Source organism: Pelomonas sp. BJYL3 (genome assembly GCF_027257975.1).
GTDB lineage: Bacteria > Pseudomonadota > Gammaproteobacteria > Burkholderiales > Burkholderiaceae_C > Roseateles_B > Roseateles_B flavus.
On sequence record NZ_JANZKX010000001.1, the window covers coordinates 846,788 to 902,890 of the forward strand.

Below are 56,103 nucleotides of genomic sequence, written 5' to 3' on the forward strand. Positions count from 1 at the left end.
GCTGAAGCGCACGTCATTGAAGACCTGCTTGCCCAGGCGCGCCGCGGCCTCGTTGCCGACGAAGCGGTTGCTGGGGTCGGGGTCGGCGCTGCGCAGCTGGGAGATCTGCAGCGAGCCCATCAGGGCCAGCTCCTGGTCCGACCAGCGATCAGCGGCCCCTTCCGAATGCGCCAGGCCCAGCACCGCGCCGCCGCCCAGGGCCAGCAGGCACAGGCTCAGGCCCAGGCCGGAGCGAAGGTGGCGGCGCCAGCCCTTGCGGCGCGCCGGCAGGGTGGGCACCAGTTCCACGCCCAGAGGTCGCTTCATCAATCCACTCCCAAGAGTCGACGGGCATTGCCCGACATCAACCAGGCCCGCTGCCCGCGCGAGACGCCGGCCAGCGGACCGTCCGCGGCCAGGAAGAGGTCCATGACCTTCTTGTGGCCGCCCGAATAGCGGAACACCGGCCAGTCGGTGCCGAACAGGATCTTGTGGTTCAGGTTGAGCTTGAACAGCTCGGCCAGCCCCGCCTGCCAGCCCCCCGGATGCTGCGAGCCCAGGAAGGCGCTGATGTCAAGGTAGACATTGGGCCGGTAGGCGCACAGGGCCGCACAGTCCTGCACGTGGTGCACGGCGCCGTGGGCCAGGATGAAGTTGACGTCGGGGAAGTCCAGTGCCGCCTGGTCCACCAGATAGGGGTGCGAGAACTGGAAGGACAGGCTCGGGCTGGTGGGCCCGATGTGCATCAGCACCGGCAGGCCGTGGGCCTGGCACAGCTCGTAGAAGGGGTACAGCGAGCGGTCGCTGGGGCTGTAGCCGCAGGGCGGGTAGAGCTTGAGCCCCTTGAAGCCGTACTCGGTGATGCCGCGTTCCAGCAGGGCCAGGCCGTCCGCGCCCCAGCGCGGATCCACGCCGCCGAACACGAAGAAGCGGCCGGCATGGCGCTTCAGGATCTCATGGTGCTCGGCCCACATCTCTGCAATGGTCAGCTGGCTCTGCATTACCTGGGTGAAGTCGGGCAGCAGCAGCACGGCCTGCTGGATGCCGGCCTCGTCCATCTCGGACACCAGCGTGTCGCCCTGGTGGTCCTGGCTCATGCGCAGGTACATCTCCATCAGCTCGATCAGGGACTTGCGCACGCCCGTCGCCGCCAGGCGCACGGCCACATTGCGGCACAGCCCCTCGTAGAAGCCTTCGGGAATGAAGTGGGTCGAGGCGATGTGGCAGTGCGCGTCCAGCACATGGCCGGTGTAGACCGGCCCGGCTGCGCCAGACCCAGCCGCCGCGACGGCGCTGGCGGCTGTCATGCCGTCTGCCCTTCCGGCTGGGCGCGGGCCACGCGGGCCTGCAGCATCTGGGCCGCGCGGGCCTTGAGGTCGGAGACCTTCTGCATCATGAAGTGGCCGGCGTGCACCTTGCCCTGGGCGCGGGCGTAGTCGGGCAGCGTGCCGTAGGTGGTGAAGCCGAAGCGCTGCCAGGCGTGGTGGGCGGGCGTGCCGTCGCGCACGTCCAGGGTCAGCAGCTCGACGCCGTCCTGCTCGCACTGCAGGGCGATCTCCTGGAAGGCCACGGGCAGGACCAGGCCGCCGCGGTAGTCCTCGTGGATCATGCCCTTGGCGAGGTCGGTGATGTGGCGGTTGTTGGGGTTGAGATTGCGCCGCAGGGTGCACAGGCCGATGAGCTCGGCGCCGCCGGTCACGATGCTCAGCAGGCGGATCTTGCCGGCAGCGAGGTTGCCGCGCAGGTCCTGCAGGTACTGGCGGGCCTCGGCGTCGGTGATCTCCTCGGCGAAGCCGATGATGGGAGCCGAGGCCGTGGTGAGGCGCATCAGGCCGATGATCTTCTCTTCAAGCACCGCGTCGATCTGCTGCGGCCAGCCATAGCAGAGCTCCACCGTGCCGAGGGCGCCCATGGGGACTTGGTAGCTGGCCTCTCCGGCCGTGTTCAGCGTGCGGTTCATGTCCGTCCTTGTGTCAGTGTTCAGGCCTGCGGGCCCTTGTTGAGTTCATCCAGCACCGAGCCCAGCTCATGGCTCTTGAGCCATTGGTCGTCGTAGACCGTGTCCAGGTACTTGACGCCGCTGTCGGGCATCACCAGCACGACGTTGCAGGGCCCCTGCAGGCCGGCGAGGAAGTGGCGGGCCGCGGCGCTCACCGAACCCGAAGAGCCGCCCAGCAGCAGGCCTTCGTCCAGAGCCAGACGGCGGGCGGCCACGAAGGCCTCGTGGTCGCTGACCTTGTGCACCTCGTCCACCAGCTCGGCGCGCACATTGCCCGGCGTGAAGCTCAGGCCGATGCCGTTCTGCAGGAAGGGCTTGAACTCGCCGCCGAAGACGACGGAGCCGTGCGGCTCCACGCCCATCACCCGCAGCCCGGGATTGCGTTCCTTGAGATAGCGGGCCACGCCGCTGAGGTGGCTGCCGGTGCTGACGCAGCCGATCAGCACGTCCACCCGCCCGTTGAGCTGGCGGTGGATCTCGGGCCCGGTACCGTAGTAGTGGGCATCGATGGCGGCGGGGTTGTTGTACTGGTCCAGGTTGATGCAGTTCGGCAGCGTGGCGGCGATGGAGCGGGCCACGGCGATGCGCTTCTTCTGGAAGCTGCCGCTCTCGTCGGGCGTAGTGACCATCTCGACCTGGCCGCCGAAGGCGCGCACCAGGTTCACATTGGCCTTGGGCGTCTTGGGGTCCAGCACGCAGATGAAGCGGTAGCCGTGCACCGCGCAGAGCATGGCCAGCGCGTGGCCCATATTGCCCGAGGTGGACTCGACGATGGACCAGCCCGGCGCCAGCGCGTGATCGCGGCGGGCCTGGTCGAGCAGTTCCTTGGCGCTGCGGTCCTTGACGCTGTTGCCGGGATTGCGGCATTCCAGCTTGGCGAAGACCTGGATGCCGCGCGCGTCATCCGAGAGGCTTCGGAGCTTCAGCAGCGGCGTGTCACCGATCAGCTCGGCGATGGTGTTGGCATACATGATGTGAAGACTCCCTGCTGCTGGATGGTGTCCAGGGACTGTAGTGAGCGCGCATCCGGGCGGGTAGCTGTCCGTTTGGGTAAGACAGGCCCGGCCTGCCCACACATCTGGGGGAGGCCGGGCGCAACGGGCTCAGAGCTCGCCGGACACCAGCGCCTCCTCGGCCGGTGTGAAGCGGCGCAGGCGGGCGTCGCTCACGTCCAGCTGCAGGCCCTCGCGCATGAAGGCGCGCTGCAGCTGCGCGATCAGGCCGGCGTCCTGGTGGATCAGGTAGTGGCCCGCGGCGCGCAGGCCCAGCTGCAAGGTCTGTGACGTCAGCGCGCCCATGGCACGGGCGCGTTCGGCGCAGGTGGCCGTGTCGCTGTCGCCCATGAGGAGCAGGCAGGGCTGGGCCAGCGGCTCCACGGCCGGCGGCAGGCTCATCGCGTGAGCCCGGAAGTGAACCAGCTGGCGGCTGTACTGCCGCATGCGCTCGGCGGACACATAGGGCTCGTGCAGCCAGTGCGCGGTGTGGGCATCGGGCAGGCTCCACAGGCGCTGGGGGTCGTCGGCCGCGCCGTCGCCACGCTGCAGCAGGGCCAGCATGGAGCGGGCCATGCTGTCCGCCGCGGCGGGCGTGCGCTGCACCAGGCGGCACATGGTGTTGAGGCTGGTCTCGAAGCTGGAATCGCCGCCCGCGCCACAGTCCACCCCCGCATAGGAGGGGGCGACCAGGCACAGCGAAGCCACCTCCTGCGGCAGCGCCCGGGCCAGGTCCAGCGCGAACTTGGCGCCACCGCACCAGCTGAGCAGGTGCAGGGGCCCCGTCTGCTGCGTGGCCAGCAGCTGGCGCACGCTCTGAAGGAACCGGGGCCAGGAGTCCTCGCTGTCGTAGTAGGTGCTGGACAGGGCCTCGGCGGCCACCGCCGCATCGTCCCGGGCCTCCAGGGCCAGCACGCGGCAGTGCGGGCTCAGCGCCATTGCCAGCTCGCACCAGACGTCCAGGCTCAGGCCGAAGGCATTGAGCAGCAGCACCGTCTGCGGCCCCTCGCCCAGGCACCACACGCGCAGCGGCGCGCCCTCGATGGCTTCGAGGCGCATGCCGGGCAGCGCGGTCCAGCGGCGGGCGATGGGGGCGGCGCTGTCCTGCTGCGCGCGGCGCAGCGCGTCCAGCTGCGACTGCCACGCGGCCGCCCAGGGCGAGGCGCTGGGGCCGCAGGCCAGGGCGCTGTCGAAGGACTGCCGGTCGAGCAGGGCCTCCTGGCCCAGCTGCCAACGCTGGCGGGCCTGCTGCAGGCTGTCTTCCAGCAGCTCGCTGAGGGTGTTCTCCGCGCAGGAGGCCTCGGCCACCGGGATGTCCAGAGCCAGGGCCAGCTCGCGCAGCAGCAGCGCGCCGCTGCCCAGGGCCGGCGCATGGATCAGATGACAGCCCGGCGGCAGCGCGGGCGTGGCATGGCGCAGGCAGTCCAGCAGGGCCGCGGGCTCCAGCAGATGGAGGCTGGGCCCCTGGCCGCCGCTGAAGGGCAGGACCAGCGGGTGCTTGCTGAAGTAGTCCGGCGCGCGGCGGCGCACGCCCTGCATCCAGTGCACCAGGCCTTCGCTGAGCGCGGCCAGGGCGGCGGGCAAGGCCGCGGACGCGGCAGGCTGCTCGCTCACCGCATGAGCCAGCACCAGCACGCGCAGCGCCGCCCCCCCGATCTGCGGGGCCAGCGCGGCCTCCAGCAGGGCCTTCAGCCGGCCGGGATTGCAGAAGGGGGCGAAGCCCTGGTGGGGCAGCACCACCTGCAGGCTGCGCTGCGCCTGGGCGAGCGCGCCCAGGGTGTCGGGCAGCTGCAGCGCCGGGGCGGCCTCGCCCGCGAGGAGCTGGCGCACCGCCGCCTCGTCAAGAAACAGCGTGGCCGGCCCCTGGCCCGCCGAGGCGATGGCGTCCCAGGCCTTCTGCAGGGCTTGCCAGCCCGAGGCGGCCGGATCCTCGGCTGGGGCGGCTGTCATGACTTGCGGCATGCTCACCTCAGACTTTCGCGGCCTGCAGGGACTCGATGAGATCCAGCGCATCACCGACCGTGGCGAGCTTGGCGATGGACTCGGTGTGCTCGGCGAAGCTGATGCCGAAGTGCTCTTCGGTCAGGGCCATCAGCGAGATCAGCGAGATGGAGTCCAGCATCAGGTCGCTGGCCAGGTTGGAGTCGCGCGAAACCGTGTCCGCAGCCAGCTCGACCGGGGTGATCTGCGCGATGAGGTTCAGGAAGGCATCGAAATGTGCCGCGGAGGGTGCATGCATGGAAGGCTCCGGTGGGAAGTGGACGCGCCGTCCTGCAGGTAGCGCAGACAGGGTCCGACGGGCAGGCCGTTTTATACCGAGGCCCTGACCCCTTGCCTACCTGACCTGAAGTACGGGTGGGAGTCCTTGCCCCAATGGACAGGTTCGGGCCGGCGCGCCGCTACGTACAGTGATCGAGCACTTCTTCACGATCGAACAACCCATACCGCCGGAGCCCACCATGACTGTTTCCACCCCCGCCGTGGCGCTGGACAAGGACGCCTTCGCGATCCAGCTGCGCGCCACCCTGGATGCCCACCTGACGCTGAACCACCCCATCTTCAAGGAGCTGTTCACGCCCGAGCGGAACTGGCACCTGCTGAAGATCATCTCGCTGGAGGGCTACCAGATCACCAAGTACTTCCTCGAGTACATCGAGAACCTGTACTTCCGCTGCCCCCTGCCCATCCACAAGCGCCGCCTGCTGTTCAACCTGTTCGAGGAAGAGACCGGCCGTTTCTCCAAGACCAAGAACCATGTGGAGCTGATGGAGGACTTCATCCGCGCCCAGGGCATCAGCGACGAGGAGCGTGACGCCTGGACGCCCTCGGAAGCCACCAAGGAGCTGATCACCTACCGCCTGGACAACTGCAAGGGTGAGCACACCTACCACATTGGCGCTGCGGCCGTGATGATCGCCAGCGAGGGCCAGAGCCTGGAGACCCGCGCCGGCGAGGCCCGCCACGCCATCCTGGGCAAGATCTACGGCCTCAGCGAGGAAAGCACGCGCTTCTTCTCGGTCCACCAGAAGGAAGACGTGGCTCACGTGGCCGAGGGCATCCAGCTGGTCTCCGAGCTCTGCACCACCCCGCAGATGCAGGCCGAGGCCCTGTTCGCCATCGACCACACCTGCAAGCTCTTCTGGAACATGTACGAGAGCGCGGCCCAGAAGTACTACGCCGAGCGTCCCAACGCCGCCCTGGAAGCCCAACCCGCCTGAGGCCAAGGACATGCGCATCGCCGACATCCTCGCCCGCCTGCAGGGCCGCTCCACCGCCCTGGTCCTGGTCGACGACAAGGGCCAGGAGACCCACAAGACCTTCGACGATCTGCACCGCGACACCCTGCACGTGGTCGAGCGCCTGAGGGCGCTGGGCCTGGGCCCGGGCTGCCGCGTGGGCATCGCCGCGCCCAGCAACTACGGCTGGATGGCCTGGGACCTGGCCTGCGTGGAGCTGGGCTGCGTCTCGGTGGCCCTGCCCAACGAGCGGCCGAGCCGCCCCTGGGCGGAGCTGATCGAGGCCTACCAGCTCAGCGTGATGGCCGTGGACCCGGCCTGGCTGGACGGCGATGCAAGGCATGAACGGCTGCAGAGCATGGCGCTGGACGCGCCCATGCCCCAGAAGACCGCGGAGCCGCGCCCGCTGCCACACCAACCGGGCACGCACTCCCTGGTCTTCAGCTCGGGCACCACGGGCAAGACCAAGGGCCTGATCATCAGCGCCGCCGGCACCGAGCGCCTGCTGCAGCTCTACCACGATGCCTTTGGCGTGGAATCGCAGGACCGGTTCATGACCTTCCTGCCCTTCGCCAACTACCAGCAGCGCATGATCTATTACTTCTGCCTCTACCACGGGGTGGAATTCGTCTCGGTGCCCTTCCCCCTGCTCTTTGCGGGGCTCAAGAAGTACCAGCCGACCTTCGTCATTGCGCCGCCCATCCTCTACGAGACCCTGCAGGCGCTCACCCGCGCCAGCGCCGGCGCGGCGGCGGCACAGGACCCCGAGCTGCTCACCCGCAAGCTGGCCGAGCTGACCGGCGGCCGCATGCGCTACATGATCACCGGCATGGCGCCCATCAAGCGCGCCGCACTGGACTTCTTCTGGCAGCACGGCATCTCGCTGTACGAGGCCTTCGGCATCACCGAGGCCGGCATGGTGGCCTGGAACAAGCCCGGCCAGGTGCGGGTGGGCAGCGTGGGCAAGCCGGCTGAGGCCGGCAGCGTGAGCCTCTCGGACGAGGGCGAGGTCATCGTGCGTCGTGACGCCCTGCTCTCCCTGGGCTACTTCGAATCCTCGGAGGAAGACGCGCGCAGCACCTTCATCGAGCCCGGCGCCGTGGCCACCGGCGACATCGCCGAGTTCGATGCCGACGGCTTCCTGCACATCGTCGGCCGCAAGAAGGACGCCATCATCACCAGCAACGGCGAGAAGTTCCACCCGGAACCCATCGAGTCGATGCTGCATGCCGATCCCCGCATCGGCGTGGCCGTGGTGCTGGCCGGCGCACGCCAGGGTCTGGCCGCCGTGATCTCCACCAAGCTGCATGAGGACGAGGCCGCAGTGCAGGCCCTGCGCGCCCATGTGCACCAGGTCAACCAGCAACTGCCGGCCCAGCAGCAGATCAAGCAGGTGATCTTCACCGGGCGGGACTTCAGCATCGAGAACGGCCTGCGCACCAAGAACATGAAGCTGGCGCGCAAGGCCATCGCGGCCGCCTTCCTCGACTCTGCCTGATGGCACCCGGGCCGGCCGCGCTCCGGCCCGATCCCGGCCCAGACCTGCGCTCCTCGGGGCCTCCGCCGTGATGGCCCCGGCCCGTCACCTCACCCAGACACGCCCCATGGACCGCTCACTCTTTCCCCTGCCGCAGCTGCCGGCCTCCATCATCGAGACCCTGCAGGCCTGGCGCGACCAGACCCCCGACCGCGTGGCGCTCACCGTGCTGCGCGAAGGCGAGGAGGTCGAGCGCCAGGCCAGCTATGGCGAGCTGTTCGACGAAGTCGGCCGCGTAGCCGCCGCCCTGCACGGGCAGCTGCCCGCGGGCGCGCGCGTGCTGCTGCTCCTGCCCACCGGCCTGGAGTTCGTCAGCGCCTTCTATGCCTGCCTGATGGCCGGGCTGGTGGCCATCCCGGCCCACCATCCGCAGCAGGCCCGCAAGCTGGCGCAGTGGCAGAAGCTGCAGGCCATCGTGGACAGCAGCGGCGCGAGCTTCGTGATCGCGCCGGACAAGTCCCTGCCCCTGCTGCAGCAGATGCAGGCCGAGCAGGGCCTCTTCACCGGCTGCCGCCTCAGCGACTACGCCACGCTGCTCGACGCCGGCGCAAGACCTGACCCCGCCTTGCCGCTGCCCCGGGCCGAGGACCTGGCCTTCCTGCAGTACACCTCGGGCTCCACCGGCACGCCCAAGGGCGTGATGATCACGCACGGCAACATCATCAACAACCAGCAGGTGATCGCCCAGCTGATGGGCCACCACCGCGACACCCGCGTGGTGTCCTGGCTGCCGCTGTACCACGACATGGGCCTCTCGGCCGTGCTGCAGATGGGTTCGGTGGGCTCCAGCCTCGTGCTGATGTCCCCGGTGGCCTTCGTGCAGAAGCCGCTGCGCTGGCTGCAGGCCATCTCGCAGCACCGCGCCACCACCTCGGGCGGCCCCAACTTCGCCTACCAGCTCGCGGCCCAGGCCCTGCAGTCCGAAGAGGCGCAAGGCCTGGACCTGAGCCGCTGGGACCTGGCCTTCTGCGGCGCCGAGCCCATCCAGCGCGCCACCGTCGAGGACTTCCTCGCCGCCGCCGCACCGCATGGCTTTGCGCCCGGCGCCTTCTTCCCCTGCTACGGCATGGCCGAGGCCACGGTGCAGGTCACCGGCGTCAGCAAGGGCGGGGGCATCCAGTACCTGGACGTCAGCAATGCCGCCCTCGCACGCGGCCGCATCGAGGCCTGCGCGCCCGGTGCGCCGGAGTCGGACCGCAAGAGCCTGGTCTCCTGCGGCGGCACGCGCCTGGGCCATGAACTGCTGGTGGTCGACGAGCACGGCCGGCCCGTGGCCGACGAGCACCAGGTGGGCGAGGTCTGGGTGCGCGGCGGCAGCGTGGGCGCCGGCTACTTCGGCCTGCCCGATCTCAGCGAGCAAACCTTTGGCGCCCGGCCCGCCGCGGCCTCGCCGGCCGAAGGCGGCTGGCTGCGCACCGGGGACCTGGGCGCCGTGGTGCAGGGCCAGCTCTACATCACCGGCCGGGTCAAGGACCTGCTGATCATCCGCGGCCGCAACATCTACCCGCAGGACGTCGAGGACTGCGTGCAGGACGCCGTGCCCGAGCTCAAGCGCGGCGCCGGCGCCGCGGTCTCGGTGCTGATCGACAAGGAAGAGAAGCTGGTCGTGGTGCAGGAGATCGGCCGCAGCCAGCGCCGCAGCCTGCAGCTCGACGAGACCCTGCGCACCATGGTGCAGGCCATCGGCGAGGACTTCGGCCTGACCCCGCACCAGGTGGTGCTGGTGGAGCCCGCCACCATCGAGAAGACCTCCAGCGGCAAGATCGCCCGCGCGCTGTGCCGCAAGGCCTGGCTGCAGGGGCAGCTGCGCATCGTCGCCAGCTGGACCGAGGGCCTGGGCGAGGCGTCTGGCCAGGCCGCTGGCGAAGCGGCGGCCGCGCCCGCGGCCGAGGTGGCCAGCACCGCGCTGAGCCTGCCGCGCCAGGTCGAGCAGATCATCGCCGGCGTGGTCGCCGAGCTGCTCAAGACCCCGCCCGGCCGTGTGCCCCTGGACCGCGCCTGGGTGGAGATGGGCTTCGACTCCGTCAACGCCCTGCAGCTGGCCCTCAAGGTGGGCCAGGCCACCGGCATCGAGTTCGAGGCCACGGTGCTGTGGGACTGCGCCAACATCGCCGAGCTGGCCCAGCACCTGGCCGGCATGAAGGGCGCCGCCGAGGCCCTGGCCTCGCGCAGCGGCGCCGCGCAGCCGGGTCCGGCCCCCGCCGCTGCGCCCTCCACCCCCGCCGCCGCGCCCGAGGCGCTGGCGAACTCCCTCCACTCCCTGTCCGATGCCGAGGCCGAGGCCTTGCTGCTGAAGGAACTGGAACGCTAGTCCCCTGCCCATCATGAGCGAGTCGACCCCCGATCTCTCCCCCATCAAGAAGGCCCTGCTGAAGATCGAGTCGCTGCGACGCGAGCTCGACGAGGCGCGGCAAGGCCGGGAGGAGCCCATCGCCATCGTCGGCATGGGCTGCCGCCTGCCTGGCGGGGCCGACTCGCCCGACCAGCTCTGGACCCTGCTGGCCGAGGGCCGCGATGCCATCGTGGAAGTGCCGCCGGACCGCTGGACGGACGATCTCTACGACCCCCAGCCCGGCCGCCCCGACACCAGCTACAGCCGCCACGGCGGCTTCATCGAGGACGTGGACCGCTTCGACGCGGCCTTCTTCGGCCTCTCCGGCCGCGAGGCCCGGCGCCTGGACCCGCAGCAACGCCTGCTGCTGGAATGCAGCTGGCGCGCGCTGGAGGACGCGGGCTTCTGCCGCGACAGCCTCAAGTCCCAGCTGACCGGCGTCTTCGTGGGCCTCTCGCTGGACGACTACGCACGTCTCAGCGACCAGGTCCCGCCCGCCGAGCAGAGCTTCGCCCAGACCTCGCTGGGCACGGCGCGGCCCTTCTCGGCCGGCCGCATCGCCTACCTCTTCGGCTTCCACGGCCCTACGCTGCAGCTGGACACGGCCTGCTCCTCCTCGCTCGTCACCGCCCACCTGGCCTGCCAGGCCCTGCGCAACCGCGAGTGCGACCTGGCGCTGAGCGGCGGCGCCAACCTGATGCTCTCGCCCGAGATGAGCATCGCGCTGAGCGAGCTGCAGGCCCTGTCGCCCGACGGCCGCTGCAAGACCTTCGACGCCGCCGCCAACGGCTATGTGCGCGGTGAAGGCGCGGGCATGGTCGCGCTGATGCGGCTCTCCGACGCGCAGGCCCAGGGCCGGCCCATCCGCGCGCTGATCCTGGGCTCGGCCATCAACCACGACGGCCGCAGCAACGGCATGACCGCGCCCAACGGCCGCGCCCAGCGCGACGTGATCCGCGCGGCCCTGCAGCGTGCCGGCCTGCGGCCCGAGCAGGTGGACTATGTCGAGGCGCATGGGACCGGCACGCAGCTGGGCGACCCCATCGAGCTGCGCGCGCTGGAGGAGGTCTACTGCCGCGACGTCGCCCGCCGCCAGCCCCTGCACGTGGGCAGCATCAAGACCAATATCGGCCATCTGGAGGGCGCCGCCTCGGTGGCCGCGCTGATCAAGGTGGCCTGCTCGCTGGAGCAGGGCCAGCTGCCCCGCCACTTGCACTTCCAGAACCCCAGCACCCATGTGGACTGGGCCCGCAACGGCATCCGCGTGGCCGACCGCCACATGCCCTGGCCGGCGCAGGACCCGCAGCGCCGCATCGCCGCCATCAGCGCCTTTGGCATGAGCGGCACCAATGCCCACCTGATCATCGAGGCCGCACCCGCTGCCGAGCCGCCAGCCTCCGCGCTGCAGGACGAGCGCCCGCAGCTGCTGGCCTTCTCCGCCCACAGCCCCGAGCTGCTGGCCCGCAGCCTGCAGGACACCGCCGCCCTGCTGCGCCGGCCTGAGGCGCCCGCCGTGCCCGACCTGGCCTGGAGCCTGCGCCATCGCCGGGACCGCCACGCCTGGCGCGCCTGCGTCGTGGGCCAGGACCGCGAGGCCCTTGCCGCCGCCCTCGACGCCGAGGCCCGGCGTTGGGCGTCCTCGCCGCCGGCCGCGGCCACGGGCCGTTCGCGCCTGGCCCTGCTCTTCACCGGCCAGGGCGCCCAGACGCCCGGCATGGCCCGCGCGCTGTACCAGAACTTCGCCCTCTTCCGCCAGACCGTCGATGCCTGCGACGAGCGTTTCGAGGGCCGCGCCGAGCACGGCCTGCTCGACGTGCTTTGGGGCGATCAGCCCGCTCTCATCCACGAGACCCGCTACACCCAGCCCGCCCTCTTCGCCCTCGAGCTGGGCCTGGCCCGGCTGTGGATGAGCTGGGGCGTCGAGCCCGAATTCCTGATGGGCCACAGCGTGGGCGAGTACGCCGCGGCCTGCGTGGCCGGCGTCTTCACGCTGGAGGAGGGCATGGACCTCATCAGCGCCCGAGGCGCCCTGATGCAGGACCTGTGCCCGCCCGGCCGCATGTGTGCCGTGCTGGCCTCGGCGCAAGACCTGACCCCCTTCCTCGCCCCCTGGCAGGGCCGTGTCGAGCTGGCCGGTGACAACGGCCCGGGCAGCGTGGTCGTGGCCGGGGACGGCGAGGCCCTCGACGCCCTCCAGGCCCAGCTCCAGGAGGCCGGCCTGCAGTGCCGCCCCCTGCAGGTCAGCCGCGCCTTCCACTCCCCGCTGATGGAGCCCATGCTGGCGGCCTTTGCGCAGGAGGCCCGCAAGATCAGCTTCCAGCCGCCGCGCATCCCGCTGGTGTCCAACGTCACCGGGCGCCTGGAGCAGACCGCCTTCTGCGACCCGGACTACTGGGTCCGGCATGTGCGCCAGGCCGTGCTCTTCCGGCCCGGCATGCAGGCCCTGCTGGAGGCCGGCGCCACCGACTTCCTGGAGATCGGCCCCGGTCAGACCCTCAGCAAGCTGGCGCGCGCCTGCGCCGCGCCCCAGCTCACGTCCAAGGCGGTGCGCCTGCACCACAGCCTGGACGGGCAGTCCGACCTGGCCTCGCTGTGGACCGCACTGGGCGCCGTCTTCGCCGCCGGCCAGGAGCCGCAGTGGAACGCCGTCGACCGCTCGCTGGACCAGCACGGCGCGCCCCGCGCCGTGCCCCTGCCGCCCTATCCGCTGGCGGACACCCGCTACTGGCTGGGCGAGCGCAAGCCCGCGCGCGCCGGCCTGCTGCAGGGTTCGGCCTTCCAGGGCAGAGCCCGCGATGCGAGCCTGCTGGGCCCCGCCCTGCACCTGCCGGGCAGCGGCCGCGAGCGGCGGCATGAGCAGCGCCTGTCTCTGGCCAGCCATGCCTTCCTGGCCGGACATGCCGTCCATGGCCAGCCCCTGTTCCCGGCCGCGGGCTATCTGGCCCTGATGCTGGATGCCCTGCGTCCCGACGGGAGCGAGGCGCCTCTGCAGCTGCGCGACATCGCCTTCGAGCAGGCCCTGCCCCTGTCCGCCGAGCAGGCCCTGCGCCTGGTCACGGTCGTCGATGGCGGCGAGCGCATCGAGATCCACACCGCGCCGGACACCGGCCCGCAGCCGCCCACCTGGACCCTGCATGCCAGCGGCCAGGCCGTGACGAGCCCTGCTGACGCGCCCTCCGGCGTGCTCCAGGCCTGGCGCGAGCGCTGCACCGAAGCCCTGCCCCCCGAGCAGCTCTACGCAGCGCTGGACGAGGTCGGCCTGCAGTACAGCGGCGCCTTCCGCGCCCTCACCGGCCTGTGGTGCGCGCCCGGCGGCGAGGCCAGGGAAGCGCTGGGCCGGGTCGAGCGCGTGGGCGCCGCGAACGGCGCCAGCCGCTTCGCCGATCCAGCCCTGCTGGACGCCTGCCTGCAGGTCGTCGCCGCGGCTTGCCTGAAGCAGGACATGGAGGGTCAGGTCTTGCTGCCCGTGGGCCTCGAGGCCCTGGACTGCCATGTCCAGAGCGGCCGCGCCCAGCGCCTGTGGTGCGCCGCGCGCGTGCAGGCCACGGGACAGCAGCGCCGGGCGGATCTCTGGATCCATGACGAGGACGGCCGCTGCCTGCTGGCCCTGCGCGGCCTGCAGCTGCATGCCGTGGCCGCCTCGCAGCTGCGCCCGGCCGGCGCGGCACCGGTCCAGGCCCACACCGTGCAATGGCAGGCCCTGACACCGGCTCCGCGCCGAGGCGCCGCGCCGCGGGTCGCCCTGCTGGCATCGCCCGCCGGGTCCTCCATGGCCGAGGACCTGCGCAGCCTGTGGCGCGACCACCAGCTCTCGCTGGACCTGCTGCCCGCCGCACCGCCCGCGGGTGAGGATCACGCGCCCTGGCAGCAGGCCCTGCGCGACTGGGCCGCCCAGGCCGCGCCCGGCCAGCCCCTGGTCCTGCTGCAGGACTGGCAGACGAAGGGTGCCGAGGACGCCGGCGGCCCGCAGCGCCAGCAGGCCGTCAGCGAGGCCTACGCCGCGCTGGCCGGCCTCTGGCAGGCCCTGCAAGGCCTGGACCTGGGCGAGCACCCGCTGAGCCTGGCGCTGCTGACCCATGGCGCGCAGGCCGATGACGGCGGCCCCGTGCAGCCCGAGCAGACCGCCGCCTGGGGCCTGGGCCGCAGCCTCATGCATGAGGCCGCCGAGCTGCCGGTGCTGCTGCTGGACCTGCCGGTCCGGCCCACGCCGCAGGCCCTGCAGCGGCTGCATGCCCTGCTGTGCGACAGCGACCCCGGCGAGGAGCGCCAGTTCCTGCTGCGCGAGGAAGGCCTGCGGGTGCCTCGCCTGCAGCCAGCTGCCCTGCCCGCCCCGCAAGCCCTGGCCCTGGAGCCGGGCTCCTACCTGCTGACCGGCGCCCGCGGCGCCCTGGGCCTGCAGCTGCTCGAGCGCCTGCTGCAGGGCCCGGGCCGGCGCGTGGTCGCCCTGGGCCGCCAGCTGCCCGAGCCGGCCGTGAGGGAACACTGGCAGCAGCAGGCCCGCGCGGCCGGCAGCGAGCTGCGCTGGCAGGCCCTGGACGTGGCGGACGGCCCGGCCGTGCAGGCTCTGGTCGACGGCCTGGTCGGTGACGGCGGGCCGGCGCTCAAGGGCGTCTTCCACTGCGCCGGCGTGCTGCAGGACGGGCTGCTGGCCGCGCAGGACCAGGCCGCCGTGCGGCAGGTTCTGGCCCCCAAGCTGGCCGGCGCCTTCCACCTGCACCAGGCCACGCAAGACCTGACCCTCCAGCACTTCGTGCTCTTCTCCTCGGTGGTGTCCTGCATCGGCTCGCCCGGGCAGTGCGCCTACGCCACCGCCAACGCCTGGCTGGACGGCCTGGCCCAGCTGCGCCGCAGCCAGGGCCTGGCCGCCTTGAGCCTCAACTGGGGCCTGTGGGGCGGCGAGGGCATGGCCGGGCAGCTGGACGAGGCCCAGAAGCAGCGCGCCGCAGCCTTCGGCCTGCTGGAGATGCCGCCCGCGGCCGCCCTGCAGGCGCTGGACGCCGTGCTGGCAGACACCGCGACCGGGCCCGGCGCGCACCAGCGCCTGCTGTGGTCCGTGGACCCGGCCCTGCTGGCCCAGCGCACCCGCGCCCCGGGCCTCAGGCGCCTGCTGGCCGATGTCGCAGGCGGCAGCGCCGCGGCGGCACCGGGCCTGCCCGCCGGCCAGCTGAAGGCCGCGCTGCAAGGCCTGAGCGGCGAGGCCCTGCAGCAGGCCCTCACCCAGGCCCTGGTCGACGCGCTGGCCGCCACTCTGCAGTCGGACGCCCGCCAGCTGAGCCCCCAGCGCCCGCTGATCGAGATGGGCATGGACTCGCTGATGGCCGCCGAGTTCCGCAGCGGCATCCGCCGCGAGCTGGGCGTGGACATCCCCTTCGGCCGCCTGCTGGAAGGCGCCAGCCTGCAGGACGTGGTGGAGACCATCGCCCGCAAGCTCGAGCAGGCCGCCAGCCTCCCGACGACACCGTCTGACGCGCCCGCCACCCCGGCCGCGCAGACCCTGGACCAGGTCTCCACCGAGGCCTTCTTCGACATGGAAATGGAAAGCGGTCAGCTATGAGCTCGCTCGACTACATCAATGCCCTGGCCGCACGCGGCGTGCAGCTCTGGACCCAGGACGGCAAGCTGCAATACAAGGCGCCCAAGGAGCTGATCACGCCCCAGCTGCTGGCGGAGCTCAAGGCCCACAAGGAGGGCCTGATCGCACTGCTGGAGCAGTTCGGCACGAGCGCGGGCAGCTATGCGCTGTCCTACTCGCAGAAGTCCCTGTGGTCCCTGCACCAGCTGCAGCCATCCAGCCCGGCCTACAACGTCACCTATGCCTGCCGGCTGCTCGACGATCTGGACCTCCCCCTGCTGGCGCGCTGCGTGGACTACCTCATCGCCCGCCATCCCATCCTGCGCACCCGCTATGAAATCGCCGAGGGCCAGCCCCGCCAGCAGGTGAGCCTGGACGCCGCGGCGCGCCTGGACATCAGCCGCGTGCAGGGCCACACACTGGCGCAGGTGCTGCACTGGGTGGACGACGAGGCCAACAAGCCCTTCGACCTGAAGGTCTCGCCCATCCGGCTGAAGCTGCTCGTCAACGAGTGCGCGCTGGCCGAAGAGGCGCCGCGCCACGCCCTGCTGCTCAATGTGCACCACGTGGCGGCGGACTTCTGGTCCCTGGAGATCATGGTGCGCGAGCTGTCCGCGCTCTACGCCCTGGGCAGTGCCGGGCAGCCCCTGCGCCTGCCGGCCCTGCAGCACCAGTACAAGGACTTCGTGCAGCACGAGGCCCAGCGCCTGGCCGGCCCCGAAGGCGCTGTGCTGGCCGCCTTCTGGGCGCAGGAGCTGCAGGGCGAGCTGCCGACGCTGGCCCTGGAAGGCGACCGCCCGCGCCCGCCCCTCAAGACCGAGGCCGGCCGCGTCCACAGCCGCACGCTGGACCCGGAGATCTCCGGCGCGCTGCGCCAGGCCGCCCGCGAACGGCGGGTGACGCCTTACATGTGGCTGCTGGCCGTCTACCAGCTGCTGCTGCACAAGCACACGGGCCAGGACGAGCTGATGATCGGCGCGCCGACCTCCGGCCGCAGCATGCCCGGCAGCGAGCAGGTGCTGGGCCATTTCGTCAACACCATCCCCCTGCGCTGCCGGCTGCAGGGCCTCGCGCGCTTCGACCAGCTGCTGGAACAGACGCGCCAGATGATGCTGCGCGTGCTGGACCACCAGGACTACCCCTTCCCGCTGCTGGTCGAGCGCCTGCGCCCCGCGCGCGACGCCAGCCGCTCGCCGGTGTTCCAGGTCATGTACAACTGGAACCAGCTGCGCAAGGGCACGGAGGCCGTCCAGGAGACGCTGTTCGGCCCCGTGCTCGCCGCCTCCAGCACCGGCACCCGCGGCGCCACGCATGACCTGACCCTCAACATCCAGGACGATGGCCAGGACTACGTGGCCGCCTGGACCTACAACTGCGACCTCTTCGATGAGGCCAGCATCGCCGGCTTCGGCGAGCAGTTCGAGCAGCTGCTCGCTCAGTCCCTGCGGCAGCCGGACGGGCAGCTGGACCAGGCCCGGCTGCCCGCCGCACCGGCCAGTGAGGGCCAGCCCCTGGCGCCCTCCGTGCTGGGCAAGACCTGGCACCAGGCCTTGCTGGACCGGGCCCAGGCCCAGCCTCAGCGGCCCGCCCTGCAGGAGGACGCGGCCGATTGCACGCTGGCCCGCCTGGCCCGTCAGGCCCGCGCCTGGCTGGCGACGCTGCAGGCCCAGGGCCTGCGCGAAGGCAGCCGCGTCGGCCTCGCGCTCAGCCATCCCGTGCAGGGCGCCCTGCTGTGGCCGGCCCTGCTGGCCGAGGGCGCGCAGGTCCGCTGGCTGGATGCGGGCGAGACCGCCCCGGGGCTGGACCTGGTGGTGCGCGTGCCGGCCGGGTCCTCCCAGCTGCTGGCGGACCTGGACTGCCAGCCTGGCGACGGCGCCACCGCGCGCACGCACGCCGAGGACCCGCTGCTGGGCCTGGCCGCCGGCGAAGCCCTGCAGCTGAGCGCCAATGACCGCCTGCTGCTGCCCTGGTCCCAGGCGCCGCGGCTGCTGGCCCTGGCCAGCGCGACCCTGGCCCTGGCCTGGTCGCGCGGCTGCAGCGTGCAGCTGGCGAAGCTGTCCGGCGACCAGACGGCGCAGGCCCTGGCGGACGAGCTGGCCGAACGCGTCGCCACCTTCGCGCCCACAGCCCTGCTGCTGCCGACCCTGCTGACGCCCGCGCTGGCCCAGGCCCTGCGCGCCCTGCCGGCTGACCATCCCCTGCCCCGCCTGCTGGCCTACGGCGAGCAGGCCGAGCCCGTGCGGCGCTGGCCGGGGGCCTCGCCCCGCTTCCTGCGCCTCGCGCCGGAGGCCGCCGCGTCTCGCCCCTGGGTCTTCGAGCCCGTGGCCCAGGGCTGGCGCTGGCTGCCCCTGGCGGGCTGCGGTGCGCCGCTGCTGCGCTCGGCCTCGGGCGAAGCGCCCGCCCAGCGCCAATGGGCCCTGGCCGATGCCGGCAGCGGCACGGCCCTGCGCCTGCGCGCCGTGGGCATGGACCTGCAGAGCCCGGACGCCAGCGGTCGCCTGCTGATGCGCGCGGGCCGCCCGCTGGCGGCCGGCCCCGTCGAGCGCTGCCTCATGGGCCAGGCCGGCGTGGCCCTGGCCCTGCTGGCCGAGGTCCCCACGGCCCAAGGCCCGGCGCTCACCGCCTATGTGCTGCGCCAGTCCGGCCCTGCGGTGCTGGACGACGCCACGCTGACCCAAACGCTGCAGGACCGCCTGCGCGCCGAGCTGCCCGAGCTGCAGTGGCCCCAGGCCCTGGTGCTGCTGGATCAGCTGCCCCTGGACGCCGCCCTGCGCCCCGACCTCACCCGCCTGCCCGCGCCCGATCTGCAGGCCGCCGGCCGCGCGGCCGAGGGCGCCGTCGAGGCCCAGCTGGCCGCGCTGTGGTGCGAGGTCCTGGGCCTGGAGAGCGTCACCGTGGACGACGACTTCTTCCAGCTGGGCGGCGACTCCATCCTGGCCGCCGTCATCGTCTCCAAGGCCGGCCAGCAGGGCCTCTATCTGCGTCCCAAGGACCTCTTCGAGCACCCCAGCATCGCCCGCCTGGCCCGCGTCGTGAGCAGCACGCCGGGCATCGAGGTGGAGCAGGGCCCGGTCAGCGGCGAGTTCCCCCTGGGCCCGGCCGCCCACTGGATGTTCGACAAGGTCGACCAGGACCTGGCCCACTTCAACCAGGCGCTGCTGCTGGAGCTGCACGAGGTGCCCGACCCCGCGCTCATGCAGCAGGCCCTGCAGCAGCTGGCCCGGCATCACGACGGCCTGCGCTCGCGCTTCGAGCGGCGCGAGGGCGGCTGGGTGCAGTGCATTGCCGCTGCGCCGGAGGACGCGCCGGACTTCGCGGTGGTGGACTGCCGCGCACCCAATGGCCAGACCTCGCTGCCGCTGTGGCGCGAGGCCATTGCCCAGGCCCAGGCCGGCCTGGACCTCGGCCAGGGCCCGCTGTGGCGCCTGCGCTGGCTGCAGGGCGGCAGCCTGCAGCAGAGCCGCCTGCTGGTGGTCATGCACCACCTGCTGGTCGACGGCGTCTCCTGGAACATCCTGCTGCAGGACCTGGGCCAGCTCTATGCCCAGCTCAAGTCCGGCAGCAGCACGCCGCTGCCGCTGAAGACCAGCTCAGTGCGCGACTGGGTGCAGGCCTGGCAGGGCCGGCTGGCCGCCACGCAGGACACGGCCCTGGCCGCCGAACGCGCGCACTGGCAGCAGTTCGCCACCCAGCTGCAGGCCCGCATGGCCGAGGGCCAGGAGCGGCCCGCGCTGATGCGTCACGCCCTCAAGCCCCGCGCCCCTCGCCATGCCGAGGAGGCCCACGGCTGCTGCCAGGTACGGCTCAGCGCCGCGCAGACCGCCGCCTTCCGCGGCCCGGCCCACCAGGCCTATGGCACCGATGCCAACGACCTCCTGGTGGCCGCCCTGCTGGCCGGCTTCCAGCACTGGGGCGGCTGCCAGTCTCTGCTGCTGGACCTCGAGGGCCACGGCCGCGAGGCCCTGGCCGAGCAGGTGGACCTCAGCCGCAGCGTGGGCTGGTTCACCTCCATCTACCCCGTGCTGGTGGAAGGGGCGGACATCAGCGACCCCGGCCGCCTGATCAAGACCGTCAAGCAGCGCCTGCGCGAGGTGCCCGCCAAGGGTGACGGCTTCGGCGCCCTGCGCTACCTCGCGCCCGCCGGCGACCCCCTGCGCCAGGCGCTGGAGACCATGCCGCCCTCGCCCGTGCTCTTCACCTACCTGGGCGTGGTGGAGCAGATGGTGGGCAGCAGCGCTCTCTTCACCGGCCGGGCCGAACCGGCCGCGGGCATCCGCAGCCCGCGCCAGGCGCGCACCCACCTGCTGGATGTCTGTGCCTACATCAGCCAGGGCCAGCTGGTGCTGGAGTGCGCCTTCACCGGCGCCAGCGCCGTCGAGGAGACCATGGGCTGCCTGATGACTGACATGGCACAGGCCCTGGGCACCCTGCTCGACCACTGCGGGAGTGCCGAGGCCGGCGGCCTCACGCCCTCCGACGTGCCCGCCATCGACATCAGCCAGGACGGGCTGGACGCGCTGCTCCAGGAACTGGACGGCCTGCTCTCCACGCCGGCCTGAGCCCTGGCACCGCAAGCACCGCATCATGAATCCCAACGTCGACACCATCCACTACCTCAGCCCCCTGCAGCACGGCATGCTGCACCACTCGCGGCTGGACCCGCGCTCGGGCGTCTACGTCGAGCAGTTCTCCTGCCTGCTGCGCGGCACGCTGGACTGGGACCGCTTCTGCCAGGCCTGGCAGGCGGTGGCCCAGCGCCACGATGTGCTGAAGACGCTGTTCATGCGCCTGCAGGAGGCCCAGCCGCTGCAGGTGGTGCTGAAGTCGGTGCAGCTGCCCATCACGCAGCTGGACTGGTCCGAGCTGGATCCGCTGCAGCAGCAGGTGCGCTTCGAGGACCTGCTGCACAGCGACCGCGTGCAGGGCTTCGACGCCGGCCGCCCGCCGCTGATGCGCCTGCACCTGGTGCGCCTGGGCGCGCAGCAGACCCGCTTCCTCTGGACCTACCACCACGCCATCCTGGACGGCTGGTCCATGCCCATCGTGCTCTCGGAAGTCTTCGAGCACTACGCCGGCCGGGCTGCCGCCCAGCCGCGCCCGGCCCGGGACTACCGCCACTACCTCGCCTGGCTGCGCCAGCAGGACGTGCCCGCCGCGATGGACTTCTGGAAGGCCCAGCTGGCGGGTTACCGCCAGGCGCTGCGCTGGGCGCCCTCGGTGCAGCCGGCCGATGCCGACGCGCAAGGCCCGCGCCGCCTGGGCCACTGGCAGGGCACGATGCCGGCCGCCTGGGTCCAAGAGGCCCAGCAGCTGTGCCGCGGCAGCCGCCTCACCCTCAACACCCTGTGCCAGGCCGCCTGGGCCCTGCTGCTGGCCCTGCACGGCGGGCAGGACGACCTCTGCTACGGCATGGTGGTGTCCGGCCGCAACCCGGCGCTGGCCGGTGTCGAGCGCATGGTGGGCCTCTTCATCAACACCCTGCCCATGCGGGTGCGGCTCGAGCCCCAGGCTGCCGTGCAGGACTGGCTGCAGGGCCTGCAGCAGCAGTCGCAGGAGGTGGAGGCGCGGGCCTACAGCGCGCTGTCCGACGTGCTGGCCTGCAGCGAGCTGCCGCGCCAGCAGGCCCTGTTCGACGCCATCTACGTCTTCGAGAACTACCCTGGCCAGGCCGCCTTCCGCGACATGGTGGCGGCCCAGGGCCTGGCGGTGGACGATGTGCGCGCCGTCGAGGAGACCAGCTACGGCCTGGCCCTGATCGTGCTGCCGGGCGAGTCCCTGCAGTTCACGCTCAGCCATGACCAGGCGCTCTTCAGCCGCGAGGCCGTCGCCAGCCTGGGGCAGCAGTTCCAGGGCCTGCTGGGCCGCCTGGTGGCCCAGCCGCAGGCCGCGCTGGGCAGCATCGGCCTGTTGCCGGCGCCCTCGCCCGCCGCTCCGCCCGCCGCCGTGCCGGACACGGCCACGCTGCTGGACCGGCTGGAGGCGCGCACCCGTCAACAGCCGCAAGACCTGGCCCTGCTGGCCCAGGGCCTGCGCTGCACCCATGGGCAACTGCTGGAGGCCTGCCATCAGGGCCTGGCCGCCTGGCAGGCCCAGGGCCTGCAGCCGGGCGACCGCGTCCTGCTGTGGCCCGACGAGCAGGCCCCCGTGCACAGCCTGGCCATGCTGCTGTCCGGCCTGGGCGCCGGCCTGGACTGCCTGTGGCCGGCCGATGAGACAGTGGCCTGGCCGCCCCAGCTGACGCAAGACCTGACCCCACGTCTGGCCGTCTGCGCGGGCGCGGCCCTGCCCGCCGCCGCGTGGGCCGCCTGCCCGCTGCGCCCCTGGACGGCCCTGCTGGCCGAGGGCCAGGCCCGTCCCGCTCCGGTGCCGCCGGCGGCCGCCGCAGCCGGCGCCTGCAGCCTGCTGGACGCGCCCGCCGGGCCCGCATCGCCGGACCTGCGCCTGCTCCGCTACAGCCAGGCACAGCTCGTCCAGGCCCTGGCTCCTGATGCCTCTGGCGCTCCGGCACTGGCCGCCACGCGCTGGCTCAGCGGGAGCGCCCTGTGGTCCGCCCTGCTCACCCTGCTGCAGGGCGGCACGCTGCACACGCTGGCCGCGTCCGAGCTTGACGCCCTCCTGCGGGGCCAGTCCACCGGGCCGCAGCCCTTCGACACCCTGCTGCTGAGCCCGCGCGAGGCCCGCCGGCTCGACCTGCTGCCCGAGCTGCCCGCCCTGCCGGCACCTCTGGCGCTCGCCCGCTGGACCGTAGACGCCGCCGCCCTCAGCCCGGTCGGCCAGCAACGCCTGCAGCGCCTCGCCCCCGGGGCACAGGTGCAGCGGCACTGGCATCTGCCCGCCCATTCCCTGCCCCATGCCCGCGCGCTGGGGGCCGCCCCCCACCTCGCCCTGGAGGCAGCGCCGGGCACCGTTCTGCAGCTACGGGACCTGCATCAGCAGGCGGCCGGGCCCTTCGCCCGGGGCCTGCTGCAGGTGGCCGGCACCAGCGTGCCCAGCCTGCTGCGCACGCAAGGCCAGAGCCCCGGCGCCATCGCCTGGCTGGCCGGTCAGCAGCCCCGGCTGCTGAGCGGCCTGCCCGCCTGGCTGGGTCCGCAAGGCCTGGCCCTGGAGACGCAGGCCCTGCTCGCCTCGCCCACGCGCGAGCCCCTGCCCGGCAGCGCGGCGCTCGAACAGGCCCTGGCAGGCACGGCGGGTGTCCGCGAGCTGGCCTTGCTCGAAGGCGTGGACGACGCCGGGCGCTGGGCCTGCTGGCTGTTCGTCGTGCCCGAAGAGGGCCTGGCGGTGCCGGAGGCTCCGCTGCTGGCGGCAGCGGCCGCCCTGGGGCTGGGCCAGCCCCTGCTGCGCCCGCTGCCGGCCCTGCCGCGGCGGGAGGGCGCGATCGATCGCGCCGCCCTGCTGCAGCTCACGCAGGCGCCCGCCGAGGCGCAGGACCACGTCGCCCCGCGGGACGCGCTGGAGCAGCAGCTGCATGATCTGTGGGCCGCCCTGCTCAAGAGGCCGCAGATCAGCGTGCATGCCAACTATTTCGACCTCGGCGGCCAGTCCCTGCTGGCCTCGGTCCTGCTGTTCCAGATCGAGGAAAAGCTGGGCGCACGCTTGGGGATGGAGCAGTTGATGGCGGGGCCCACCATCGCCGAGATGGCCGAGCGCCTGCGCAGCGGCGAGACGGCGCCCGAGCCGGCGCCCCTGGACCTGCCCGGCGAAGCCGTGCTGGAGGCCGCCATCCGCCCCGCCGCCCCCGCCCGCGACGGCGAGGCCCGCGAGATCCTGCTTACCGGTGCCACCGGCTTCCTGGGCGCCCACCTGCTGGCCGAGCTGCTGGCCAGCACCGAGGCGCGCGTGCACTGCCTGGTGCGAGCGCGAGACGCCCAGAGCGGCCACCAGCGGCTGGTCGAGGCCCTGCAGGCGCATGGCCTGTGGGACGAGCGCCACGCCGCGCGCATCGTGGCCCTGCCCGGCGACCTCGGCGCGCCGCAGCTGGGCCTGACGCCTGCGCTGCACGCGCAGATGGCCGAGCAGCTCGACGCCATCTATCACAACGGCGCGCTGGTGAATTTCGTCTACCCCTACGCCATGCTCAAGCCGGCCAATGTGGACGCCACGGCCGACATCCTGCGCCTGGCCTGCGAGCACCACGCGAAGCCCGTGCACTACATCTCCACGGTGGGCGTGCTCAACCGCCGGGCCGAGGTGATCGGCGAAGACCTGGACGTCCCCTTCCACGAGCTGCTGCAAGGCGGCTACGAGCAGAGCAAGTGGGTGGCCGAGCAGCTGGTGGCCGAGGCCGGGCGCCGCGGCCTGCCGGTGTGCATCTACCGGCCCTCACGCATCGTGGGGCATTCCGTCACCGGCCGCATGAACACGGATGACCTCTTCAGCCGCCTCATCAAGGGCATCGCCGTCTTCGGCAAGGCGCCGCAGGACGTGGGTTTCGACAACATCCTGCCCGTGGACCTGGCCGCGCGGCTGATCGTGGAGGCCTCCCGGCATCCCGCCGCACCGGGCCATGCCGTGCATGTGCTGAACCCGGACTGGAACTCGCTGGACGAGGTGGTGGACCTCATCGAGGCCCGCGGCTTTGCGCTGGAGCGCCTGCCTTACGAGGACTGGCTGGCCCGGCTCAGCGCGCATGTGCGCCAGGACAGCAGCCATCCCCTGGCCATGCTGATTCCCGTGCTGCACAAGCTCAATCCGGTGGCTGACCCGAGCGTGGGGGCCCGGCTGCCCATTGCCCTGGACCACCTGAAGGCCTGGGCGCCCCGGGCCCTCGCGCAAGGCCTGCGCCCGGCCGCCGAATGGCTGGACCGTTACTTCGAGCACTTCCAGCGCAGCGGCTTTCTTCCCTCCGCCGGCGGCGTGAAGCCGGCTATTCAATCGGTTACTCAACAAGGAGGGTGAAATTTACCCAAACTGCGGGGGAAATTAGCATTGAGGCCCGTTTACAAACAGTGTCAGTCCTTACAGGTCTGAGCGTGTGTTCATGGGATATTTTCTCGCCGGAACGTCGCTTATCCTGTTCAACACTGAGGCTGCCATTGTTGCCATCAATGGTCAGCACAATTCGAGGCGATGGGCGCAGGTTTCTATCGCCAAAGAGAGAACCGCATAGTTTTCTCTATATTTCGCCGAGACCCACTCCGCCATCCATGGGGCCCGGGTCATCGTGTTGACACAGGAAAGCCTTCTGATCACAGCCGTGATGCAGCCCTGCCGCTGCCGGGCTGAGATAGGGAGTTATTTGTTCTAAGAGATTGGTATGTCTAATATTCACGCCACGACCGGAGAACTGGAAACCCTCTCGAAAATCATCAACGAAATCCGCCCTTCGGCAGATTTCATTGATCAGCTGGACCAATTCACCCAGCGCCTCAACGAGGTGATTCCATTCAAGCGCTGTCTGCTGCTCCACGAGCGCGAGGGCAAGTCCCTTTCCAGGGGTTTTGCTTATTACAACGGAGGACGGGACGAGGGGTTTGTCGGGCAATCCAAGCTGAGCAGTGCCATCGGTATCGAGGCCTACAGCGCGCGCTTTGCCAAATTCAACCAGATCGACCACGCCTTCCAGTGGGCCAGCCGGGATCACCTGGACCTGGGCGTGCCCGAGGGCTCCAATGAGCTGCTGAGCCGCATGCAGGGCCGCTCGGGCCTGGCCGCCAGCGTGCGCTCGGCCATTTCGGGCACGGATGACGTCCACACCTTCTGGCAGTTCGAATGCGACGAGGTCGGCGTGCAGCACCCGCTGCTGCTGAGCTTTGTGGCCTTCTACCTGCATTCCACGTTCACCCTGCACGCGGTGGACCACCAGGTGAAGGACGACTTCTTCGGCATCAACCTGACCAACAAGGAACGGGACGTCCTGCGTTGGGTGGTGGAGGGCAAGACCTCCTGGGAAATCGGTCGCATCCTCTACACCTCGGAGCGAACCGTGAAATTTCACCTGAAAAACGTTTACGCGAAACTCAATGTCTCGAATCGGGCCCAGGCCGTGGCCGTGGTCAACCGGCTGAGGCTCATTTGATTCAAGGGCGCATGCGCTACGCTGCGCCCCCATGAGCAAGTCTTACGTCGATGCCAATTACCGCTTCATCGCGGCCTACCAGGAAGTCAATGCCCGCGTGACGCAGCGCCAGCAGGTGCTGGCGCTGTACGTCAGCCTCGTCGTGAGTCTGCTGGCCGCCCTGGTCGCGCTGCGGCCCGCGCCGGGACAGACCGCGGCCCCCGTCGAGTGGCTGATCCTGGGCTTTCCCGTGGCCTCCCTGTGCCTGGCCTTCCTCAACGCCAAGGCCGAGCGCGCCATCACCAATCTGCGCCAGTTCCTGGCCCAGATGGAGCAGCTGGACGAGGCCCATCGGCGCCTGCCCAGCTACAACACCGACCCCCACTGGTCCGCCGGGGCCAACCGCGCGCGCCGCTTCCACGACTACACCGCCGCCGTGCTCGCCACCTTCGGCAATGGCGCGGGCCTGGGCGCCGCGCTGGACATCTACGGCCAACGCCTGCAGGGCCAGGCCTGGTCCGTCGCCCTGGCGGTGGGCCTGGCCGCCCTGTCCCTGCTGGTGCTGGTGCTGACGCCCCGGTGGAGCTACCGGCCCGGCGCGGCCTGAGCCAGCTGGCCCGCGGCTCGCCTTGGGCCGCATCGCATTGCAGCGGTGCCTTCACATGCTTTGCGTTTTTTCTTGGAGGACAGGGCCGGCCCGCCTCGCAAAAATGAAAAGCGCATAACGAGAAGGCACTCCATGAATTTCCAGCAACTCCGATCCGTCCGCGAAGCCCAGCGCCGTGGCTTCAATCTCACCGAGGTGGCCGCCGCGCTGCACACCTCCCAGCCGGGCGTCAGCCGCCAGATCCGGGAGCTGGAGGACGAGCTGGGCATCGAAATCTTCATGCGCGCCGGCAAGCGCCTCACGGGCCTCACCGACCCGGGCCGCAATGTGCTGCCCATCGTCGAGCGCCTGCTGCAGGAGGCCGAGAACCTGCGCCGCGCCGGGGACGACTTCGCCCGCGCCGGCCGCGGCGTACTGCGCATCGCCGCCACACACAGCCAGGCGCGCTACGCCCTGCCCCCGGTGGTGCGCGACTTCCGCCTCAGCCATCCCGAGGTGGAGCTGACCCTGCAGCAGGGCTCGCCGCAGCAGGTCGCCCGGCTGCTGCTGGACGGCGAGGCCGACATCGGCATCGCCACCGAGGCCCTGGCCCAGTACGAGGAGCTGGTCGCCCTGCCCTGCTACCGCTGGACCCACACCGTGGTCACGCCGCTCAACCATCCGCTGGCCGAGGCCCAGCGCCGCGGCGAGACGCTCACGCTGCAGCGCCTGGCCGACTACCCCATCGTGACCTACGAGACCGGCTACACCGGCCGCTCCCACATCGACCAGGCCTTCAAGGCCGCGGGCCTGGCCCCGCACGTGGTGCTGGCCGCCATGGACGCAGACGTGATCAAGACCTACGTGGAGCTGGGCCTGGGTGTGGGCATCGTCGCGGCCATCGCCTATGACGACGAGCGCGACCGCCACCTGGCCGCCCACGACGCCCGCCATCTCTTCGCCGACAACATGACCCGCCTGGCCCTGCGGCGCGACGCCTACCTGCGCGACTACGCCTACGCCTTCATCGAGACCTTCGCGCCGCCCTGGACCCGCGAGGCCGTGCAGGGTGTCCGTGAGGGTCAGGTCTTGCCCGCCTGAGCGGCCGCTGCCTTCGGCGCGTCACGCATGAGCTGCTGCGCTTTGCTTCCTTCCGCCCTTGCGCGGTGCTGCCTAAGCTGGAGCCCATGTCCTGCCGTGATTCCCGGGCCCATCGCCCCACGGCAGCCGCTCACCGCCCATCATCGCCACACAGGAGCTTCCATGAGCATCACCGCCATCAATGTGCGCAACCAGTTCCGCGGCACCGTCAAGGAAATCATCGAGGGGCCGGTCGTGTCCGAGGTGGATGTGCTGACGCCCGGCGGACTGATCGTCACCTCCGTCATCACCACGCGCTCGATCAAGGACCTCGACCTGGCTGTGGGCCGGGAAGTGGTGGCCCTGGTCAAGTCGACCGAGGTCTCGATCGCCACGCTCTGAGGAGACCGCCATGGCCTACCGCGCCCCCCGCCTGCTCATCATTCCCGGCCTGCACGACAGCGGCCCCGCCCACTGGCAGACCTGGCTGCAGCAGCAGTACCGGGACTCGCGCCGCGTCGTGCAGCGCGACTTCAGCCACCCCGACCTGCCGCGCTGGGCCGAGCGCATCCAGCGCACGCTGGAGAGCGCCTCGCGCGAGCAGGCCGGCGGTGAGTGGATCGCCGTGGCCCACAGCTTCGGCTGCCTGGCCCTGGCCCGCCACCTGGCCGACCATGCCGACACGCCCATCCGCCAGGTGCTCTTCGTGGCCCCGGCCGAGCCAGACAAGTTCGGCCTGGCCGAGGCCCTGCCCCACCACCGCCTGGCCGTGCCCAGCAGCCTCGTCGCCAGCCAGAACGACCCGTGGATGAGCGCCGCCAGCGCGCTGCGCTGGGCCAGCCGCTGGGGCGCCAGCTACAGCAACCTGGGCGCGGTGGGACACATCAACACCGAGTCCGGCTTCGGCCCCTTCCCGCTCGCCCGGCGCTGGGTGGAGGCGGCACGGGCCCGTGCCGCCCGCGAGCAACGGCCGGCGCATGCGGCGATCCAGGAGTGGCGCTTCGCCGTCTGAGCGCCCGGACGAAGCACGCAGGGCGAAGCGCGCCGGCCTAGGCCGCGTAGGCCCAGCAGGCCTCGGCGGGCAGGTCCACCCAGTAGTCGCGGCCGGCCTCGCGAGGCTGCTGGCCGAAGGCGCGCAGACGCAGCCCGCTGCTCTCGAGCAGATACTCCCAGCGGTCGCCCAGGTACATGGACGTGATCATGCGGGCCTGCATGCGGTTGGGCCCCGGTTCGTCGGCCACGCCCACGCGCTCCAGGCGGATGACCACCTGCGCCTTGTCGCCCACCCGCAGCGGGCTGCGGCTGCGGGCCAGCAGCGAGCCGGCCGGCCCCTGCAGGCGGACCTCGTCGGCACCGACCTGGTCCACGGTGGCCTCGAACCGGTTGTTGCTGCCCATGAACTCGGCCGTGTAGAGGGTCTGCGGCGCGCCGTAGAGCTCCTGCGGCGTGCCCTCCTGCTCGATGCGGCCATTGCGCAGCAGCAGGATGCGGTCGCTCATGGCCATGGCCTCGGTCTGGTCGTGGGTCACGCACAGGGCGGAAAGGTTGAGCCGCACGATCAGCGCGCGCAGCCAGGCCCGGGCCTCCTCGCGCAGCTTGGCATCGAGGTTGGACAGCGGCTCGTCCAGCAGGATCACCGGCGGGTTGTAGACCAGGGCCCGCGCGATGGCCACGCGCTGCTGCTGGCCTCCGGAGAGCTGGAAAGGGTAGCGCTCGCCCAGGTGGCCCAGGCCGAGGTTGTCCAGTGCGGCCTGCACGCGCTCCTTCACCTCGGCCGCGGGCACCTTGCGCAGCACCAGTCCGTAGCCCACGTTCTGCGCCACGGTGCGGTGCGGCCACAGGGCGTAGGACTGGAAGACCAGCCCCAGCGAGCGGCGCTCGGCCGGCTGGTCGATGCCGCGGGCGGCGTCGTAGAGCGCCTCGCCGTCCAGCAGGATGTTGCCCTGGGAGGGGTGCTCCAGGCCCGCCACGGCGCGCAGCAGCGTGGTCTTGCCGCTGCCCGAGGCGCCCAGCAGCGAGACCACCTCGCCGGCCTTGAGCTTGAAGGAGACGCCCTGCAGCACCGGCACGGTGCCGTAGCCCAGGTGGATGTCATTGACGACGAGCTTAGTCATGGAGCTTCACCCCGAAACGCAGTGCCACGGCCAGACCCAGGCTGACCATGACGATGTTGATGACAGACAGCGCGGCGACCAGGTCCGTGGCGCCCGAGGCCCACATGGACACCAGCAGCGCGCCGATGACCTCGGTGCCCGGCGAGAGCAGGTAGACGCCGGTCGAGTACTCGCGCTCGAAGATCAGGAAGACCAGCAGCCAGCTGGACAGCAGGCCAAAGCGCACCAGGGGCAGGGTCACGTGCCGGCTCACCTGCGAAGCCGTGGCACCCACGGTGCGGGCCGCTTCCTCGAGATCGGGACCGACCTGCAGCAACGCGCTCTGCACCACGCGCTGCCCGTAGGCCAGCCAGATCACGGTGTAGGCGATCCAGATGGCGAACATGGAGTTGCGCCATTCCTTGAGGCCCGGCACGAAGAGGAAGACCCACAGAAAGGCCAGGCCCGCCAGCAGGCCCGGCACGGCGCGCGGCACCAGCACCAGGTAGTCCATCAGCTTGGTGGCCAGGTCATTGCGGCGGTGGCCGGCAAAGGAGATGGCCGTGTAGCAGGCCACCGCCAGCGCGCCGCCGATCACGCCCATCCCCAGGGTGTTGAGGATGGCGCGCACCAGGTTGTCCTGCTCGAAGACATCCACGTAATGCTGCAGCGTGAAGGCCTCGACCAGCGAGATGCCCTCGCCCCACTGCGACACCAATGAGCGCAGCACCACGCCCGACACCGGCACGAGGACCGTGAGGAACAGCCACAGCGCGACGATGCCGATCGCCAGCCAGCGCCAGCCGCCCAGGCGCAGCGGCACCTGGCGGCCGCCCTTGCCCTTGATGGACACGTACTTGCTGGCGCTGCGCAGCAGGCGGCGCTGCAGCAGCACCAGGGGGAAGGTGACGAGCACGATCAGCACCGCGACCACGGCCATCAGGTGGTAGGACGGCGAGCCCAGCTTGCTGGCCAGCTTGTACATATAGGTCGTCAGCACCAGGTAGCCATTGGGATCGCCCAGCACCAGGGGCAGGCCGAAGACCTCGAAGCCCAGGAAGAAGACCAGCACCCCCGCAAAGAGGATGGAGGGCATGACCATGGGCAGGCTCACATCGCGAGCCACCCGCAGCGGCGAGGCGCCGGCCACGCGGGCGGCCTCCTCCACGTCGCTGCCCAGGTTGCGCAGCGCGGCCGAGGCGTAGAGGTAGACGTGCGGCACATGGGTGAGCCCCGCGATGACCGCGATGCCGCCGATGGAGTACACGTCCCACCACTCCGGCCCGAAGGCCTGGCGCCACCACAGCGTGTAGATGCCGCTGGGGCCGGCGGCCACCACATAGCCCAGGGCCAGCACCACGGCCGAGACGAAGATGGGCGTCAGCAGCAGCGGCTCGATCCAGCGCCGGCCCGGCAGGTCGGTGCGCACCATCAGAAAGGCCAGCAGCGCGCCCAGGGGCACCGCGATGCCCACCATGCCGCCGGCGATCAGCAGCGAGTTGCGCAGCGCGTACCAGAAGTCCGGGTCGTCGAAGACGAAGCGGTAGGCGTCCAGCGAGACCTCATGGCGGGGCATGAAGAAGGGCGCGGACAGCAGGCTCTGGTACGCGATCATGGCAAGCGGCAGCAGCACCACCAGCACGGTGATGCTGATCACCAGGGCGCGGAGGATCGCCGGGCCGCCCGGGAGTCCCGGGCGTCCTGCGAGTCCTGGCCATCGGGCCCGCTGGCGCGGCAAGGGTTGTGTCATGGGCATCACGGTCACTCCCGGGGGTCAGGTCTTCACTTGCGCGCGACGTAGGAGCGCCAGGTCTTGATGAACTCGAGGCGCTTGCCCTGCTCCAGGTAGGTCAGCAGGCTCTGGTCGATGCCGATGGGGCGCAGGCTCAGGCCCATCTCCTTCTGCAGGGTCTGGGCCGTCATCTCGCCTTCCACGTCGGAGCGGATCGAGTACAGCTCGGAGGCCGTGGACAGCGTGGTCTGGCCGCGCCGCGAGAGCAGGTAGTCCATCCACAGCCTGGCCGCGTTGGGGTTCTTAGCGCCCTTGGCGATGAAGGCCACGCGGCTCATCACCAGGGTGTGGTCCTTCAGCAGCACGTAGCCGATGTTGCTGTCCTTCTTGGCCCGGGCGTGGGCGTAGGAGGTGATCATGTTGTAGCCCAGCAGCTGCTCGCCCGAGGAGATGCGCTCCATCATCGTGCTGCTGGAGGACTGCAGCTTCACACCCGCGCCGGCCATGGCCTTGACCACGTCCCAGGTCAGGGCCGCGTTCACGTGCACGTCCGCCGTCAGGTAGAGGAAGCCCACGCCGGCCTTCTCGATGTCGTAGGTCGTGACCTTGCCCTGGAAGCGCGGATCGGCCAGCAGCTTGACGAGGTCGGCATGGGTCTTGGGCAGGTCGGCCGCGGGCAGCAGGCGCTTGTTGTAGACCAGGCCCAGGGGCTCGAAGGTCGTGCCGTAGGCCGTCTTCTGGTAGACGGCCCAGGCCGGCAGCGCGCGGCTCTCGATGGACTCATACGGCTGCGCATAGCCGTCGGCCACCAGCTTGACGGCCTGGTCCATGGCGGAGTTCCAGACCACGTCGGCGCTGGTGGTGCCGGCCGCCGTCTCGCTGATGAAGCGGTTGAACAGCTCCACGCTGTTCATGTCCATGTACTCGACCTTGACACCGGGGTAGAGGCTCTCGAACTCCTTGACCAGGGGCTTGCCGGCGGCGGCGTCGGTGGGCGTGTAGATCGTGACCTTGCCCTCCTTCTTTGCCGCGTCGATGACAGCCTGGTAGCTCGCCGGGTAGCCGGCAGGCACCTGGGCCAGTGCAGCGCAGGACAGGGCCGTGGCGGCCAGTGCCAGGCAGGTGCGTCGGGTGATGTTGTTCATGAATGACTCCTCGCAGGGCGGGCTTCAGAAGCGGTGCTGGATGCCCAGGCCGAAGCTGGACTGGGTGTCGTCGAAGGCGGGGTCGTCGCGCGAGACGCTCACCACGCCGCTCTTGGCGCCGGCGCTGGCGGCCACGGCATAGAGCCAGGTGCGCTTGGACAGCGCGTACTTGGCGCGCAGGGCCAGCAGGTGCGGGTTCTCCGGCGTGGCGGGGCCGCTCTTGATGGACTGGAAGTAGTAGACCGGCGTGAGGTCCAGCTGCGGGGTGACGGCCCAGGTGACGCCGACCCAGCCGAGCGTGCTCTTCTGCTCGACACCGGTGGTGGGCGTCTTCTTGTACTGGCGCAGGCCCACGAAATACTTCACCGGCTTCATGTCGTAGCTCAGGGCCAGGTGGGTCGTCTGCTCCTTGCTGGTGGCGCCGGTCTGGTGGTCGCGCTGGTCCAGCACCAGCACGGCGCCCAGGCCATCGGCCTCGTAGACGGCGCCGAGGGCGGCATAGCGGCCGGTGGAGGCCCCCTCGCCCGCGGCCACCGTGGCACCCAGCTTCACGGGCCCGAACTTGCCTTCGTACTTGATGAGGTTGGGCGCGCCGGTGATCATGCCGTCCTTGCGCGTGCCGGCGGCGCCGGCCGAGGTAGCCCAGGAATAGAAGGGCGCATAGCCCATGGGGTCGAAGGGCAGCAGGAAGTCGTAGGCCGTCGTGTAGGACCGGCCGGCGACCACGCGGCCAAAGGCGCCCTGCAGACCCACATTGGCCTGGCGACCCCAGAAGTTGGAGCCCGCGGCGCCGGTGTCCATGCCGACCTCAGCCTCCAGGTTGAACACGGCGCTCAGGCCGCCACCCAGGTCCTCGCTGCCGCGCAGGCCCCAGCGCGAGGTGTTCATACCGCCCGAGGTCACCGAGGTCCGGCTGCCGCCCGTGGCCGACATGTGGTTGCGGTGCTCGACGATCACGTCGGCGATGCCGTAGATGCTCACCGAGCTCTGGGCCACGGCGCCCAGCGGCGCCACCAGGCACAGGGCGGCGAGGCCGCAGGCGGTCAGGGGATGGAAGCTCTTGTTCATGGATGTCTCCGTTGGTCTTGGGGTCAGGAAAAGGCAGTCGGGACGGCTGGACAGGGCGCGGTCAGGCCTTTGCAGGCAACACCTGACCCCGGCCTGTCCCTCACGACAGGCCCGCGTTGTGCAGGCAGGAAGGGGTCAGGCGCCCGTCATCGGCGCAGGCCGAAGCGGTCGGCGATGTCGGCGAAGCGCCGGGTCTGGTCGTCGAGGTAGGCCTGCAGGGCGGGCCCGGTCAGGGCCAGGGGGAACAGGCCATGCTCGGCCCGCAGCTTCTCGAAGGCCGCACTGGCCATCAGCTGCTCGAAGCGCTGGCTCCAGGCCTGGAAGGCGACATCCGGGACCTTGGGCCCCATGTAGAAGCCGCGCACGCTGGGCCAGACGATGTCCACGCCCTGCTCCCGGGCCGTGGGGACCTGGGCCAGCAGGCCCGGCAGGCGCTTCTCGGACATCACGGCCAGCACCCGGAAAGGCCCTTTGGGCGGCAGCTTGTCCGCGACCTCGGAGGCATCGCCCGCATAGACCTGCACATGCCCGGCCTTCAGCGCCGCCGTGGCCTCGCCGCCGCCCTCGAAGGCCACGAAGCGCATGGCCTTGTGATCCACGCCGGCCGCCGCAGCCACCAGGGCCGACTTGACCCAGTCCTGGCTGCCGATGGTGCCGCCAGCCGCGAAGGTGACCCGGGCCGGGTTGTCCTTCAGCGCCGCCAGCAGCTCCGGCAGGGTCTTCCACGGGGACTGGCTGCTCACCAGCACGATGCCGTAGTCCGCCCCGACGGCGGCCAGCCAGCGCACATCGCGCAGGCTGTGCCGGCCGAAGCGGCCATGGACCAGGTTGAGCAGGGAGCCGCTGGAGAAGGCGACCAGGGTCTGCTCCTCGGCGGGGCGTCGGGCGGTGATGGTGTCGAAGGCGATGGCCCCGACGCCGCCGGGCATGTAGCTGATGTGCAGCGGCGCCAGTCCCAGGCCAGCCTGGCCGAAGGCCGCACGGGCCAGCTTGCAGGTCAGGTCGAAGCCGCCGCCGGGCTTGGCGGGGGCGATGCACTCGGGTGCCGTCGTCGGCGTCGGCGTCGGCGTCTGCGTTGGCGTCTGCGTCTGGGCCCGGGCCCCTGGCGCAAGCACCAGGGTCGCCAGGACCAGCGCAGCCATCCATGGGAAGGCTTTGAGCATGTCGTCTCCATGCGGTGATCTGTGCCGTCCCCCGGGAGCCGGGGCCATGGGGAACGGTCTGCCACCTGCTATGGCTGCACTCTACGAAGTCGCGCCTTTCAGTCGCCTTTCAGTGGCCGACAGCCTGCAACGGCAGCCGCAGAGACACCGCGGTGCCCCGCTCGCCGCCGTCCGGCGAGAGCTGGGCCGCGCAGATCTCCAGCCGGCCGTGATGCCGCTGCATGACGGCCCGGACGATGGCCAGGCCCAGGCCCGAGCCCGGCTGCTCCACATTGCTGCCGCGGAAGAAACGCTCGCCGGCCCGGGGCCGTTCGGCGGCGGGAATGCCGGGGCCGTCGTCGACCACGCGGATGCAGGCGCCCTCGGCGTCGGCGAACACCTGCACCGTCACCTGGCCCCCGGGCTGCACGTAGCGCAGGCTGTTGTCCAGCAGGTTCAGCAGGGCCTCGCGCAGCTGGCCCGCATGGCCCAGCACCGTGAGGGGCGCGGGCGCGGGCTCCAGGCCCAGGTCGACCCCCGCGGCCCGCGCGGCGGGCCAGCTCTCGCGCGCGCAGCGCTCGGCCAGGGCGTTCAGCTCCAGCGGCTCCATCTGCACCTCGGCCGTGTCGGCGCGGGCCAGGGCCAGCATCTGGTTGGTACGCCGCACCGTGTCCTCGATCTGCGACTTGAGCGCCGCCAGCGCCTCGGAGACCCGCGCCGGGTTCTGTTCGCGCAGGGCATAGCCCACCAGGGTGGACAGCGTGGCCAGCGGCGTGCGCAGCTGGTGCGAGGCGTCGTCCACGAAACGGCGCCGGCCCTCGATCAGCTCGCGCTGGCGCTGCAGGTGGTGGTTGATGGCGGCGACCAGGGGCGCGGCGTCGGCGGGCACCTGGGTCTCGTCGACGGGGGAGAGATCGTCCTCGGAACGCGCCTCCACCTCGCGCCGCAGCCGCTCCAGCGGCTGCAGGGCCCAGCCGATGACCAGGGCCAGCGTGGCCATCACCACCACGATGGTCAGCGCATCCCGGGCGATGGCCTGGAAGAGCAGGCCGCGCGAGAACTCGTTGCGCGAGTTGGTGGACTCGGCCACCTGGATCACCAGCCGGCGCCCCGGGCGTTCCGGGTCCAGCTCGCGGGACAGCGCCCCCACGCGCACCGGCTCGCCGAAGTACTCCGCATCGATGAACTGCGGCACGCCCAGGGCCAGACCCTGGGCCGGCAGGGGCAGGCCCGCATTGCCGATCTCGACCAGGCCGTCGTCCGTGCTGACCCGGAAGAAGACCTGGCCGCTGGCCGTCAGCTCGAAGAACTCCAGCAGGCGGTAGGGCAGTTCGACGGACAGGCCGGTGTCCGTGGACACATTGCTGTCGATGGCCTTGATGGCGCCCAGCAGCGAGCGGTCATAGGCCGCGTTGGCCGCCTGCAGACCCGTCTTCCAGGTCAGGGCGGACTCGATGCTGACCATGACCAGCATGATGGGCAGCGCAAGGGTCAGCAGCGTCCGACGCACGCTGAACCGGTGCCAGGCCGTTGGCAGGTGCGGCAGCGTCAGCGGCCAGCGCACGCTCATGCAGGCTCCAGGACATAGCCCAGACCGCGCAGCGTGGTGATGCGCACCTTGCCCGACTCCAGGCGCCGGCGCAGCCGGTGCACGAGCACCTCGACCGCCTCGGGCCGCACGTCCTGCTCGTCCGAGAACAGGCGCTCCAGGATCTCCTGCTTGGAGAGCGGCTCGCCGCTGTGCTGGATGAGGGTGCGCAGGACCGCATGCTCGCGCGGAGACAGGGCCAGGGCCTCGCCGTCCAGCGTGAACTGCTTGCTCGCGGCGTCATAGCTCAGCGGCCCGCAGCTGAAGCGCGGCTGCTCGCGCCCGCGCGAACGGCGGATCAGGGCCACGAGCCGGGCCTCCAGCTCCTCGATCTCGAAGGGCTTGGCGAGGAAGTCGTCCGCGCCCTCGTGCAGGGTGCTCACGCGCTCGGCGAGCGAATCGCGCGCCGTCAGCACCAGCACGGGCACCCGCGAGTCGGCCTTGCGCAGCTGACTCAGGACCTCATGACCGCCCAGGCCCGGCAGGCCCAGGTCCAGGATGAGGGCGTCGTAGCGCGTGGCGTGCAGCTGGCCGGCCACCAGGCGGCCGTCGTCGACCCAGTCCACGACGAAGTCGCTCTGCCGCAGGGCGCGGACCAGCCAGTCGGCAAGGGCACGTTCGTCTTCGGCAAGGAGCAGGCGCATGGCGGCAATGCTAGCCCAGGCGTGGAGCCGGCCCAAGCCAGGGGCCGCATCTTCAGCGCCAGGCTGAGGGCGCGGCGCCCTGCCCGGCTGGCGGGGCGGCCAGGCCGGCGCCCGTGTCGCCGGCCTCTGCGGCGGCCTCCGCGCGGATGAGCCCATGCCGCTTGAGCAAGGTCCGCGCGGTGTTGCGCGTCACTCCCAGCTGCCGCGCCGTCTGCACCTGGTTGGACTGGGCGTGGGCGTAGGCCGTGCGGATCAGCGCTGCCTCGACTGCCTCGTACAGGGCCGGCCGGCCTTCGTGCAGCAGCTCGCGGAAGGCATCGGCCAGGCGCTGCAGCGGGTCGGAGGCCGCGCCGGCCTGCGCCAGGGCGGCGTCGGCCGTGAGGGCGGACGCTGGCAGGGCCGCGCTCCATTCGCCAGCAACGGCCTCGGCGCTCATCGGCGTCAGGGGGCTGAGGCGCAGGTCCTCGGGCTCGATCTGGTCGCCGCGCGCGACGATCAGCGCGTAGTGGATGACGTTCTCCAGCTCGCGGATATTGCCCGGCCAGCCGTAGTGCAGCAGGGCCTTGACCGAGGCCGGGCTCAGGCCCGCATCCGGCCGGCCCTGGCGCTGGCAGTACTGGTGGATGAAGTGCTGGGCCAGCGGCAGGATGTCGCCCGGCCGCTGGCGCAGGGCGGGCAGCACCAGGGTGGCCACGCTGAGGCGGTAGTAGAGGTCCGCGCGGAAGTGCTGGGCCTCGACGGCGCGGGCCAGGTCGATATTGGTGGCAGCCACCAGACGCACGTCCAGCGGGATGGGCCTGCGCGAGCCCAGGCGCACCACCTGGCGCTCCTGCAGCACGCGCAGCAGCTTGACCTGCAGGCCCAGCGGGAGGTCGCCGATCTCGTCCAGGAAGAGCGTGCCGCCGTTGGCCGCCTCGAACCAGCCCGCCCGCGCGCCGGAGGCGCCGGTGTAGGCGCCGCTCTCGTGACCGAAGAGCTCGGCGTCGATCAGGGACTCGCTGAAGGCGCCGCAGTTCACCGCCACGAAGGGGCCCGGGCGACCGCTGCAGTGGTGCAGGTGACGAGCCACCAGCTCCTTGCCGGTGCCGGTCTCGCCGATGATCAGCGCGGTGGCATCGCTGCAGGCCACGCGCTCCACCTGGGCCAGCAGGCGCAGGGACGCGGGGTCGTGGAACACCAGGGCCTTGGCCCGGATGGACAGCGGGGCCGACGGGCTTTGCGGCAGGGTCAGGACGCGCTCCATGATTCTTCTTCTGTGATGGGATGGCAGAACGCTCACCTTACGTGCGAAGACCGCGCAGGCCAACGTCCAAATGTGTTGCCCCATATGCGCAGACTGCCTGTCCCTCGCCGACCCAAAAAAATGCCGGCGCGAGGCCGGCATCTCAAAGGAAGCTCGGGGCGCCACCGGTCATGCAAACCCGTTGGCCGAGGCCTCCTACCCCATGAAGATCGGACTTCGCTGGTCCAGGAGCAAGGTCTGCATGATGGAAGCGATGGGGCCGCGAGGGAAGGAAGCAGGCCGAGCATGCATATGCCGCCGGCGCAGGAGGGCCCGCCGCACTCAGGGCCGCGGCGCGCCGGCCTTCTCGATGCTGGCCTGGATGTCGCGATGCAGCGCCGTGCCCGGCAGCACCTGGTCCAGCACGCGCTGCCACAGCCGGCGCGCCTCCTGCGGGCGGCCGGCCTCCAGTGCGATGCCGCCGGCCAGGGCCAGGGCCTGCAGATGGTTCGGGTCGGCCTGCAGCGCGCGCTGCACCAGCCCGGCGGACTCGCCCCGCAGCTGCCGCTGGCCCTGCTGCAGCGCCAGCACCAGGGCCAGCTCGCACAGGGCGTCGGCATCGGCGGGCTGCTGGCGCAGCAGCTGGCGGTAGGCCTGGACGGCGGCCTCGTGGCGCTCCAGGGTCTCATAGGCGCGGGCGAGGCGGCGCCAGCCTTGCACATCGGCCGGCTCTGCGGCCAGGCGGTCGGCCAGGCGCTGGACCATGGCCTCGATGTCGGGGGCCGCTGGCGGCGCGGCCGCCGATGGCGCGGCTGCGGGCGCCTGCCAGAGCAGGCCGCCCTGCCCCGTCTGCCGATGGCTCAGGGTGGCGAGGGTCGCGGCCAGCAGCAAGGCCGCGGGCAGGCGCCAGGCCGGCGGTCCGAGGGCGCTCATGGGAGCTGGTCCTCGGTCACGTCCGCCCGCGCATTCACTGGCGAGCGCAGCTGCCGGCCCAGCAGCAGCAGGCCCAGCAGCAGCAGCAGGGCCGGCCCGAACCACAGCAGGCCGGTGCGGGCCTGCAGGCGCGGGCGGTACAGCACGGCCTCGCCGTAGCGCTGCACCATGAAGTCCAGCACGGCTTCGTCGCTGGCGCCGGCCTGCAGCTGCTCGCGCAGGACCTGCTTGAGGTCCGTGGCCAGCTCGGCGGGGGAATCGGCCAGGCTCTGGTTCTGGCACACCACGCAGCGCAGCTGGGCAGCCAGGGCCTGGAAGCGTTGCTCGAAGGGCTCGCCCTGCTGCGCGGCGGCACCGGCGCCCAGTGCCAGGCTCAGCAGCAAGACCTGACCCCATCGCCGGACCACCTCGTGTCGTCTCGTCATGACTCACTCCTCTCTCAGCCGCTGCAGCAGCGGCAACCACTCCCGCGCCAGCAGCTCGGCCGTCAGCGGCCCGGCATGCCTGGCGCGCACGCGGCCTGTCTTGTCGATCACGAAGGACTCCGGCACGCCGTAGACGCCCCAGTCGAGCCCGGTGCGCCCCTTCGCATCCAGCAGCACCTGGGCGAAGGGATTGCCCTGGTCCTGCAGCCAGGCGGCGCCGGCCGAGTCCTTGTAGTTCAGCCCCACCAGCGGCCAGCCCTCGCGCTGCAGACGCAGCAGCTGGCCGTGCTCCTGCCGGCAGGGATCGCACCAGGAGGCCCAGACATTGAGCACCCAGACCCGGCCCGCCAGCGCCTGGGCGTCGAAGCGCCGGGCCGGATCGTCCAGGCGGGGCAGGTCCAGCGCTGGCGCAGGCCGGCCGATCAGGGGCGATGGCAGGGGCGCGTCCGCGGCGCGGGGCTGGCGCAGGCCCAGGGCCAGCAGGGTGATCAGCGCCACCAGGGCCAGCAGCGGCACCCAGAGGCGGCGCGGCGGGGGAGATTCGGGCAACGCATTCATTCGCAGGCTCCGATCGGCCGGGACCAGCGAGCGGGGTCAGGTCTTGCCGTCTCCACGACCTCACGGCGCTGCCGGCGTGGCGCACCGGCCCACAGCGCGCCCAGGCCCATCAGCGCGGCGCCCAGCCACAGGGCCGTCATGCCGGGCTTGACCTGCAGGCGCAGGCCCCAGGCGCCCTGCGGCTGGGCCTCGGCGAGCGAGAGGTAGAGGTCGCGCCACAGGCCCCGCTCGATGGCGGCCTCAGTCATGGGCATGGACTGCACCGGATAGAAGCGCTTCTCAGGCCGCAGCTGCGCAATCCGCCGGCCCTCGGACCACACCTCGAAGCGCGCCTGCGCCGCGATGTAGTTGGGCCCCTCCACGCGCTGCAGGTCCAGGAAGCGGAACTCCAGCCCCGCGAGGGTGGCGCTCTCGCCGGGCCGCAGGGCCAGGTCCCGGCTCTGCTCCAGGCTCTTCACCGCACCAACGCCCAGCACGAAGACCGCCAGGCCGACGTGCGCCAGCCACTGGCCCCACAAGGCGCGCGGCGTGCGCTGCCAGCGGGCGGGCCAGGGGCGATCCGCCTGCGTCTGCCAGTGGGCCCAGGCCTGCGCGCCGGTGGCCAGCAGCAGCCACAGCGCCAGGGCCAGGCTCAGGCTGGCCAGCAGCGAGTAGCGCAGGGCCAGGCCCAGCAAGGCACCGCCCAGCAGCGCGCCCAGCAGCAGGCCGCGCACCCGCCGCCACAGGGCCCGCCCCTCGAAGTGGCCCCAGGGCACGAAGGGCGCCAGGCCGGCCAGGGCCAGCAGCGGCAGGGCCAGCGGCACGAAGACGGCCTCGAAGTAAGGCGCGCCCACGCTGATGCGCTCGCCGAGCATCACGTCCAGCGCCAGCGGATACAGCGTGCCCAGCAGCACCGTGGCCGCGCTGGCGCACAGGAAGACGTTGTTGAGCAGCAGCAGGCTCTCGCGCGAGGCCGGCGCCACGGGATCGCCGCGGCCCAGGGCCGGCGCGCGCCAGGCGTAGAGCAGCAGAGGGACGCCCACGGCCAGGCCCAGCAGGAGCAGCAGCACGCTGCCGCGCATCGGGTCGCTGGCGAAGGCGTGGACCGAGCTCAGCACGCCGGAGCGCACGAGGAAGGTGCCCAGCAGCGAGAGCGCGAAGCCCAGCAGCGCCAGCAGCAGGGTCCAGTGCCGGAAGCGGTCCCGCTTGAGGGCCACGGCCAGCGAGTGCACCAGGGCCGCGCCGATCAGCCAGGGCATGAAGCTGGCGTTCTCCACCGCATCCCAGAACCACCAGCCGCCCCAGCCCAGCTCGTAGTAGGCCCAGAAGCTGCCCAGCAGGATGCCGGCGCTCAGGCAGGCCCAGGCGCGCAGGGCCCAGGGCCGCAGACGCTGGGCCTCCGCACGGCCGAAACGGCCCTGCCACAGCGCGGCCACCGCCTGCGCGAAGGCCACGGCAAAGCCCACATAGCCCATGTACAGCAGCGGCGGATGGAAGACCAGGCCCGGGTCCTGCAGCAGCGGGTTCAGGTCCCGGCCGTCGGCGGGCGCGGGCCAGTGACGCTCGAAGGGGTTGGAGCTGAAGAGCAGAAAGGCCAGGAAGCCCGTGGCGATGGCGCCCAGCACGGCCAGGGCCCGGGCCTCGAAGGCACGGGCCTCGCCCTGCGCCCCCTCATGCCGCCCCGACCACAGCAAGGCCGCCTGCCACAGGCCCAGCATCCACACCCACAGCAGCAGGGAGCCCTCGTGGCCGCCCCAGCTGCCCGCCAGGCGGTAGGCCAGAGGCAGGCGGGTGTTGGCATGCGCGGCCACGTAGCGCAGGGAGAAGTCGTTCTGCGCAAAGGCCCACAGCAGGGCAGCAAACGCCGCCGTGAGCGCCGCCACCTGTGCGCCGGCCAGCGTGCGCACCGGCAGCCAGGGCGCGGACGCCCGGCCGCGGCCCAGCACCGACAAGGTCTGCGCCAGGGCCAGCCACAGCGCGGCATGCAGGGCCCAGTGGCCCCATTCGATGATCATGGCCGTCCTTCCTTCTCCGCCTGACCTGCCTGGATGGCCCGCGCGGCCTCGGGCGGCATGTAGTTCTCGTCGTGCTTGGCCAGCACCTCGTCGGCGATGAAGAGGCCTGCAGGGTCCAGCCGGCCCTGGGCGACCACGCCCTTGCCCTCCTTGAAGAGGTCGGGCAGCAGGCCGCGGTAGTGCACCGCCACGCGCCGGACCTGGTCCGTCACGACGAAGCGCGTGTCCAGGCCGCCGGCCGAGCGCTGCAGGCTGCCGGCCTCCACCAGGCCACCCAGGCGGAAGGCCCGGCCCTGCGGCACCTCCCCCGCCTGCACCTGGCTGGGGCTGAAGAAGAAGACCAGGTTCTGGCGGAAGGCCGAGAGCACCAGCGCGCCCGCCCCGCCCAACAGCAGCACGATCAGGGCCAGCGCCAGGCCGCGCTTTTGGCGGGGGCTCATGGCCGGTCTCCCGGCCAGCGCCGGCGTTGCGCCCGCTGCAAGGCCAGCTCCAGCAGCAGCACCGCCAGCGTCAGGCCGAAGGAAGTCCACACGAAGCGGCCCTGGCCGCCCATGGCGAGGAAGTCCTGCCAGTCGCGCCAGAAGGGGGTCACGAGGAGGTGCCAGCTCATGGCGCAGCCCCCGGCAGCCCGCCCAGGCGCCGCAGCAGCAGGCCCTGGAAGCGGCCCAGCACCACACCCGCCACCTGCGCCCACAGCGCGGCCGTGCACAGCAGCAGGCCCAGCAGCATCAGGCCGGCCATGCTGGGCGCGGCGTCCAGCTTGATGGAGGCGCCCTGGTGCAGGGTGTTCCACCAGCGGACCGAGAAGTAGATGACCGGCACGTTCAAGGCCCCCACGAGGGCCAGCAGCGCCACGGCGCGGTCCGCCCGGCGCTCGTCCTCGATGGCCGACTGCAGCGCCAGCACGCCGAGGTAGAGGAACAGCAGCAGCAGTTCGGAGGTGAGCCGCGCGTCCCACACCCACCAGCTGCCCCAGGTCGGCTGGCCCCACAGCGCGCCGGTCAGCAGGGCCAGGGCCGTGAGCAGCGCGCCGCTGGGCGCCAGCGCGCGGACCATCACGAAGGACACGCGGGTGTTCAGCACCCAGCCCAGCGCGGCCCAGAAGGCCATGGCGAGGTACAGCACCATGGACAGCCAGGCCGCGGGCACATGGACGAAGATGATGCGGTACGCCTCGCCCTGCTGGTGGTCCGTGGGCGCGACGCCGAGACCGATCCACAGCCCCAGCAACCATAGCAGGGCAGCGGCCCACAGCAGCGGCGCACGCAGGCGCCCGGCGAGTTGGAAGGCCTGGCGGGGCGAGGCATAGCGGCGCCAGCCGCCGGGCGTGGGGCTCGCAGGCGCGCGTGCCGGCGCGGTGCGGAGGATCGAAGTCATGGTCATGTCATTCCAGGGCCAGGCCCAGGGCCGCGCTGGCGGTCCAGGGCGCCAGGGCCAGGGCCAGCAGGCTGAGGCCGGCCAGCAGTTGCAGATGGGCTTGGGCCGGCAGGCCGGCCTGCACGGCGGAGACGGCGCCGGCCCCGAAGACCAGGGCAGGCGCATAGAAGGGCAGGCTCAGCAGCGCCACCAGCACCGCTCCACCGCGCGTGCCCAGGCTCAGCGCCGCGAACACCGCGCCCAGCAGGCTCAGGCCCGGCGTTCCCAGCAGCAGGCTCCACAGCAGGCTGTGCAGGGCTTCGGTCGGCAGGCCGTACTGCAGGGCCAGCAGCGGGGCCAGCAGCAGCAAGGGCAGGCCGCTGAGCAGCCAGTGGGCCGCGCACTTGACCCCCACCAGCAGCCAGCGCGGCTGGGGCGCGAGCCAGAGCTGCTCCAGGCTGCCGTCGGCATGGTCGGCCGCGAAGAGCCGCGGCAGGCCCAGCAGCGTGGCCAGCAGCGCAGCGATCCAGATCAGGCCCGGCGCCAGACGCTGCAGCAGCTGCGGCTCGGCACCCACGCCCAGAGGCACGAGGGCGGTCACTGCCGCGAAGAAGGCCAGTGCGCCCAGCACATCGGCCGGGTGGCGCCAGGCCAGCAGCAGCTCGCGCCTCAGCAGGGTCAGGGTCCAGGCCGTCATCGTGGATTCAACTCGCGGGCTCAGTGCCAGTGGTCCCAGGCCGACGCGGCCGCTGCGGGCCGGCTCTGTTCCAGCGGCGCCAGCGCCAGCGTGGCGTGATGCGACAGGGGCAGGTCCACCGCCTGGTGCGTGGTGTAGGCCAGCAGGGCGCCCTCCTCCACCAGCTGGCCCAGGCGCTGGGCCAGGCCCTGGCCGGCTTCGGCATCGAGGGCATCGAAGGGTTCGTCCAGCAGCAGCACCTGGGGTCGGGCGGGCAGGAAGAGCCGCGCCAGGCTCACGCGCTTGCGCTGGCCCTGCGAGAGCTGGCGCACCGGCAGGTGCAGGCCTTCGCGCAGGCCCGTCGCACGCAGGGCCCGCACCACGTGCTCGGCGCACACGGCGGCGCCGGCCACGCGGGCGGCCAGCAGCAGGTTCTCGGCGGCGCTGAGATCGTCCTTGAGGCCGCTCTGGTGGCCGCAATAGACCAGACCGCGCTGCCAGCGCTCGCGCTGGGCCTGCAGCGGCTGCTCCTGCCACAGCAGCTCGCCCGCCACCGGCTCGCCCAGGCCCGCCAGCAGTCGCAGCAGGCTGGACTTGCCCACGCCGTTGGCGCCCCGCACATGCAGGGCCTCGCCTGGCGCGAGGCTGAAGCTGAGGTTCTCGAAGAGCAGGCGATCGCCGCGGGCGGCGGCCAGGTGCAGGGCGCGTAGCGTCATGGCAAGGGCCTCGGAAGTGGAAGGACCCCGGGGCCACGGCGCCTCGTGGGCGGCCGCAGCGAACCGGGACCTTCACTCTAGGAGGCCGGGCCCGCGGGCCCAAGCGATGCAATTGCAGATGGATATGCAGCCAGCGCTCAACACTTAAAATCTGCCCCCGCTTGCTCAAGAGGCCTGCCATTCATGACTGACAAATCCTTGCTGCAGCAGCAGGTGCTGGAACGGCTCGCCGACGACCTGCTGCAAGCCGAGCAGGCAGCACGCGTGGCCCATGAAACGGCGACGCATGAAGAGAACATCGCCGAGAACAAGTACGACACCCTGGGCCTCGAGGCCGCCTACCTGGCCACCGGCCAGGCGCGCCGCGCCGAAGCCATCCGCCAGGCGATGAGCCATTGGCGCCAGTTCCGCCCGCGCCCCTACGACCCGAGCCAGGGCATCCAGCTCGGCGCGCTGGTCTGCCTGTCCGACGCCGAGGGCGAGCAGCAACTGCTCTTTCTCGGCCCGGACGGCGGCAGCATGAAGCTGCCAATCGGCGATCAGCTCGTGCAGGTCATCAGCAGCGAAGCCCCCCTGTGCAGGGCCATGCTGGGGAAGTGCGAGGGGGATGAGGTGACGCTGAGGGTGGCTTCCCTCCCGCAGCAGTGGGAGGTGATGTGGGCCCGGTAGGGCGAGAGGGAGCGCAAGGCTCGTGGTGTTGCCGCCGGGTGAGAGGCTGCGCTGCAGCGGGTGCGGTCCTTCGATTTGCCGAACTCGGCGCCTAGAAGCGGGCGTTCAACGTTTGAGTTCAGCGGCTTGCGACAGAGTGGCGAAGCCGGTCAAGAATGAAATGAAGGCCGGCGTAGGCACGCCGGCGCAAGTCCGGTTGAACGAGGGGCTAGGCGTCAATGTCCTTGCCACTCTTGCCAACGACTCCCTGTCGGATGTGACGCAATGCCTCTGCCAAGGGCCACATCGTTCCAGCGCTCAACTGGTTCGGCATGCTCTTCGCCATGCTTCAGGGCTTCTGGCTTGCCGATGAGATAGATACCTTGCTCCGGGCCCCGACCGAAGAGTTGAGTGAAGCTGTAGTGCTGCTTCATTCCAGGAACCCATACTGTGACCGTAAGTACGTCCGTGCCAGTTCCATCTGATTGTCGAGAGATCCCTTCCCTTCCAAAGGCCCACCAGACTTTTGATCGCTTTGCCTCAGCGAGGCTTGCCCAGCCCTTTGCAACGGCTTCTTCCTGAGTTTCTGACTCAAAGTCCAGTACCTGCCGGCCTGTTGCGTCAGTGATAACTGCAAACGGGCAGATGAGTTCTCCTTCGCGGTTCGCATCAGCAATGGCTGCGCAGTGCATGAGCACGAAGCCAGCATACTCAATGGCATCGTCGGGGAGAGAAGAGCGGAACAGCGAACCGAGCATGGTGTGTGTGATGCCTAACGACCAATTTCAGGGGTGCCAGCTTGGCATGGCCGAATCGTGCAGTGATGGAGTCGCCCCCACAAAGACGAGGGTCACGCAAGGACGAGCGCAAGGACGAGGATCAGGCCTTGAGTTTTACAGGGCTAGGTAGGGCCCAAGGCCCCACCCCCAAGCCCCGCCGCCAGCCCTGAGTAAAAACGCCCAATGTCCGCTGCACTTAATACTTGATGCCTGACCCCGCCCCTGCGCCCCTGCTTGACCCCGCCCCTGCTGATTCCGCTAAAGAATCAGCAGTTGAGCAGGTGTTGACGACGCCTGCGGTTGCCGACTCGACAGCCCGTTGAAGCCTCGGGCCAACAAGCCCATACGTTAGCGTGGGGCTGGTCTTGCCTGCCCTCTGATCCTGAGGCCCCTTGTTGAACGGATCGAAGTGGTGGGGATTCAGAACTTAATGCCTGACCCCGATCCGCGCGTGCCCCCGATCCGCGCGATCCGCGATCCGCTCCGGATCAGCGCGCCCTGGCAGCCTCGGCTCCATCGGGGCCTTCAAGCGCACGACAGGAAATTCAAGGCGGGACGCGTCCTGCCTTTCTTCCACATGATGGCGATCAACTGGTGGCTGGCCTTGCATCGACCTGCACAAGCCTGAGTTGTTGGACGATTTCTTCCAAGGACTGGCTGTACAGATGACCGTCTTCAAGCTCCAGAGAGTCCTCTGGCCTTTCCTCCCGGGGCATCTCAAACCTCCGCCAATTGACGACCCCCTCCCCGACTGGTTCGATGCCGTAGGGCAGGCCGGTTTGGCGGTTGCTGAACAGCCGCACTCCGCCACAGGGGAAGACCCCTGACTCAACGAGCTCGTAGAGATACTGACCCGACAGAAAAAGCGTGCCGCCGTTGGTCGCGAGAAGGAAGTGCATGCCTTCATCCTCCATCTCTTCGACTTCAACGACGTCAGACACCCGGTAATCCGCCGTCTTCAGGTGCCCGCTCCACAACGCACTTTGCATCGGCTCCTGTCGCACAGCCAGGGACGACTTTGGCCACAGGTGCAGAAGGAGCGCTGGCAGCAGGATGTAGGCCGAACCGAAGGACACAAGGCCGAGCAGCATCGGGTCCTTGACGATGTTGCTCGAGTAGCCAGCGATCGGGATGAGCAGGAACGTACAGATACCTGCGATGAAGATGAGACGCAGCATGAGAGACCGTGTGGGCCTGGGGCCAGGCCTTGAGTCTACTGACCTTCGGACTGGCCCGGACGCTCGGCATGGACTTGAGCCTCCCGTGAAGGCCGGGGAACTCGCAGGGGCACCAGGGTCAAGTCTTGCCTGCCCTCCGACCCTGAGGCCCCTTGTTGAGCGGATCGAGATGTTGGGGACTTGAATCTTGATGCCTGACCTCGCCTGCGGCTCCCGTAGCCGGTCGGCCTGAACGAGGGCTCAGGACGCATTGAGCACCCTTTGAGTTTGCTGGGAAGCTTGGGGCATCGTTGAGCTTCGTAGCTCGCGCTGAAGTGCTGTGCGTGCTTCGTGGGTCAGCGGTGACGATGGCGACAGCAGACGCTCTTGGCTCTCCATCGAGGCAAACCAGACAGCGCCTTCCTCCAGCACGCACCGAAGGATCTCTTCCGCACAAGCGTCCAAGCTCGCTGGATCTGCGCCGAACGAGAAGTCGTAGCGCCTGAGACTGTGATCGTTGGAGTCCCGCATCTCGTCCGACGACGGCCCATTCAAGTGCGCTCCGGGAAAGTCGTCGGTCCGCACTCGGACACCAAATTGGACCCTGAAGGAAGCTTCGAACGAGAACTTGTGGAGATGAACGAACTCGATCACCAGCGGCTTTGGCCGCGTGTAGAAGCTCGTCCTGGTGCGCTCGAATCCGAGGGGCTTCAACTTGTTGGCAAGAAGCCGTGCGACCTTTTGTGCATTGCGTGACTCCAGCTTCTTCTCGGGCGAACCCGGCGCGGCGTAGGGTGGCATGTGGTGTCGGCTATGTGGCTCAACGAATGAAAGGGACTGCCCAGTACCGAACCAGCCACGTCGCCCTGAAGCGAGAACGGGCTCAAAAAGGGACGGGGGTCAGGTCTTGAGTCTAAAGGGATTGGACCTCAAGCCCTGACCCAGTCCTACGGTGACCCTGCCCCACCGCACCCCCTGAGTCAAAACGCCCAATGTCCGCCGCGCTTGTTTTCAATCAAGATGGACGGCGTCGTGCAACAGCCAGGAATGCTCAGGTGGATTGGGTTCTCGTCGTCTTCGTTCTATTCAAGGGCCTGGTCTTCGTCACCGGCATGGTGTTCGCCATCAAGTGGCATTACGACCGCGAGAAGATGACGGTGGACCGGCACGCGCTGCTCGGCATGGGCGCCAAGGTCCTCGCGGTGTTCGTCCTGTTGCTTCTCGTCTTGCTGACCCTGACCTTCGGGCTGGCCAGGTCGCTCGGCATGGACTTGAGCCTCCCTTGAAGGCCGTGGCACTCATGCGCATGCAGCGGGCGACGGGCGGCTGTGCCCATGCCGGACGGCCCACCCGGCCCATCGCCCCCAATGCAAAAGGCCCGGCAAGCCGGGCCTCTTCTCAGGCAGCGCGCCTCACTCCTTGTTCTTGAAGTCGTCGTGGCAGGCCTTGCAGGTCTTGCCCAGCTTGCCGAACTGCTCCTTGGTCTTGGCCTGATCGCCCAGGAGGGCGACCTGGGCCAGCTCGTTGGCCTCCTTGCTGAAGGCGCTGGCGTACTCGCCGACCTTGGAGCCTGGCTTGAAGAGCTCGGGCTTGACGGTGGTGTCGTGCCAGCCCTTGCCGGTCTCGGTGCCGGGCGCGAAGAGCGCGCCCAGGCCGCTGTTGGCCAGCGCGGCGATGGTGTTGGCGGCCTTGATGACCTCCTCCTTGTTGTAGGTGCCCTCGACATTGGCCTTGATGCGGCCGTTGTTCCAGGCGATGACCTGATACGCCGACTGGCGCCATTTGATCAGCTGCTCGGGCTTGGGGCCCTGCTGGGCCTGGGCGCCGCTGCTCACGGCCAGGCTGGCGATGGTCAGGGCAAGTGCGGCGAGGATTGAGTTGCGTTTCATGAAGCGCTTTCTTGGGTGGAATGGAGGAAGGGATGTCATTTGGCGCGGCTGGCCACGCCCGGCGTCAGCACGGCCAGCTGCCAGGCGGCGCCGCGGCCGACGACGTAGAGCTGGCGCTTGTCCGGCCCGGCAAAGGCCAGGTTCTGCGGCGCGCGCGGCAGCGTGATCGTGCCCAGGGCCTCGCCCTTGGGATTGAAGACCTGCACACCCACGCTGCTGGCCACGTAGAGCCGGCCCTCGGCGTCGACGGCCAGGCCGTCGGCCCCGCTGCTGGTGCTGCCGTTCTCCAGGGTACGGAAGCCGGCCAGGCGGGCGAAGTTGCGGCGCGGGCCCAGGCGGCCGTCCGCGGCGATGTCATAGGCCAGCACCCATTCGCCGGCGGTGTCGGCCACGTAGAGCGTGCGCTCGTCGGGGCTCAGCTGGATGCCGTTGGGGCGGGTGATGTCCGCGGCCAGGCGCTCCAGCACGCCGCCGGCGCGGATGCGGTAGACCGCCGGCTTCGCGTAGTCCACGGCCGCAGCAGCGCCCTGGCGCTGGCCGGGGGCGGAGCCGGAGTCCGTGAAGTACACGTTGCCGCGGCTGTCCAGCACGAGGTCGTTGGGGCGGTCGAAGGGCTTGCCCTCCCAGCTGTCGGCCAGCGTGCGCGCCCTGTCGGCGGGGTAGACGACGCCCACGCGCGCCTGGCTCACCTGCACGGCGAAGAGCTCGCCGTCGCGGCTCCAGCCGAGGCCGTTGGCGCCATTGCTCTGGGTGAGGAAGGGCTGGGTGCTGCCGTCCGGCAGGATCTGCGTGATGCGCTCGGCCTGCGTCTCGGTGAAGACGAAGCGCCCATCCGGCAGGCCCAGCGGTCCTTCGGTGCCCTTGAAGCCGTCCTTGAGGTAGCGCACCGGCGTGCCGGCGGCCACCACGCCGGCGATGGCGGGCGTCTGGGTGGGCGTGTCGGCGGGAGGCTGGGCCGGGGTCTGCGCTGCGGCGGCACCGCCCAGCGTCAGGGCCACCGCGGCGATCAGGCTGCGGTCCATCCAGGGAATCAGGTGAGACATGTCGGGTCCTTGACGAGTGAAGGTCAGCGGGGCGCGCTGGCGGCGCCCTGCCTGGAAAAGTAGGAGGCGAGCTGCTCGATCTCCGCCTCGCGCAGCGCGCTGGCGATGCCGGCCATGCCGCTGTCGACCGCCTCGCGCCGCTGGCGCTGCTGGAAGTCCCGCAGCTGCTTGGCCAGGTAGCGGGACTCCTGGCCGGCCAGGCGCGGCGCCGGGCTTCCGGTAAGGCCCTCGCCCACCGCGCCATGGCAGCTGCTGCAGGCGGCGATGCCGCGGGCGGGATCGCCGTGAAGGGTCAGGTCTTGCGCGCTCCGATGTGCCGCGGGATCCAGGGCGCCCTCTCCCTGCATGACCGGCAGCTGGGCGAAGTAGGCGGCGATGTCGCGCAGGTCCTCGGGGTCGACGGCCCGCGCCGTGATCAGCATGCTGTCGTTCTTGCGCAGGCCGGCCTTGAAGTGGCGGACCTGCTGCTCGATGTAGTCCGCCTTCTGGCCGGCCAGGCGGGCGAAGATGGCTTCCGGCCCGTGGCCCACGCCCAGGCCCTGCTCGCCATGGCATTCGAAGCAGCGCTCGGCCTCGGCCTTGTCGCGGCCCAGGCGGGCATCGCCTGCGGGCGGCGCCTGCAGGCCGGGCTTGGCAACGGGCCTGGCAACGGGCTTGGGCGCGGCCTTGGCCGCGTGCAGCTCCGGCGCCATGAGGCTCAGGCTCAGCCAGGCTCCGGGCAGCAGCCAGCGCCAGGCGCTCACCGCTTGGCCGCCAGCTGCTGCACCGCCAGCAGGGCCTGCTCCACGTTCTCGATGGGGCTCAGGCCGCCCACGGTGGCGGCAATGCGGCCGTCCTTGCCGACGATGAAGGTGGTGCGCTCGGCCAGGCCGTGGTCGATGTCCTGCCCGCGGCTGTCCTTGCGGCCCGTGGGGGCCTCGCGCACGTTCAGCGCGAAGGCCTTGGCGATGCGACCGTCGGCGTCACTCGCCACGCTGAGCTTGCCGGCGCAGTAGTCGGGGTCGGCGCTGAATTCGCGCAGGCGGCCGATGCTGTCCAGGGACACCCCCACGACACTCGCGCCGGCGGCCTTGAAGGCGTCGAGCTGCGTGGCGAAGCTGTGCGCCTGGATGTTGCAGCCGTTCGTGTAGGCGGACGGGTAGAAGTAGACGACCACCGGGCCGGCCTGGCGGGCTGCCTTGAGCTGGAAGGTGTAGCCCTTGCCGGCCAGGGCGGCCTCGGCCTCGAAGTCCGGGGCGGCATCGCCCGGCTGCAGCGCGGCATGGGCCAGGCCACCGGCCAGCAGCAGGCTCGCGAAGAGGCCATGGGAGAAAGTGGCAGCGAATCGCATGGGTCAGGATTTCTTGTAGAAGGTGTGGCAGGAACGGCAGGCGCGGGAGATGCCGGTCGCCGCATCGGTCGCCGCCTCGAAGTCGCCGCGGCCGACGTGCTGGACGATGGCGGCGCTGAGGTCCTTGCTCTTCTTCGCGAGGTCCACGGCATCCTGCGCGTCCGGCTTGGCGGCGAAATGGCCCTCGACCTGGATGAAGAGCTGGTGCAGCTCGCTCGCGTCGCTGCGGCTGCCCTTGGCGTCGCGCAGGGCGATGTTGGAGGCCAGGCTCTTGTTGAGGTCCTCGATGGTCTGCATCAGGTCCATGTCCAGCTCGGCCTCGGCGGAGCCGGCGATGCCAGGGCTGATCAGGGCCGCTGCCGTGAGCAGGCCGGCCAGGGATGCGCGGAAGAAGGGAAAGACTCGGGTCATCGTGTACTCGGGGAACCAGGACCGGGGCCAGGCAAGACCTGACCCCGGATGCATCGATCAGCGTTCAGCTTGCGGCGCTCAGGCCAGCAGCTCCTTGATCACCTTGCCGTAGACCACCGTCGGGCGCTCGGAGCGGCCGTTGTTGAGGAAGGTGGTCTTGAGGTGATCCAGGCCGAAGAGCTGCAGCACGGTGGCGTGGAGGTCGTAGGTGTCCACGGCCAGGTCCTTGTCGGCCACTTGCAGGCCGATGTCGTCCGTGGCGCCGTGGGTGTAGCCCGCCTTGATGCCGCCGCCGGCCAGCCACTGGGTGTAGCCCCAGGGGTTGTGGTCGCGGCCGGAGCCGCTCTCGCCCCAGGGCGTGCGGCTGAACTCGGAGGTCCACACGACCAGCGTGGTGTCCAGCAGGCCGCGCTCCTTCAGGTCCGTCAGCAGGCCGGCGATGGGCTTGTCGACCATGCGGGCCATCAGGCCGTGGTTGTCGTCCAGCTCGTTGTGGGCGTCCCAGCTGCGGCGGTCGTTGTCGGCCACGCCTTCCGGATGGCCGGACACCACCTGCACGAAGCGCACGCCGCGCTCCACCAGACGGCGGGCGCGCAGCAGCACGCGGCCGTAGCTCTCGCTGGTCTTGTCGTCCAGGCCGTAGAGCTTCTTGGTGGCGTCCGTCTCCTTGTCCAGGCTCACGGCGTCGGGCGCGGCGGCCTGCATGCGCTCGGCCAGCTCGTAGGCCTTGAGGCGGGCGCGAAGCTCGGTGTCGTGCGGGCGCTTGTCGGCGCCCAGCTGGTTGAGGTGCTTCAGCAGGTCCAGCTGCGTGCGCTGCTGGCCGGCGGTGCGCAGGTCCGGGCGGTCCAGGTAGAGGATGGGCGAGTCGCCGGGCCGGAAGGCCGTGCCCTGGTAGACGGCAGGCAGGAAGCCGCTGTTCCAGTTCTGCGCGCCGGCCTGGGGCTCGCGATCGCCGTTGTAGAGCACCACATAGGGCGGCAGGTCCGGGTTGGCCGAACCGAGGGCGTAGCTGATCCACGCGCCCAGCGAGGGCCGGCCCGGGTTCAGGTCGCCGGTGTTGAGCTTGAGGATGGAGATGTCGTGCGTGGCGCCCACCGTCACGCTGGACTTGATGAAGGCCATCTTGTCCGCATGCTGGGCGAGGTTGGGCAGCAGGTTGGAGAACCAGGCGCCGCTCTCGCCGTACTGCTTCCACGTGCGGTTCTTGGAGACCCACAGCTTGCCCACGCCGCCCTGGGTGCTGGTCTTGATGCCCTTCAGGAAGCTGGCGGGCACGGCCTGGCCCGAGAGGCGCTGCAGCTCGGGCTTGTAGTCGTAGAGGTCCAGCGTGGAGGGCGCGCCGTTCTGGTGGAGCCAGATCACGGACTTGATCTTGGCCGGGAAGTGCGGCGCCTTGGGCGCCAGCGGATCGACGAGGTCCGAGGCCAGGGCCACGCCCTGGAAGCCCGGGATCAGGCTGGCCAGCGCGGCGATGGACAGGCCCTGCCCGCTGCGCAGCAGGAAGTCGCGGCGGTGGTGGTCGTGGTGGTCATGATGGCGATGGCTCATGGTGATTCCTTTGTTGTAGCCGGGTGCGGGCAGGTCAGAAGCGGTAGGAGAAGTCGTTGGAGTTGGCGACGGTGTGGACCAGGTCCACGAAGGCCGCGGCGCGCAGCGGGTTGACGTTGGCGTCCTTCTTCAGGCCGGTGGGCACGGCCACGGCGAACTTGCCGCCCTCCAGGGACTTCTGCGCGATCACCTTCTCCTGCTGGTCCAGGAAGCCCTGCAGGGCCTTGCGCTCCTGGGCCGAGGGCTTGCGGGCGAAGAGGGTCTCGTAGAGGCGGTCCAGCTGCGCGGTCTCGGTCTTGCCGGCCTCGTTGATGAGGCGGCCGGCCAGGGCCTGGGACCAGGCGAAGGTGATGTCGCTGTTGAAGAGCGTCAGCGCCTGCAGCGGGGTCGTGGTGACGTCACGCTTGTGGTGCGGCTGGGCCGGGTTGGCCGGGTCGAAGTTGACGGTCAGCGGATAGGGCACGCTGCGGCGCACGAAGGTGTAGATGCTGCGGCGGCGGGTCTCCTCCTCGTTGCGCGGCGCCTGCCAGAGCTGGCCCGCATTGAGCTGCTGCGGCACGGGCGGGAACACGGCGGGGCCGCCCACCTTGTCCACCAGCTGGCCCGAGGCGTAGAGCAGGGAATCGCGGATCACCTCGGCCTCCAGGCGCTTGCGCGGGAAGGCGGCCAGCAGCTTGTTCTCCGGGTCGGCCTTGACCAGCTCCTCGCGCTCGTCCGAGGCCTGGCGGTAGGTGCTGGAGAGCAGGATGTCGCGGTGCAGCTGCTTGACGCTCCAGCCCTTCTTCACGAAGTCCTGGGCCAGCCAGTCCAGCAGCTCCGGATGCGTGGGCTTGGCGCCGGCGCGTCCGAAGTCCTGGACCGTGCTGATGATCCCCTTGTCGAAGTACTGGCTCCAGACGCGGTTCACATAGACACGGGCCGTCAGCGGATTGCTGTCGCTGGAGAGCCATTGCGCCAGGGCGCTGCGCCGGCCGCTGGACTTCTCCAGGGCCACGACCTTGGGCTGCTCGCCGCCGCCCAGCCACAGCGCGGGCACGCCGGGCTGCACCTCGTCCAGCAGCTTCTCGTGCTGGCCGCCGAAACGCACGAAGGTGGGCGGCGCGTCCTTGCCCAGCTCCAGCGCGCTGGTGTAGTTGTTCACCACACCGCTGCCCTGGGGCTTGAGCTTGTCCAGCTTGTTCAGCTCGGCGGTGAGCTTCTGGTACTCCTTGTAGAGCTCGACCAGCTCCTGGCTGTGCGCGGGGAAGGTGTCGTCCTCGGCGGCCAGCTTGAGGTAGGCCTGCGCGGCCTGCTGGTCGGTGGTGACGAACTTGTGGCGCCAGTTGACCCAGCGGTCCAGCGCGCTCCATTCCTTCTCGGGCTTGAAGAGGGCGTCGCGCGTGTCGGTGAGGTAGCGCTCCTTCTGGTACTTGATGCCGGCGGCCATCACCTTGGCGAGGATGGCGCGCTGCTTGTCGCGGATCTCCTTGCTCGCGGCCTGGTAGGCGGCCTGGGCCTTCTCGAAGGCCGGGTCGACGGGCTCCTTCTCCTTCACCGCCGCGCGCTCGTCGAAGGCGGTGTTGGCGAAGAAGGCCTGCAGCTGGAAGTACTCCTTCTGGCTGACTTTGTCCGCCTTGTGGTTGTGGCAGCGGGCGCAACCGATGGTGCTGGCCAGGAAGACCTCGCCCACCAGATCGGTCATGTCGGTCTCGATCTGGTACTTGCGCTGCACCATGTCGCGCGAGTTGGCGTTGTCCGGGTAGCCGGCCAGCAGGCCCGTCGCGATGCGCGCCTCCTGGCTGTCAGGGAAAAGTTCGTCGCCCGCGATCTGTTCCTGGATGAAGCGGTTGAAGGGCTTGTCGCTGTTGAAGGCCTGGATCACGTAGTCGCGGTAGCGGTACATGTTCGCCCGCGTCAGGTCGTTCTGGAAGCCGGAGCTGTCGGCGTAGCGGGCCAGGTCCAGCCAGCGGCGCGCCTGGCGCTCGCCGAACTTGGGCGAGGCCAGCAGGCGGTCCACCAGCTTCTCGTGGGCATTGGGCGACTTGTCGTTGACGAAGGCCTGCACCTCCTCCGGCGTGGGCAGCAGGCCCCAGGCGTCCAGCGTGGCGCGGCGGATGTAAGCGCCGCGGTCGGCATCCTTGCTGGGCTTGAGGCCGGCGCTCTCCAGCCGGGCCAGCACGAAGGCATCGATGGGGCTGCGCGCCCAGGCCCGGGTCTTGACGGCAGGCACGGCGGGGGCCTGCACCGGCTGGTAGGGGGACCAGGCCCTGGTTGGCTTGGCGGCGGCCTTTTCGGCAGGCTTCTCGGCAGCCTTCTCGGCGGGCGCATCGGCAGCGCCCGCGGCCACGACGGCGGCTCCGAGGGCCAGTGCCAGCAGCGGTTTCTTGAACATGGTGCAACTCCTGTGAGGACACGAAGACGGCGATGAATTCCGGGGCCCGCGAGGCCCCTGCTGTTGCGCCAGCAGGCCTCGGGGCGGTCCAGCAGGAATTGCAAGCGCTGTGCCAGGCCGGGCGCCCCGCGGCCTGGCGGGCGTGATGGCGCGCCCAAGTGCCTGTCACCCTTCGGATTTCAGGGCCTGCACATGCACATGCGCTGGCTGCATGTGGGCGTGCGGCACGGGCTTGCGGCGGCCGGCGAGGCCGCTGCGTGAAATGCAGCAGGGCGTCTTGCGTGCTTTGCAGCAGCCCGCTGACGAAAAAGGGGCCTGCCCCATGCGC

46 protein-coding genes (1 of these 46 running past the window's edge) are annotated in these 56,103 nt (G+C 70.7%); 13 read left to right on the forward strand and 33 right to left on the reverse strand.

The genetic code is table 11. The features are described 5' to 3' along the window. The 6 genes from O9Y01_RS03765 to O9Y01_RS03790 form a co-directional block, all read right to left on the reverse strand. Positions 1-306, reverse strand: partial view of a cytochrome-c peroxidase gene (locus O9Y01_RS03765; protein WP_269630143.1) — the 5' portion only. The gene continues 1,032 nt to the left of window position 1, outside the view; 306 of the gene's 1,338 nt are visible here — the first part of the coding sequence; the start codon lies at positions 304-306; its stop codon lies beyond the left edge, outside the window. Then, a complete protein-coding gene (locus O9Y01_RS03770) occupies positions 306-1,286 on the reverse strand; it encodes an amidohydrolase family protein (RefSeq protein WP_269630144.1) in 981 nt (326 codons plus the stop codon). Before O9Y01_RS03770 ends, O9Y01_RS03765 begins: the two co-directional genes overlap by 1 nt. Then, positions 1,283-1,939: a GNAT family N-acetyltransferase gene (locus O9Y01_RS03775; RefSeq protein WP_269630145.1), complete on the reverse strand. Its 657-nt coding sequence runs from the start codon at positions 1,937-1,939 to the stop codon at positions 1,283-1,285. The genes O9Y01_RS03770 and O9Y01_RS03775 overlap by 4 nt, the downstream gene beginning before the upstream one ends. Before the next feature lie 20 nt (positions 1,940-1,959). Then, positions 1,960-2,949 carry a PLP-dependent cysteine synthase family protein gene (locus tag O9Y01_RS03780; RefSeq protein ID WP_269630146.1) on the reverse strand — a complete coding sequence of 330 codons (990 nt, stop codon included), beginning with the start codon at positions 2,947-2,949 and terminating at the stop codon, positions 1,960-1,962. A 132-nt stretch (positions 2,950-3,081) separates the two neighbouring features. Further along, positions 3,082-4,920: an alpha/beta fold hydrolase gene (locus tag O9Y01_RS03785; RefSeq protein WP_269630147.1), complete on the reverse strand. Its 1,839-nt coding sequence runs from the start codon at positions 4,918-4,920 to the stop codon at positions 3,082-3,084. Positions 4,921-4,939: 19 nt separating this feature from the next. Next, positions 4,940-5,209: an acyl carrier protein gene (locus tag O9Y01_RS03790; protein ID WP_269630148.1), complete on the reverse strand. Its 270-nt coding sequence runs from the start codon at positions 5,207-5,209 to the stop codon at positions 4,940-4,942. A gap of 220 nt (positions 5,210-5,429) precedes the next feature. Here O9Y01_RS03790 and O9Y01_RS03795 point away from each other — a divergent pair, with 220 nt between their 5' ends. The 11 genes from O9Y01_RS03795 (at position 5,430) to O9Y01_RS03845 (ending at position 28,319) form a co-directional block, all read left to right on the forward strand. Continuing rightward, positions 5,430-6,188: a TenA family transcriptional regulator gene (locus tag O9Y01_RS03795; protein WP_269630149.1), complete on the forward strand. Its 759-nt coding sequence runs from the start codon at positions 5,430-5,432 to the stop codon at positions 6,186-6,188. A gap of 10 nt (positions 6,189-6,198) precedes the next feature. Beyond that, positions 6,199-7,704 (forward strand): AMP-binding protein, encoded by a 1,506-nt coding sequence (locus tag O9Y01_RS03800; RefSeq protein WP_269630150.1) that lies wholly within the window; start codon positions 6,199-6,201, stop codon positions 7,702-7,704. Between the two features lie 106 nt (positions 7,705-7,810). Continuing rightward, positions 7,811-10,054 (forward strand): AMP-binding protein, encoded by a 2,244-nt coding sequence (locus tag O9Y01_RS03805; protein WP_269630151.1) that lies wholly within the window; start codon positions 7,811-7,813, stop codon positions 10,052-10,054. 13 nt (positions 10,055-10,067) lie between these two features. After that, entirely contained in the window at positions 10,068-15,629 is a 5,562-nt protein-coding gene (locus O9Y01_RS03810; RefSeq protein WP_269630152.1) for a type I polyketide synthase, read from the forward strand. Then, positions 15,626-20,206 carry a condensation domain-containing protein gene (locus O9Y01_RS03815; protein WP_269630153.1) on the forward strand — a complete coding sequence of 1,527 codons (4,581 nt, stop codon included), beginning with the start codon at positions 15,626-15,628 and terminating at the stop codon, positions 20,204-20,206. The genes O9Y01_RS03810 and O9Y01_RS03815 overlap by 4 nt, the downstream gene beginning before the upstream one ends. A gap of 25 nt (positions 20,207-20,231) precedes the next feature. Further along, positions 20,232-24,542: a thioester reductase domain-containing protein gene (locus O9Y01_RS03820; protein ID WP_269630154.1), complete on the forward strand. Its 4,311-nt coding sequence runs from the start codon at positions 20,232-20,234 to the stop codon at positions 24,540-24,542. Positions 24,543-24,900: 358 nt separating this feature from the next. After that, the gene (locus O9Y01_RS03825) at positions 24,901-25,662 is read left to right on the forward strand and encodes a helix-turn-helix transcriptional regulator (RefSeq protein ID WP_269630155.1); all 762 of its coding nucleotides are present in this window, start codon (positions 24,901-24,903) and stop codon (positions 25,660-25,662) included. Positions 25,663-25,693: 31 nt separating this feature from the next. After that, positions 25,694-26,248: a hypothetical protein gene (locus tag O9Y01_RS03830; protein ID WP_269630156.1), complete on the forward strand. Its 555-nt coding sequence runs from the start codon at positions 25,694-25,696 to the stop codon at positions 26,246-26,248. 132 nt (positions 26,249-26,380) lie between these two features. Then, complete coding sequence (locus O9Y01_RS03835) at positions 26,381-27,328, forward strand: CysB family HTH-type transcriptional regulator (RefSeq protein ID WP_269630157.1); 948 nt, start codon at positions 26,381-26,383, stop codon at positions 27,326-27,328. Positions 27,329-27,490: 162 nt separating this feature from the next. After that, on the forward strand, positions 27,491-27,709 hold the full coding sequence (locus O9Y01_RS03840) for a TOBE domain-containing protein (RefSeq protein WP_269630158.1): 219 nt from the start codon (positions 27,491-27,493) through the stop codon (positions 27,707-27,709). A gap of 10 nt (positions 27,710-27,719) precedes the next feature. Then, a complete protein-coding gene (locus O9Y01_RS03845) occupies positions 27,720-28,319 on the forward strand; it encodes an RBBP9/YdeN family alpha/beta hydrolase (RefSeq protein ID WP_269630159.1) in 600 nt (199 codons plus the stop codon). Between the two features lie 37 nt (positions 28,320-28,356). Here the strand turns inward: O9Y01_RS03845 and O9Y01_RS03850 are convergent, their stop codons facing one another. From O9Y01_RS03850 to ccmA, 17 genes are all read right to left on the reverse strand, one after another. After that, a complete protein-coding gene (locus tag O9Y01_RS03850) occupies positions 28,357-29,421 on the reverse strand; it encodes an ABC transporter ATP-binding protein (protein WP_269630160.1) in 1,065 nt (354 codons plus the stop codon). After that, the gene (locus tag O9Y01_RS03855) at positions 29,414-31,156 is read right to left on the reverse strand and encodes an ABC transporter permease (RefSeq protein WP_442952703.1); all 1,743 of its coding nucleotides are present in this window, start codon (positions 31,154-31,156) and stop codon (positions 29,414-29,416) included. The genes O9Y01_RS03850 and O9Y01_RS03855 overlap by 8 nt, the downstream gene beginning before the upstream one ends. A 26-nt stretch (positions 31,157-31,182) precedes the next feature. Continuing rightward, positions 31,183-32,277 carry an ABC transporter substrate-binding protein gene (locus O9Y01_RS03860; RefSeq protein ID WP_269630161.1) on the reverse strand — a complete coding sequence of 365 codons (1,095 nt, stop codon included), beginning with the start codon at positions 32,275-32,277 and terminating at the stop codon, positions 31,183-31,185. Between the two features lie 24 nt (positions 32,278-32,301). Next, entirely contained in the window at positions 32,302-33,345 is a 1,044-nt protein-coding gene (locus O9Y01_RS03865) for a porin (protein ID WP_269630162.1), read from the reverse strand. 146 nt (positions 33,346-33,491) lie between these two features. Then, positions 33,492-34,508 (reverse strand): tripartite tricarboxylate transporter substrate binding protein, encoded by a 1,017-nt coding sequence (locus O9Y01_RS03870; protein WP_269630163.1) that lies wholly within the window; start codon positions 34,506-34,508, stop codon positions 33,492-33,494. Positions 34,509-34,617: 109 nt separating this feature from the next. Next, entirely contained in the window at positions 34,618-36,057 is a 1,440-nt protein-coding gene (locus O9Y01_RS03875; RefSeq protein ID WP_269630164.1) for a sensor histidine kinase, read from the reverse strand. Next, a complete protein-coding gene (locus tag O9Y01_RS03880; protein ID WP_269630165.1) occupies positions 36,054-36,719 on the reverse strand; it encodes a response regulator in 666 nt (221 codons plus the stop codon). Before O9Y01_RS03880 ends, O9Y01_RS03875 begins: the two co-directional genes overlap by 4 nt. Before the next feature lie 52 nt (positions 36,720-36,771). Beyond that, positions 36,772-37,962, reverse strand: coding sequence for a sigma-54 interaction domain-containing protein (locus O9Y01_RS03885; RefSeq protein WP_269630166.1), 1,191 nt, complete (start codon positions 37,960-37,962; stop codon positions 36,772-36,774). A 321-nt stretch (positions 37,963-38,283) separates the two neighbouring features. Continuing rightward, complete coding sequence (locus O9Y01_RS03890) at positions 38,284-38,874, reverse strand: tetratricopeptide repeat protein (RefSeq protein ID WP_269630167.1); 591 nt, start codon at positions 38,872-38,874, stop codon at positions 38,284-38,286. Continuing rightward, on the reverse strand, positions 38,871-39,299 hold the full coding sequence (locus O9Y01_RS03895; protein ID WP_269630168.1) for a cytochrome c-type biogenesis protein: 429 nt from the start codon (positions 39,297-39,299) through the stop codon (positions 38,871-38,873). The genes O9Y01_RS03890 and O9Y01_RS03895 overlap by 4 nt, the downstream gene beginning before the upstream one ends. Positions 39,300-39,302: 3 nt before the next feature. Beyond that, a complete protein-coding gene (locus O9Y01_RS03900) occupies positions 39,303-39,857 on the reverse strand; it encodes a DsbE family thiol:disulfide interchange protein (protein WP_269630169.1) in 555 nt (184 codons plus the stop codon). Beyond that, positions 39,854-41,851, reverse strand: coding sequence for a heme lyase CcmF/NrfE family subunit (locus O9Y01_RS03905; protein ID WP_269630170.1), 1,998 nt, complete (start codon positions 41,849-41,851; stop codon positions 39,854-39,856). Before O9Y01_RS03905 ends, O9Y01_RS03900 begins: the two co-directional genes overlap by 4 nt. Then, positions 41,848-42,291: a cytochrome c maturation protein CcmE gene (ccmE, locus tag O9Y01_RS03910; RefSeq protein WP_269630171.1), complete on the reverse strand. Its 444-nt coding sequence runs from the start codon at positions 42,289-42,291 to the stop codon at positions 41,848-41,850. The genes O9Y01_RS03905 and ccmE overlap by 4 nt, the downstream gene beginning before the upstream one ends. Beyond that, positions 42,288-42,461, reverse strand: a complete 174-nt coding sequence (gene ccmD, locus O9Y01_RS03915; RefSeq protein ID WP_269630173.1) for a heme exporter protein CcmD — start codon at positions 42,459-42,461, stop codon at positions 42,288-42,290. Before ccmD ends, ccmE begins: the two co-directional genes overlap by 4 nt. After that, entirely contained in the window at positions 42,458-43,234 is a 777-nt protein-coding gene (gene ccmC / locus O9Y01_RS03920; protein ID WP_442952704.1) for a heme ABC transporter permease CcmC, read from the reverse strand. The genes ccmD and ccmC overlap by 4 nt, the downstream gene beginning before the upstream one ends. 1 nt (position 43,235) lies before the next feature. Continuing rightward, a complete protein-coding gene (gene ccmB, locus O9Y01_RS03925) occupies positions 43,236-43,904 on the reverse strand; it encodes a heme exporter protein CcmB (protein WP_269630175.1) in 669 nt (222 codons plus the stop codon). 20 nt (positions 43,905-43,924) lie between these two features. Continuing rightward, complete coding sequence (gene ccmA, locus O9Y01_RS03930; RefSeq protein WP_269630176.1) at positions 43,925-44,599, reverse strand: cytochrome c biogenesis heme-transporting ATPase CcmA; 675 nt, start codon at positions 44,597-44,599, stop codon at positions 43,925-43,927. Between the two features lie 183 nt (positions 44,600-44,782). Between ccmA and O9Y01_RS03935 the strand changes: the two genes are divergently transcribed. Then, the gene (locus O9Y01_RS03935; protein ID WP_269630177.1) at positions 44,783-45,268 is read left to right on the forward strand and encodes a GreA/GreB family elongation factor; all 486 of its coding nucleotides are present in this window, start codon (positions 44,783-44,785) and stop codon (positions 45,266-45,268) included. 215 nt (positions 45,269-45,483) lie between these two features. Here the strand turns inward: O9Y01_RS03935 and O9Y01_RS03940 are convergent, their stop codons facing one another. The 3 genes from O9Y01_RS03940 to O9Y01_RS03950 all read right to left on the reverse strand — a co-directional run bounded on the left by O9Y01_RS03940 (position 45,484) and on the right by O9Y01_RS03950 (position 47,984). Further along, on the reverse strand, positions 45,484-46,005 hold the full coding sequence (locus tag O9Y01_RS03940) for a hypothetical protein (RefSeq protein WP_269630178.1): 522 nt from the start codon (positions 46,003-46,005) through the stop codon (positions 45,484-45,486). 608 nt (positions 46,006-46,613) lie between these two features. After that, positions 46,614-47,204 (reverse strand): hypothetical protein, encoded by a 591-nt coding sequence (locus O9Y01_RS03945; protein WP_269630179.1) that lies wholly within the window; start codon positions 47,202-47,204, stop codon positions 46,614-46,616. Positions 47,205-47,444: 240 nt separating this feature from the next. Further along, positions 47,445-47,984 carry a hypothetical protein gene (locus tag O9Y01_RS03950; RefSeq protein WP_269630180.1) on the reverse strand — a complete coding sequence of 180 codons (540 nt, stop codon included), beginning with the start codon at positions 47,982-47,984 and terminating at the stop codon, positions 47,445-47,447. 191 nt (positions 47,985-48,175) lie between these two features. Here O9Y01_RS03950 and O9Y01_RS03955 point away from each other — a divergent pair, with 191 nt between their 5' ends. Further along, positions 48,176-48,469, forward strand: coding sequence for a hypothetical protein (locus O9Y01_RS03955; protein WP_269630557.1), 294 nt, complete (start codon positions 48,176-48,178; stop codon positions 48,467-48,469). 126 nt (positions 48,470-48,595) lie between these two features. Here the strand turns inward: O9Y01_RS03955 and O9Y01_RS03960 are convergent, their stop codons facing one another. The 7 genes from O9Y01_RS03960 to O9Y01_RS03990 form a co-directional block, all read right to left on the reverse strand. Beyond that, a complete protein-coding gene (locus tag O9Y01_RS03960) occupies positions 48,596-49,072 on the reverse strand; it encodes a c-type cytochrome (protein WP_269630181.1) in 477 nt (158 codons plus the stop codon). A gap of 35 nt (positions 49,073-49,107) precedes the next feature. After that, a complete protein-coding gene (locus O9Y01_RS03965) occupies positions 49,108-50,115 on the reverse strand; it encodes an SMP-30/gluconolactonase/LRE family protein (protein WP_269630182.1) in 1,008 nt (335 codons plus the stop codon). 23 nt (positions 50,116-50,138) lie between these two features. Further along, complete coding sequence (locus O9Y01_RS03970) at positions 50,139-50,858, reverse strand: c-type cytochrome (RefSeq protein ID WP_269630183.1); 720 nt, start codon at positions 50,856-50,858, stop codon at positions 50,139-50,141. Further along, positions 50,855-51,445, reverse strand: a complete 591-nt coding sequence (locus O9Y01_RS03975; protein WP_269630184.1) for a peroxiredoxin — start codon at positions 51,443-51,445, stop codon at positions 50,855-50,857. The genes O9Y01_RS03970 and O9Y01_RS03975 overlap by 4 nt, the downstream gene beginning before the upstream one ends. Before the next feature lie 3 nt (positions 51,446-51,448). Beyond that, a complete protein-coding gene (locus O9Y01_RS03980; protein WP_269630185.1) occupies positions 51,449-51,856 on the reverse strand; it encodes a hypothetical protein in 408 nt (135 codons plus the stop codon). Positions 51,857-51,934: 78 nt separating this feature from the next. Beyond that, the gene (locus O9Y01_RS03985; RefSeq protein WP_269630186.1) at positions 51,935-53,404 is read right to left on the reverse strand and encodes a DUF1501 domain-containing protein; all 1,470 of its coding nucleotides are present in this window, start codon (positions 53,402-53,404) and stop codon (positions 51,935-51,937) included. Between the two features lie 34 nt (positions 53,405-53,438). Beyond that, the gene (locus O9Y01_RS03990; RefSeq protein WP_269630187.1) at positions 53,439-55,775 is read right to left on the reverse strand and encodes a DUF1549 and DUF1553 domain-containing protein; all 2,337 of its coding nucleotides are present in this window, start codon (positions 55,773-55,775) and stop codon (positions 53,439-53,441) included. Positions 55,776-56,103 lie beyond the last annotated feature (328 nt).

What these genes read in the sequence shown, in the direction of transcription:
- O9Y01_RS03945 (WP_269630179.1), bottom strand. Translation starts at nt 47,204, where the DNA reads ATGCTGCGTCTCATCTTCATCGCAGGTATCTGTACGTTCCTGCTCATC.
- O9Y01_RS03990 (WP_269630187.1), bottom strand. Translation starts at nt 55,775, where the DNA reads ATGTTCAAGAAACCGCTGCTGGCACTGGCCCTCGGAGCCGCCGTCGTG.
- ccmD (WP_269630173.1), bottom strand. Translation starts at nt 42,461, where the DNA reads ATGAGCTGGCACCTCCTCGTGACCCCCTTCTGGCGCGACTGGCAGGAC.
- O9Y01_RS03850 (WP_269630160.1), bottom strand. Translation starts at nt 29,421, where the DNA reads ATGACTAAGCTCGTCGTCAATGACATCCACCTGGGCTACGGCACCGTG.
- O9Y01_RS03905 (WP_269630170.1), bottom strand. Translation starts at nt 41,851, where the DNA reads ATGATCATCGAATGGGGCCACTGGGCCCTGCATGCCGCGCTGTGGCTG.
- O9Y01_RS03875 (WP_269630164.1), bottom strand. Translation starts at nt 36,057, where the DNA reads ATGAGCGTGCGCTGGCCGCTGACGCTGCCGCACCTGCCAACGGCCTGG.
- O9Y01_RS03775 (WP_269630145.1), bottom strand. Translation starts at nt 1,939, where the DNA reads ATGAACCGCACGCTGAACACGGCCGGAGAGGCCAGCTACCAAGTCCCC.
- O9Y01_RS03795 (WP_269630149.1), top strand. Translation starts at nt 5,430, where the DNA reads ATGACTGTTTCCACCCCCGCCGTGGCGCTGGACAAGGACGCCTTCGCG.
- O9Y01_RS03790 (WP_269630148.1), bottom strand. Translation starts at nt 5,209, where the DNA reads ATGCATGCACCCTCCGCGGCACATTTCGATGCCTTCCTGAACCTCATC.
- O9Y01_RS03855 (WP_442952703.1), bottom strand. Translation starts at nt 31,156, where the DNA reads ATGCCCATGACACAACCCTTGCCGCGCCAGCGGGCCCGATGGCCAGGA.
- ccmA (WP_269630176.1), bottom strand. Translation starts at nt 44,599, where the DNA reads ATGACGCTACGCGCCCTGCACCTGGCCGCCGCCCGCGGCGATCGCCTG.
- O9Y01_RS03820 (WP_269630154.1), top strand. Translation starts at nt 20,232, where the DNA reads ATGAATCCCAACGTCGACACCATCCACTACCTCAGCCCCCTGCAGCAC.
- O9Y01_RS03870 (WP_269630163.1), bottom strand. Translation starts at nt 34,508, where the DNA reads ATGCTCAAAGCCTTCCCATGGATGGCTGCGCTGGTCCTGGCGACCCTG.
- O9Y01_RS03955 (WP_269630557.1), top strand. Translation starts at nt 48,176, where the DNA reads ATGTCCGCCGCGCTTGTTTTCAATCAAGATGGACGGCGTCGTGCAACA.
- O9Y01_RS03835 (WP_269630157.1), top strand. Translation starts at nt 26,381, where the DNA reads ATGAATTTCCAGCAACTCCGATCCGTCCGCGAAGCCCAGCGCCGTGGC.
- O9Y01_RS03885 (WP_269630166.1), bottom strand. Translation starts at nt 37,962, where the DNA reads ATGGAGCGCGTCCTGACCCTGCCGCAAAGCCCGTCGGCCCCGCTGTCC.
- O9Y01_RS03845 (WP_269630159.1), top strand. Translation starts at nt 27,720, where the DNA reads ATGGCCTACCGCGCCCCCCGCCTGCTCATCATTCCCGGCCTGCACGAC.
- O9Y01_RS03950 (WP_269630180.1), bottom strand. Translation starts at nt 47,984, where the DNA reads ATGCCACCCTACGCCGCGCCGGGTTCGCCCGAGAAGAAGCTGGAGTCA.
- O9Y01_RS03770 (WP_269630144.1), bottom strand. Translation starts at nt 1,286, where the DNA reads ATGACAGCCGCCAGCGCCGTCGCGGCGGCTGGGTCTGGCGCAGCCGGG.
- O9Y01_RS03860 (WP_269630161.1), bottom strand. Translation starts at nt 32,277, where the DNA reads ATGAACAACATCACCCGACGCACCTGCCTGGCACTGGCCGCCACGGCC.
- O9Y01_RS03815 (WP_269630153.1), top strand. Translation starts at nt 15,626, where the DNA reads ATGAGCTCGCTCGACTACATCAATGCCCTGGCCGCACGCGGCGTGCAG.
- O9Y01_RS03830 (WP_269630156.1), top strand. Translation starts at nt 25,694, where the DNA reads ATGAGCAAGTCTTACGTCGATGCCAATTACCGCTTCATCGCGGCCTAC.
- O9Y01_RS03965 (WP_269630182.1), bottom strand. Translation starts at nt 50,115, where the DNA reads ATGTCTCACCTGATTCCCTGGATGGACCGCAGCCTGATCGCCGCGGTG.
- O9Y01_RS03800 (WP_269630150.1), top strand. Translation starts at nt 6,199, where the DNA reads ATGCGCATCGCCGACATCCTCGCCCGCCTGCAGGGCCGCTCCACCGCC.
- O9Y01_RS03865 (WP_269630162.1), bottom strand. Translation starts at nt 33,345, where the DNA reads ATGAACAAGAGCTTCCATCCCCTGACCGCCTGCGGCCTCGCCGCCCTG.
- ccmC (WP_442952704.1), bottom strand. Translation starts at nt 43,234, where the DNA reads ATGACCATGACTTCGATCCTCCGCACCGCGCCGGCACGCGCGCCTGCG.
- O9Y01_RS03935 (WP_269630177.1), top strand. Translation starts at nt 44,783, where the DNA reads ATGACTGACAAATCCTTGCTGCAGCAGCAGGTGCTGGAACGGCTCGCC.
- O9Y01_RS03780 (WP_269630146.1), bottom strand. Translation starts at nt 2,949, where the DNA reads ATGTATGCCAACACCATCGCCGAGCTGATCGGTGACACGCCGCTGCTG.
- O9Y01_RS03980 (WP_269630185.1), bottom strand. Translation starts at nt 51,856, where the DNA reads ATGACCCGAGTCTTTCCCTTCTTCCGCGCATCCCTGGCCGGCCTGCTC.
- O9Y01_RS03900 (WP_269630169.1), bottom strand. Translation starts at nt 39,857, where the DNA reads ATGAATGCGTTGCCCGAATCTCCCCCGCCGCGCCGCCTCTGGGTGCCG.
- O9Y01_RS03825 (WP_269630155.1), top strand. Translation starts at nt 24,901, where the DNA reads ATGTCTAATATTCACGCCACGACCGGAGAACTGGAAACCCTCTCGAAA.
- O9Y01_RS03975 (WP_269630184.1), bottom strand. Translation starts at nt 51,445, where the DNA reads ATGCGATTCGCTGCCACTTTCTCCCATGGCCTCTTCGCGAGCCTGCTG.
- O9Y01_RS03840 (WP_269630158.1), top strand. Translation starts at nt 27,491, where the DNA reads ATGAGCATCACCGCCATCAATGTGCGCAACCAGTTCCGCGGCACCGTC.
- O9Y01_RS03805 (WP_269630151.1), top strand. Translation starts at nt 7,811, where the DNA reads ATGGACCGCTCACTCTTTCCCCTGCCGCAGCTGCCGGCCTCCATCATC.
- O9Y01_RS03890 (WP_269630167.1), bottom strand. Translation starts at nt 38,874, where the DNA reads ATGAGCGCCCTCGGACCGCCGGCCTGGCGCCTGCCCGCGGCCTTGCTG.
- ccmB (WP_269630175.1), bottom strand. Translation starts at nt 43,904, where the DNA reads ATGACGGCCTGGACCCTGACCCTGCTGAGGCGCGAGCTGCTGCTGGCC.
- O9Y01_RS03985 (WP_269630186.1), bottom strand. Translation starts at nt 53,404, where the DNA reads ATGAGCCATCGCCATCATGACCACCACGACCACCACCGCCGCGACTTC.
- O9Y01_RS03810 (WP_269630152.1), top strand. Translation starts at nt 10,068, where the DNA reads ATGAGCGAGTCGACCCCCGATCTCTCCCCCATCAAGAAGGCCCTGCTG.
- ccmE (WP_269630171.1), bottom strand. Translation starts at nt 42,291, where the DNA reads ATGAGCCCCCGCCAAAAGCGCGGCCTGGCGCTGGCCCTGATCGTGCTG.
- O9Y01_RS03895 (WP_269630168.1), bottom strand. Translation starts at nt 39,299, where the DNA reads ATGACGAGACGACACGAGGTGGTCCGGCGATGGGGTCAGGTCTTGCTG.
- O9Y01_RS03960 (WP_269630181.1), bottom strand. Translation starts at nt 49,072, where the DNA reads ATGAAACGCAACTCAATCCTCGCCGCACTTGCCCTGACCATCGCCAGC.
- O9Y01_RS03785 (WP_269630147.1), bottom strand. Translation starts at nt 4,920, where the DNA reads ATGACAGCCGCCCCAGCCGAGGATCCGGCCGCCTCGGGCTGGCAAGCC.
- O9Y01_RS03940 (WP_269630178.1), bottom strand. Translation starts at nt 46,005, where the DNA reads ATGCTCGGTTCGCTGTTCCGCTCTTCTCTCCCCGACGATGCCATTGAG.
- O9Y01_RS03880 (WP_269630165.1), bottom strand. Translation starts at nt 36,719, where the DNA reads ATGCGCCTGCTCCTTGCCGAAGACGAACGTGCCCTTGCCGACTGGCTG.